This window comes from Bordetella sp. 2513F2, assembly GCF_054642735.1.
Window position 1 is genome coordinate 4,125,795 of sequence record NZ_CM137755.1, and the last position, 56,370, is coordinate 4,182,164.

Below are 56,370 nucleotides of genomic sequence, written 5' to 3' on the forward strand. Positions count from 1 at the left end.
GAATCGGGCCAGGGCGGCGTGGGCGTGCAGGTGCTGGTGCTGGCCCCCACGCGCGAACTGGCGCTGCAGGTCGCCGAGGCCACGCAATCGTATGGCCGCAATCTGCCGGGCCTGCGCACCGCCACCGTGGTGGGCGGCATGCCCTACGGCGCGCAGCTGAAGGCGCTGTCGCGCCGCGTCGACGTGCTGGTGGCCACGCCCGGCCGCCTGATCGACCACCTGCAGGCCGGCCGCGTCAAGCTGGGCCAGGTGCACACGCTGGTGCTCGACGAAGCCGATCGCATGCTCGACATGGGCTTCATCGAAGACATCGAGACCATCGTGGGCCGCCTGCCCGCCGAACGCCAGACGCTGCTGTTCTCGGCCACGCTCGACGGCACGGTGGCGCGCCTGGCCGCGCGCATGATGCGCGACCCGCAGCGCATCGAAGTGTCCGGCCATCGCCAGAAGCACACCAACATCACGCAGAGCCTGCTGTACGCGGACGACGCCGCGCACAAGATGGCGCTGCTGGACCACGTGCTGCGGGATGCCCGCCTGGACCAGGCCATCATCTTCACCGCCACCAAGCGCGGGGCCGACAGCCTGGCCGACACGCTGGCCGACCGCGGCTTCGCGGCAGCCGCGCTGCACGGCGACATGAACCAGCGCCAGCGCACGCGCACCCTGACCCAGCTCCAGCGCGGCCAGGTCCGCGTGCTGGTGGCCACCGACGTGGCGGCGCGCGGCATTGACGTGCAAGGCATCAGCCATGCGGTCAATTTCGACCTGCCCATGCAGGCCGAAGACTACGTGCACCGCATCGGCCGCACTGGCCGCGCCGGGCGCGACGGCCTGGCCTACACGCTGGCCACGCATGCCGAGCGCCACAAGGTGCGCCGCATCGAGCACTACATCGGCCAGTCGCTGACGGCCGAGGTCATCCCCGGCCTGGAACCGCGCCAGGCGCCGCGTGCCGGTGCGCCGGCGCGCCACGGCAAGCCGGGCGGCAAGCCTTATGGCAAGCCCCAGGGCAAGCCGTTCGCCCGGCCCGCGGGCAGGCCCTACGAGAAGCGCGAGGGCGGCTATGCCGGTCCGCGCCATGAGACCGCCGCTCCCACGACCGATTCGCGGCCGGCGCGCGGTTTCGTGGACCGCAGCGCCGAGGCGGGCCCTGCCCGTCCGGTCGGCGGCGAATGGGCCCGCCGCGCGCCGCGCGGCGACTGGCGCGCCGAGCGCGACCAGGCCCTGCGCGGCGAGCGCAGCCCTGCGGAGCGCCCCGCCCGCCCGGGCCATGAGCGTCCGGCCCACGCCGAACGCGCACCCCGCGAAGGCGGCTGGCATGCTGCCGAACGCGCCCCGCGCCCTGCCGGCGAGTACGCGCCCCGCCATGGCGAGGCCCGCAAGCCGCAGGACCGCCCCTACGGCCAGCCCGCCGGCAAGTCGCATGCCCGTCCGGCCGGCAGCAAGCCCTTCGGCGCCTCCTACGCCAAGCCGTATGCCAAGCGCGACGGCGCTGCGCGCCAGGGCAAGCCGGCCGCTCGCCGCGGCTGATCGCCCTGCTCCCCGCCCCGGCGGGGAGCCTTCCCCGCTCGTGGGAAAATAGCGGCCATGCAACGCACCGCCGCTTCCTCTCTGCCCCCCCTCGACGAACACGCCAGCGCCCACAGCGCGTGCATGGCCGCGCATCTGCGCGAGGCCGTGCGTGCCGCCGGGGGCTGGCTGCCGTTCGAATCGTGGATGGAGCAGGCGCTGTACGCGCCGGGCCTGGGCTATTACACCGCGGGCGCCGCCAAGCTGGGCGCCAGCCCCGGCGCGCCCGGGCACGCTCTGCCCGCGGGCGATTTCGTCACCGCGCCGGAACTCTCGCCGCTGTTCGCACGCACCGTGGCGCAACAGGTGCACCAGGTGCTGAACGATACCGGCACCGATGCCGTGCTGGAATTCGGCGCCGGCACCGGCGCGCTTGCGGAGGGCGTGCTGGCCGGCCTGCAGGATCTCGGCCTGGCTGCCCGCTATTTCATCGTCGAAGTCTCGGCCGACCTGCGGCAGCGCCAGCAGGCGCGGCTCGCGCCCTACGGCAGCCGCGTGCAGTGGCTGGACGCGCTGCCCGAGTCCTTCGAGGGCTGCGTGCTTGCCAACGAGGTGCTGGACGCCATGCCCGCCGCGCTCTTCGCATGGAGCGACACGGCACAGGTGATGGAGCGCGGCGTGACGCTGGCAGACAGCGGGGACTTCGCCTGGTCAGACCGGCCGGCGCGGCCGGCGCTGGCGCAGGCGGTGGCGGCGCGCATGCCGCCCCTGCCCGGGTACGCCTCGGAGCTGAACCTGCGTGCCGAGGCCTGGATGCGCGAGCTGGGCCGCTGGCTGAGCCGCGGCGCGGCGCTGTTGCTCGACTACGGCTTTCCCCGCCACGAGTACTACCATCCGCAGCGGGCGGGCGGCACGCTGATGTGCCACCTGCGCCACCACGCGCACGCCGATCCTTTCGCGGCGCCGGGCCTGCAGGACATCACGGCGCACGTGGACTTCACCGCCATGGCCGACGCCGCCCTCGCCGGCGGGCTGGACGTCCTGGGGTATACCTCGCAGGCGCGCTTCCTGGTGAATGCCGGCCTGCTGGAACTGCTGGCCCGGCTCGACCCTGCCGACGCGGCCGGCTATGCCCGCCTGGCCGGGCCCGTGCAGACGCTGCTGTCGGAGGCGGAAATGGGCGAACTATTCAAGGTGCTGGCCGTGGGCCGCGGCATCGACGGGCCGCTGGCCGGCTTTGCGCGCGGCGACCGGCGCGGGGCGCTGTAGCCCGCGCCGAAACGGCTGCGCTCCGGACCTGCGCCCCCTGCTCCCTTTTGGACCGCGGCGCGTACGGCGATTCAGCGTTGACAGGACTCTAGGTATCCGCTGCGGCCAGCGCCTGCAGGCGCGCCGCGCGCAGCGCCGGCTTGATGCGCGCCGGATCGCCGCCGCAGGCCCGCGCCACGGCGCCGGCATCCACACCCCGCACCGCCTGCACGCGCGCCTGCCAGCGTGCGGTGTCCACCGGAACCAGCACCGCCGCGGCGGCCAGCAGCGCCATGTAGCGCTCGGGCTTGCGCAGCGCGTCGCAGCGCTCCAGCACGTCCAGCCAGCCTTCGGCGTCGGCGGCGTGCGGCAGGGCCTCCAGCAGGACGGGCAGCAGGCGCGCATGATCGGCGCACTCGGAAGGCACGCGCAGGCGCCGTGCCAGCTCGTCGCGCGCAGGCGCGCGGCGGCACAGCAGCGCATAGCGGCCCGGCAGCGCCAGCCCGGCCCCGGCGGCCCGGTCGAGCTCGGCGCCGGTGGCACGCGGATCGCGCAGTTCGGGCAGGATGCGCGCCAGCGCCCCGGCCTCGTCCAGAACTTCGAGCATGCGCGAAGGCGTATCGGCCATCAGCCCGCGCGACACCTCCTTCCAGACCCGTTCGGCCACCAGCGCGTCCACCTCGCCTTCCTCGGCCATGTGGCGGCACAGCGCCAGCGTCTCGGGCGCCACCGTGAAATCGCCGAAGCGCGCCGCAAAGCGCGCCAGCCGCAGCACCCGCACCGGGTCCTCGACGAAGGCCTCGCCCACGTGGCGCAGCACGCGCGCGCGCAGGTCGGCCTCGCCGCCCAGCGGGTCCACCAGCTGGCCTTCGGGCGTGCGCGCCATGGCGTTGACGGTGAGGTCGCGCCGGCACAGGTCCTGCTCGAGGGTGACGTCGCGCCCGGTGTAGAAGGTGAAGCCCTGGTAGCCGCGCCCCGACTTGCGCTCGGTGCGGGCCAGCGCGTATTCCTCCTTGGTGCGCGGGTGCAGGAACACGGGGAAATCGCCGCCCACGGGCACGAAGCCGCGCCGGGTCATGTCTTCGGGCGTGGCGCCCACCACCACCCAGTCGCGGTCGCCGGCGGGCAGGCCCAGCATGGCGTCGCGCACCGCGCCGCCCACGACGTACACCTGCAGTCCGTCGATGGCCGGGTCGGCGTGTCGCGTCACGGCCGGCCCGGGCCCGTATTGGCCGCCATGGCCTGCGGCGGCACGATCCGGCCCAGGCGGGCCTTGAGGGATTGCGGCTGGCCGCTGAACAGCGCCGCGTAGTACGTGGCGTTGGCCAGCACGTGCTTGACGTACAGCCGCGTCTCGGTGAACGGAATGGTTTCCGCGAAGATCGCGCCCTCGACCGGATGGCTGAGCGAGGCGCGCCAGTTGCGCGGACGCCCCGGGCCGGCGTTGTAGCCGGCGCTGGCCAGCACCTGCGAGCCGTCCAGGCCCTGCAGCACCATGTTCAGGTACTGGGTGCCGAGCTCGGTGTTGACGTCGAAATCGTGCACGCTCGAAGGCTTGAAGTCGGCCATGCCGATCTTGCGCGCCACGTACTTGGCCGTGGCCGGCATCAGCTGCATGAGCCCGGAGGCGCCGACGTGCGAACGGGCCTCCGTGACGAAGCGCGACTCCTGGCGGATCAGGCCGTATACCCAGGCAGGATCCAGCCCGATGGCGCGGGCCTTGGCGCTGACCCGCCCCTCGAAGGGCGCGATGTAGCGCTGGGTGAAGTCGAATTCGTTCCGGGTGAGCTCGGACGTGTTGACGACGCGGTCGTAGATGCCCTCGGCCCGCGCCAGTTCGGCGGCGGCCAGCAGCTGCCGGTCGGACATGCCGCGCAGCGCGAAATTCCACTCGGGCACCGCCTCGGGCCGCCAGCCCAGGCGGAACAGCTCCACCGCGCGCTGCAGGCCGGGGTTGGCGCGGGCCTCGGCCATCTCGGCGTCGGTGACGGGCGCAGCCATGGGCGGCACGCCGACAGGCCGGCCCAGCTCCTCGGCGGCGAGCTGGCCATAGAACTCGAACTTGCCCGCGATGCGCTCGTAGCCCTGCCGGGCCGTGTCGGTGCGGCCCAGGGCCGCATGGCCGCGGGCCTTCCAGTACACCCACACCGCCTCGGCCTGCTGCGACGTGGGCATCTCCTCGATGGAGGCGATCACCCAGGGCCAGTCGATGGGCGACTCGCGCAGCGCGGCGCGCACGCGCCACGCATGGTTGTATTCGGTGAGGCGTACCGAGCCCGCCTCGCGGTACCACTCGTGCGCCCGGCCGTCATGGTTCAGCGCGGCGATCAGCGCGAACTGGCTGCGGATCCAGGCCACGTGGGCCTTGGGCAGGTGCGGGGCCCATTCGCGCCGCAGATAGGCGTCGCCCACGTCCATGTCGGCGCGCGCCAGCCGGGCCAGCGCAATGGTGACCAGCTCTTTTTCGTTGCGGCCCACGGGCGATTTGCTCTGCCGCACCAGCCACTTCATCGGATCCTTCAGCAGGGCGGCGAACGCCTTCTGGTCGGCCGGCTCGAAGATGTAGGCTGCGAGCTTGCGCGCATCCGCGGTGCGGTCGACTTCGATCGCGTCGCGCAGCTGCGGCAGGATCTCGTCCCAGCCGAGCACGCCGTCGGCCACCAGCTGGTCGTAGAGCTGCCAGCACGAGGTGCCGGGCTGGAAGACGTCCAGGGCCTCCTGGGCGCGGGCCCGCTGGCCGGTCATGTGCCGCGCCTCGAGGCGGGCGCAGCCCAGCTGGGCGCTGCCGGTCTGGGGCTCGCCGAGGTCGCGGGCGCCTTCGAAGTCGCCGCTGCGCACGGCCACCATGATGGCGTCGCCGCGCAGGCGGTCTGCCAGGTAGGTGCCGGCATGGGCGTCGAGGAAGCGCTGCACCGCCGCGGTGGGGCGCTGCCCGCCCGGCGGGTTCCAGAGCTGGTAGCGCAGCAGCCAGTATTCGGCGTAGGGCTGCAGCGGATCGCCTGCGGCCTGCGGCAGGGCGGCGCCCAGCACCGACCACTGCTTGGCCCGCATGGCTTCGCGCGCGGCCACCACGGCCTGGCGCGCAGGGCCGTCGGGCGAGGGCGGCAGCCCGGCCAGCACGGCGCGCGGCACGGCAATCACAGGGCTGGCCTGGTCCGGCCTGGCGACGGCGGGCGCGCCGTTCGCCGCGGCGCGCTGCTGGGCGTCGACGGGAGCGCAGGCGGTGGCCACGAGGGCCAGCGCCGGCAGCCAACGCCGCAGGGCGCCGGCCGTGGCGGCGGATTTCTGATAACGTCGTGGTTCTAGATCCCGCTGCATGACCATCCCGCTGCCCTTCACCCCTGACTGCATGGCAATCCAAAATACCGCACAGGATAACGCAGTCGCGCTACGCGCGCGATTGCGGCAGGCCCGCGCCGGCATCCCCGAGCGCGACCGCGCGCGCGGCGCGCTGCTGATGCGCGGACGCCTGTTCAGCTGGCTCAATGCCGCCCGCGCGCAGCTGGGCGGCAACCCCCTCAGCGTGGCGGCGTTCTGGCCCATGGATCACGAGCCCGACCTGCGCCCCCTGCTGGAGCAATGGGCCGGCAACGGCATACGCGTCTGCCTGCCGCGCATGCAGGCGCCCGGCGAACCGCTCGCCTTCCACGCCTGGGAACCGGGCATGGCGCTGGAAGCCGGCCGCCACGGCATCCAGGAACCGCGCTCGGGCGAGCCCTGCGTGCCCGACGTCGTGCTGGTGCCCACGCTGGGCTACACCGGGGAAGCCGACCGCCTGGGCTACGGCGGCGGCTACTACGACCGCACGCTCGCCGCCCTGGCGGCGGCCGGCCACCGCCCCGTCGCGATCGGCATCGCCTGGGCCGAAGGCCTGCTGCCCCCGGACTACCGCCCGGCGCCGCACGACGTGCGGCTCGACGCGGTGCTCACGCCCGAAGGCTGGGTGCCGGCAGCGCCGCTGGACGCAGCGCCCTCGGGCCCGGCCGCCCCCTCGCGGCGGTTCATCCTGCGCTGAGCATCGCGCACCGTCCTGACGCCAGGCGTGCCATGGCGGTGCAGATGCAGGCATGCGCCACGGCCGGCGATGCACCACTGCTGTGCGCCGCAATGCGATTCATGCCTGGCATGCGCGTTGCTTGCATAATAGGCACCACACCAGCCAGGCCGCCAAGGCCCCGGGGTGCCGGCGGCAGGCCGCGCAACCCGAAGCAGGAGGATCCATGCACGACGCTGCACCCCGCTCCGTTGCGGCCCATGACGAAATGCTGGACGGCCAGGGCAATGTGCGCCCCCACTACCAGGCCTATGCCGAATGGCTGGCGCGCCAGTCCGCCGACATCATGGCGGCGCGCCAGATCGAGGCCGACCTCAGCTTCCGGCGGGTGGGCATCACTTTCTCGGTGGCCGGCGACGCCGCCGGCACCGAACGCCTGATTCCCTTCGACCTCATCCCGCGCATCATCCCCGCCGACGAGTGGCGGCGCATCGACGCCGGCCTGAAACAGCGCGTGCGCGCGCTGAACATGTTCATCCACGACATCTACCACGGCCACGAGATCGTGCGGGCCGGCATCGTGCCGGCCGCCCAGGTGTTCCTGAACGCGCAGTACCGCCCCGAGATGCAGGACATCGACGTGGCCGAGGACATCTACTGCCACATCGCCGGCGTGGACATCGTGCGCGCCGGCCAGGGCGAGTTCTACGTGCTCGAGGACAACCTGCGCGTGCCCTCGGGCGTGTCGTACATGCTGGAGAACCGCAAGATGTCCATGCGGCTCATGCCCGACATCTTCGGCCGGCTCAAGGTGGAGCCCGTGGCGCACTACCCCGACCTGCTGCTGGACAACCTGCGCGAGGTGGCCCCGCGCAGCATCGACGACCCCACCGTGGTGGTGCTCACGCCGGGCATGTACAACTCGGCCTATTTCGAGCACGCGTTCCTCGCGCAGCAGATGGGCGTGGAACTGGTCGAGGGCCAGGATCTCTTCGTGGAGCAGAACACCGTCTACATGCGCACCACGCGCGGCCCCCGGCGGGTGGACGTGATCTACCGCCGCATCGACGACGACTTCCTCGACCCGCTGTCGTTCCGGGCCGACTCGGTGCTGGGCGTGCCGGGCCTGCTCTCGGTGTACCGCGCCGGCCGCATCACGCTGGCCAATGCCATCGGCACCGGCATCGCCGACGACAAATCCACCTACCTGTACGTGCCCGACATGATCCGCTTCTATCTCAAGGAGGAGCCCATCCTGTCGAACGTCCCCACCTGGCAGTGCGCCAAGCCCGATGAATTGTCACATGTGCTGGCGAACATGCACGAGCTGGTGGTCAAGGAGGTGCACGGCGCCGGCGGCTACGGCATGCTGGTGGGGCCCTCGTCCACGCGCGCCCAGATCGAGGACTTCAAGCTGCGGGTGCGGGCCAACCCGGCCAACTACATCGCCCAGCCCACGCTGGCCCTGTCCACGGTGCCCACCTACGTGCAGTCGGGCGTGGCGCCGCGCCATGTGGACCTGCGGCCCTACGTGCTGTGCGGCAAGGGCATCCGCACCGTGCCGGGCGGACTGTGCCGCGTGGCGCTGGCCGAGGGCTCGCTGGTGGTCAACAGCAGCCAGGGCGGCGGCACCAAGGACACCTGGGTACTGGAGGAATAGGATGACGAACGCCACGCCCGCGGCGCCCGCCGCCCCGAGGAGGCCGACATGCTGAGCCGCACCGCCGACAACCTGTTCTGGATGTGCCGCCACATCGAGCGCGCCGAGAACACCGCGCGCATGCTGGACGTCAACCTGCAGATGTCGCTGCTGCCCCAGGACGCCTACACGCTGGAGAGCTCCTGGCGCGCCGTGCTGCGCATCTCCGAGCTGCAGGGCGGCTACGACGCCCGCTACCCGGTGGTCACGCCGCACGACGTGATGCGCTACATGGTGCGCGAGGCCGACAATCCGTCTTCCATCTATTCGTGCCTGCGCGGGGCGCGCGAAAACGCCAGGGCGGTGCGCGGCAGCCTCACCACCGAGGTCTGGGAAACCTACAACACCACCTGGCTGGACCTGCTGCGCCACCTCGACGCGGGCCTGCCGGAACGCAATCCGGGCGAGTTCTTCGAATGGGTGAAGTTCCGTTCGCACCTGGCGCGCGGCGTCACCATCGGCACCATGCTCGAAGACGAGGCGCTGTACTTCCTGCGCATCGGCATGCACCTCGAGCGCGCCGACAACACCGCCCGCATGCTGGACGTGAAGTTCCACGAACAGGAGGCCGGACGGCCCAGCACCGCCGCGCCGGCCAGCGGGCTTTACAGCGAGTACTACCGCTGGTCGGCGCTGCTGAGTTCGGTGTCGGGCCTGGAAATCTACCGCAAGGTATACCGCGATGTCATCGCGCCCGACCGCGTCGCCGAGCTGATGATCCTGCATGGCGACATGCCGCGCTCGCTGCTGGCCTCCGTGCGCGCGGTGGCCGAGGACCTGGCGCGCGTGGCCAACGGCCGCTCCGCCGAAACCGAGCGGCGCGCCGGCATGCTGCGCGCCGAGCTGGAGTACGGCCGCGTCGAGGACATCCTGCGTGGCGGGCTGCACCGCTTCCTCGAGCGCTTCCTGGCGCGCATCAACGACCTGGGCAACCGCATCAGCCAGGACTTCCTGGTGCCGCTGTCCGCCTAGCGCTGTCGACAACACAAGGGCCCGCCACGGAGCGACGCATGAAGCACCTGATCAAGCACATCACCCGCTACCGCTACACCGCGCCGGTTTCCTATTCCATCCAGACGCTGCGCCTCACGCCGCGTGCCGACGACCACCAGCGCGCGCTGCGCTGGCACATCGACGCCCCGGGGCCGCTGGCCGAACAGGTCGACGCCTACGGCAACGTCACCCACACCCTCACCCTGAACCGCCCGCACAGCGAGATCGAGATCCGCGTCACCGGCCAGATCGAGATCGACCCGCTGGCGTACGGCCGGGTGCTCGGCGAGGAAAGCCGCCTGCCGGTGCATGCCTACTGCGTGCCCACTCCCCTCACGCGCAGCGACGACGCCATCGCCGAGCTGTGCCGCGAGACCGTGCCCGACGGGCTGCGCGCGCCCCAGGACCTCCTCTCGCTGGCCAACGCCATCTGCGCGCGCGTGGCCTATGAGCCGGGCGTGACCGACGTCACCACGGCGGCCGGCCAGGTGCTGGCGCTGGGCCACGGCGTATGCCAGGACCACGTCCACCTGTTCCTGGCCTGCGCGCGCGGGCTGGGCGTGCCGGCCCGCTACGTCAGCGGCTACTACTACACCGGCGGAGATGCGGCCGCCAGCCATGCCTGGGCCGACGCCTGGCTCGAGGGCCACGGCTGGACGAGCATCGACATCACCAACCGGGAGTTCGCCTCCGACGGACACTGCCGCCTGGCGGTGGCGCGCGACTACGACTCCGCCTCCCCCGTGCGCGGCGTGCGCAATGGCGGAGGCGAGGAATCCATGAGCGTCTCGGTGCAGGTGCAGGTGGCCCGCCAGCAGTAGCGGCGCATCCGCGTCCCGGCACCCAGACATGTGAAACAGCCCGCCCGGTCCCAGGCACGCCAGCGCCTGGCGCCTTCCTCCTGCCCCGATCGAGAGTGGAGACTTCCGTGTCCATACACGTAGCCCTCAAGCATGTGACGCAGTACCGCTACGACCGCCTGGTCGGACTGTCGCCGCAGGTGCTGCGGCTGCGGCCCGCGCCGCATTGCCGCACGCCCATCCTGGCGTACTCGCTCACGGTCGAACCGGCCGGGCATTTCCTGAATTGGCAGCAGGACCCCTTTGCCAACTACCTCGCGCGCCTGACCTTCCCGGAAAAAACCCGCGAGCTGCGCATCACGATCGACCTGGTCGCGGAAATGGCGGTGTACAACCCGTTCGATTTCTTCCTCGAACCTTCGGCCGAACATTACCCGTTCCGGTACGAACCCGGGCTGGCGCACGACCTCGCCCCCTACCTTGCCAGGGAGCCCGCCACGCCGCTGTTCGCGGAGTTCATGGCGCGCATCGACACCGGCAGCCAGCGCACCGTGGATTTCCTGGTGGGGCTCAACCGCCAGGTGCACCGCGAGATCTCCTACCTGATCCGCATGGAGCCGGGCGTGCAGACGCCGGAAGAGACCCTGCGCCGCGCCGCCGGCTCCTGCCGCGACTCGGGCTGGCTGCTGGTGCAGGCGCTGCGCCACCTGGGCCTGGCGGCGCGCTTCGTCTCGGGCTACCTGATCCAGCTCAAGCCCGACGTGAAATCGCTCGACGGCCCCAGCGGCGCGGAGGCCGACTTCACCGACCTGCATGCCTGGTGCGAGGTGTTCCTGCCCGGGGCTGGCTGGATCGGGCTGGATCCCACCTCGGGGCTGCTGGCCGGCGAAGGCCACATCCCCCTGGCGGCCACGCCGGAACCGGGCAGCGCCGCGCCCATCACCGGGGCCGTGGAAAAGTCGGAAGTGGCATTCAGCCACGATATGGCGATCACGCGCATCTTCGAGTCGCCGCGCGTCACCAAGCCCTACACCGCCGCGCAGTGGGAGGCCATCCGCGACCTCGGCCATCGCATCGACGACGACCTGGACCGCCACGACGTGCGCCTGACCATAGGCGGCGAGCCGACCTTCGTGGCCACGACCGACCGCGACGCCCCCGAATGGAACACCGCCGCGCTGGGGCCCACCAAGCGCGGCTACGCCACCGAGCTGGTGCACCGGCTGCGCGAGCGCTACGGCGCCAATGGCTTCCTGCATTTCGGCCAGGGCAAGTGGTATCCCGGCGAGCAGTTGCCGCGCTGGGCGCTGTCGATCTACTGGCGCGCCGATGGCCAGCCGTGCTGGAACGACCCGTCTCTGTTCGCCGACGAACGCCGCCCCGGGGGCTGCACCGAGGCCGATGCGCAGCGATTCATGCTGGCGCTGTGCGCCGAACTGGGCGTGCCGGCGGACTATGCGCAGCCCGCCTATGAAGACGTGTTCTATTACCTTTGGCGCGAACGGCGCCTGCCGGTCAACGTGGACCCCTTCGACGCGCGGCTGGACGACGAACTCGAGCGCGCCCGGCTGCGCCAGGTCTTCAGCCGGGGGCTGGACCGCGTGGTGGGCTATGCCCTGCCCCTGAGCTGCGAGGGGGGGGCCTGGCGCAGCGGCCCCTGGTTCCTGCGCGACGAGCGCATGTACCTGTTCCCGGGCGATTCCCCCATGGGCTACCGGCTGCCGCTGGATTCGCTGCCCTGGGCCGCCGAAGCCGACCGCCCGCTGGCGGTGGAGGCCGATCCCTACGGACTGCCACGCAGCCTGCCGGCACCGGCCCTGCTGCGCATGCAGCCTCCTCATGCCGCCGCGGGGCCCGAGTCCGGCGGGCGCGGACCGGGCGCCGGCGGACCGGGCGCCGGCGGGCCGGGCGCTGCCGGCGCCGGCGGGGCCGCCGGTGCGGCCGCAATGCCTGCAGACCAGCGGCCCGCGCGCTTCGAATCGGCCGGCTGGATCACGCGCACCGCCCTGTGCGTGCAGGCGCGCGAGGGCGTGCTCTATGTGTTCATGCCGCCGCTGGCGCAGGCCGAAGACTACCTGCGGCTGCTCACGGCGGTGGAGGCCACCGCCGCCCGGCTGGGCCGGCCCGTCGTGCTGGAAGGCTATCCGCCGCCGCGCGACCCGCGCCTGAAGCTGCTGCAGGTCACGCCGGACCCCGGCGTGATCGAGGTCAACATCCATCCGGCGTCCAACTGGGACGAACTGGTGGACCATACCGAGTTCCTCTATGCGGCGGCCTTCGAGACACGGCTGTCCACCGAGAAATTCATGGCCGATGGCCGGCATACCGGCACCGGCGGGGGCAACCATCTCGTGCTGGGCGGCGCCACGCCGGCCGACAGCCCCTTCCTGCGCCGCCCCGACGTGCTCGCCAGCCTGCTGGCCTACTGGGTCAACCATCCGTCGCTGTCGTACCTGTTCTCGGGCCTGTTCATCGGCCCCACCAGCCAGGCCCCGCGCATCGACGAGGCGCGCAACGACCAGGTCTACGAGCTCGAGATCGCGCTGCAGGAGATACACCGCCAATGCGCCGCGCACGGTGCCGGCGTGCCGCCCTGGATGGTCGACCGCGCGCTGCGCAACATCCTGGTCGACGTCACCGGCAACACGCATCGCGCCGAGTTCTGCATCGACAAGCTGTATTCGCCCGACGGCCCCACCGGCCGGCTGGGCCTGCTGGAGCTGCGCGCCTTCGAGATGCCGCCCCATGCCCACATGAGCCTGGCGCAGCAGCTGCTGCTGCGCGGACTGCTGGCCCGCTTCTGGCGCACCCCGTACACCGCCAGGCTCACGCGCTGGGGCACGGCCCTGCACGACCGCTTCCTGCTGCCGACCTTCGTGTGGATGGACTTCGAGGACGTGATCGCCGACCTCAACGAAGCCGGCTATGGCTTCGAGCCAGAATGGTTCGCCCCCCATTTCGAATTCCGCTTCCCCCAGTACGGCGACATCGCCGCGCGCGGCATCCGGCTGGAAGTGCGCGGCGCGCTGGAACCGTGGCACGTCATGGGCGAGGAGGCCGCCGCCGGGGGCACGGTGCGCTACGTCGACGCCTCCCTGGAGCGCATCGAGGTGCGGGTCGAGGGCCTGAACGACAGCCGCTACGTGGTCACGGCCAACGGCCGGGCGCTGGCACTGCAGCCCACCGGCCGCGCCGGGGAGTTCGTGGCCGGCGTGCGCTACAAGGCCTGGGCGCCGCCGTCCGCCCTGCACCCGACGGTGCCGGTGCACGCGCCGCTCACGCTGGACATCGTCGATACCTGGACGCAGCGGTCGCTGGGCGGTTGCCGGTATCATGTGGACCATCCGGGCGGCCTGAACCCGGACACCCTGCCCATCAACGCCTACGAAGCCGAAAGCCGGCGGCTGGCGCGGTTCTGGAAAATGGGGCACACGCCGGGGCGCATGCAGGTTGCCCCGCCCATGCCCAGCCGCGAGTTCCCGTTCACGCTGGACCTGCGGCACGACTAGAACCTGTTCCAGCCGAAGGGCCCGAACCCGCCGCGGCACGCCGCCAAGCCCGCCACCCATGCCGCAGTTCCTTTTCCAGACCGACACGCGCGACATCGCCGCCCTCGCGGCGCATGCGGCCCTGCCGCCGCGCCCCGGCCACTACGACGAGCTGCGCGCCGCGCCGGCGGCGGGCGGCGGCACCGTGCTGCGTCCGCCGTGGCCGCGCTTCTTCGAACTGCTGGGCACCGAGGGCTTCGCCGACCTCGACCGCCGCGCGGCCATCGTGGCGCGCCAGATCCGCGAAAACGGCGTCACCTACAACATCTATGCCGACGCCAACGGGCCGGCGCGCCCGTGGTCGCTGGACCTGCTGCCCTATATCGTGGGCGAGTCCGACTGGGCCGTCATCGAGCGCGGCCTGGCGCAGCGCGCGCGCCTGCTCGACCGGGTGCTGGCCGACGTGTACGGCCCCCAGGCGCTGCTGCAGTCGGGCCTGCTGCCTGCGGCGCTGGTGCAGGGCCATCCCGGCTACCTGCGCCCCCTGCGCGGCCACGTGCCGCCGGGAGGCGTGTTCCTGCACATCGCGGCCTTCGACCTGGCGCGCGCCAGCGACGGCAGCTGGCAGGTGGTCTCGCAGCGCACCCAGGCGCCTTCCGGCCTGGGCTACCTGCTGGAGAACCGCCTGATCATCTCCGGCCTGTTCCCCGAGGCCTACAAGGAACTGCGCGTGCAGCACCTGGCGGCCAGCTACCGCAGGCTGGTGGACATGCTCTACCGGCTCAGCCCCGGCGGGCTGCCGGCGCACACGCCCCCGCGCATCGCCCTGCTCACGCCGGGCCCCTACAACGAAACCTATTTCGAGCAGATCTACCTGGCGCGCTACCTGGGCCTCACCCTGGTCGAAGGCAGCGATCTCGTCGTGCGCGACGAGCAATTGTTCGTCAAGACCCTGCACGGGCTTGAACGCGTGCACGCGCTGCTGCGCCGGCTCGACGACGACTTCTGCGACCCGCTGGAACTGCGCGCCGACTCGGCCCTGGGCGTGCCCGGCCTGCTGCAGGCCATGCGCGCCGGCAACGTGCTGGTGGCCAATGCCCTGGGCGCCGGCCTGCTCGAATCGCCCGCCATCAACGGCTTCCTGCCGGCCATCTGCCGGCACCTGCTGGACGAACCGCTGCAGTTGCCGTCGCTGCCGTCGTGGTGGTGCGGCGAAGCCGCCGCCCTGCAGCAGGCGCTGCCCATGCTGGAATCCGCGGTGGTCAAGGCCACCTATCCGGGCAGCCGCCGGCGTCCCGGCTTCGAACCGGTGATAGGCGCCAGCGCCTCGCCCGCGGCCCTGGCCGAACTGCGCGCGCACATCGCCGACGATCCCGACGCCTACACGGTGCAGGCCTACCTGCCGCTGTCGCAGGCGCCCACCTGGGCCGAGGGCCGCATCGTGCCGCGGGCGGCCATGGTGCGGGTCTTCGCCATCGCCGACGGCGAAGGCGGGTGGCACGTGCTGCCGGGCGGCCTCACCCGCATCGCCCACCGGCAGCAGCAGGTGGTGTCCATGCAGCGCGGCGGCAGCAGCCTGGACACGTGGGTCACCACCAGCGGGGCGGTCGACACGTTCTCGATGCTGCCCACGCGCCTGCGCCCCGAGGAAGTGGCGCAGGCGCGCTGGCCGGTCTCGAGCCGCGCGGCCGAGAACCTGTTCTGGGCCGGGCGCTATGCCGAGCGCATCGGCAACGACGTGCGGCTGGCCACGCTGGTCCTGGGCTGGCTCAACGGCGATGCCGACGATCCCGATCCGGTGCTGCGCGCCCTGGCCCGGCTGTGCGCGCACAGCGGCCTGGTGCCCGCCGGCATGCCCGTCGCGCTGCGCGTGTTCGAGCACACGCTGGCCGCGGGCCTGGCCGCCCCGGACGGCGGCCTGGCCCGCAACATCTCGGCGCTGGCCTACGCCGCAGGCCAGGTGCGGGACCGCCTGTCACCCGACCATTGGCGCCTGATCGCCAGCGTGGCCGCAGACGGCGGCATGGCCCGCGCCGGCGCCGACGCCGATGCCGGCGAGGCAGCGCCGCCCACCGCGGCCGACCTGCTGCCGGCGCTGCGCCAGCTGAGCCAGCAACTGTCCGCCATCAGCGGCGCCCAGGCCGACCACATGACGCGCGACGACGGCTGGCGGCTCCTCACCATAGGCCGGCACACCGAGCGGCTGGCCACCATGGCGCGGCTGCTGGCCGCGCTGTTCGAGGACAACGCCGTGCTGTGCGACAACGGCTTCGGCCTGCTGCTCGAACTGTTCGACAGCATCATCACCTATCGCGCCTATTACCAGGGCCGCCAGGAAATCCCCGCGCTGCTGCACCTGCTGGTGCTGGATCCCGCCAATCCGCGTTCGCTGGCCTGTGTGCTGGGCGGCCTGCACGCCGAACTCGGCCGCCTGCCCGGCCACGCGGCCGGCCCCGCCGCCGACCTGGTCGCCCTGCTGCCGCCTGCCGATACCGGCGTGTCCCTGGCTGCGCTGTGCGAACGCGATGCCCGCGGACGCTACGCGGCCGTGCTGGCCCTGGCGGCCCGGGCGCAGGCCGCGGCCGGCGCACTTTCCGACGAGATCAGCCGGCGCTACTTCAGCCACGCCGCCGGCGACCAGAGCCTGGCAGCCTAGGTGTCGATGCTGGAAGCAGACCTGCATGAATGAGCCCATCTCCGGCGACCCCGCCACCGGCCCCCAACAGGGCGGCGCCTGCCTGGCCGTCGTCCACGAGACGGCCTATCGCTACGACGCGCGGGTCGAGGTGTCCCATCACCTCACGCACCTGCGTCCGCGCCACGATGCGCGGCAGTCGCTCGACGCGCACGTGCTGCACATCGAGCCCGCCCCGGCGCGGGTCCACGGCATGCCCGACACGTTCGGCAACTGGCGCAGCACCTTCGCGCTGTATGTGCCGCACGATGCGCTGCTGGTGCGCGCCAGCAGCCGCGTCACGGTGCATGCGGACGCGCCGGCGCTGCAGTCGCTGCCGGCCATGCCCTGGGAGCAGGCCGCCGAGCGGCTGCGCTACGCCGCCGGCCGGCGCTACGCCCCCGAGTGCGAATTCGCCCTGCCCTCGCCCTACGTGCCGCTGCATGCCGAATTGCGCGCCTATGCGCTGCGCGCTTTCACCCCGGGCCGACCGGTGCCTGAGGCGGCCCTGGCCCTGATGCAGCGCATCCATGCGGATTTCGACTACGCCGCCGACAGCACCCACGTGGCCACCCCGCTGGTCGAGGCGTTCCGCCAGCGCCAGGGCGTATGCCAGGACTTCGCCCACGTCATGATCGGCTGCCTGCGCGCCCTCGGCCTGGCAGCGCGCTACGTCAGCGGCTACCTGCTGTCGCACCCGCCACCCGGCCAGCCGCGCCTGGTGGGCGCCGACGCCTCGCACGCCTGGGTATCGGTCCATTGCCCGGACGCCATGAGCGGCGCCTGGCTGGACCTGGATCCCACCAACGCCATGCTGCCGGGCCGGGAACACGCCGTGCTGGCGTACGGCCGCGACTACGGCGACGTCACCCCGCTGCGCGGCGTCATCCGCGGCGGCGGCGGCCATGCACTCGAAGTCCGCGTCACCGTAGCGCCGTGGCAGGAGGCACCCGCCGGCCTGTCTCTGCCCCCCCAGCAGGAGACACCATGACCCGATTCTTCGACGCGCTCAGCCAGCAGCTCGACGGCCTGGCGCGGCGCCGCGGCCGCACCACCCGCTCGCGGCTGTACCGCTGCGTCTGCGGCCAGCCGGTATTTTTCGACAACACCGAGTGCCTGAACTGCCATGCGCAGCTCGGCTACGAGCCGCACCTCGGCCGCGTCGTGGCCCTGGCCGAAGGCCCGCAGCCCGGTTCCTGGCGGCTGGCCGGACGCCAGCGCAGCAGGATGTACCGGCGCTGCGCCAATTTCGACACGCCGGCCGTCTGCAACTGGCTGGTGCCGGCAGGCGCGCGCGAAACGCTGTGCCCGGCCTGCGCCCTGAACCGCACCATTCCCAATCTTTCGGATCCGGAGAACGGCAGGCTGTGGGCCAAGGTGGAATCCGCCAAGCGCCGGCTGGTGGCGCAACTGCTGGCCCTGGGCCTGCCCTTGCGGCGCGCCGCAGAGCCGGGCGACGGCGGCCTGATGTTCGACCTGCTGGCCCCCGATCCGGACGGCCAGCCGCCCATGACGGGCCATGACCGCGGGCTCATCACGCTCAACGTGCAGGAGGCCGACGACGCCTACCGCGTCAAGGTGCGCGAACAGATGCACGAGCCCTACCGCACGCTGCTGGGCCACTTCCGCCACGAGATCGGCCACTTCTACTGGGACCGCCTGGTGGCCGGCACGCCATGGCTGGACAGCTTCCGCCAGGTGTTCGGCGACGAGCGCGCCGACTACGGCGCCGCGCTGCAGCGCCACTACGACCAGGGGCCGCCGGCCGACTGGGATCAGTCCTACATCAGCAGCTACGCCTCTTGCCATCCCTGGGAAGACTGGGCCGAGACCTGGGCCCACTACCTGCACATGATGGACACCCTGGAGACGGCCATGAGCTTCGGCGTGGCCCGCGACGCCGTGGAACGGCCCTACGCGCCGTTCACCGAAACGGCGCTGTACGACCCCACCGACCCGGATGGCCCCCAGTTCCTGGCCCTGGTAAATGCCTGGGTGGACCTCACCGGGGTGCTCAACGAGCTGTCGCGCAGCATGGGCCAGCGGGATTTCTATCCCTTCGTGCTGCCCATGGCCGTGGTAGGCAAGCTGCAGTTCGTGCACCGGCTGGTGCGCACCGCCCCCGCCTGAAGCGGCTTGTGCCTACAATTGGCGCAGTTTTTTATCGGTCACCGCCATGACTTACTGCGTCGCTGCCCATCTCGAAGCGGGCCTGGTCTTTCTCTCCGACTCCCGCACCAATGCCGGGGTGGACCAGATCAGCATCTTCCGCAAGCTCAAGGTATTCGAGCAGCCCGGCGAGCGCGTGATGGTGCTCATGAGCGCCGGCAACCTGGCCATCAGCCAGGCGGTGGTCAATGTGCTGGCCCAGCACGACAGCAGCGACGCCGGCTCGCTGTGGCAGGCGCCGGACATGTTCGAAGCGGCCCGCCGCGTCGGGCTGGCGGTGCGCGAAGTGCACCGGCGCGACGCCGAGGCCCTGGCCGGCCAGGGCGTGGAATTCAACGTCAGCCTGATCTTCGGCGGCCAGATCCGCGGCGGGGCCTGCAGGCTGTTCCAGGTGTACGCGGCGGGCAACTTCATCGAGGCCACGCACGAATGCCCCTACATCCAGATCGGCGAGGCCAAGTACGGCAAGCCCATCCTGGATCGCGTGCTGCGCCCCGACACGCCGCTGGATGAAGCGGCCAAGTGCGCGCTGATCTCCATGGATTCCACGCTGCGCTCCAACATCTCGGTGGGCTTGCCGCTGGACCTGCTGGTGTACGAGCAGGATTCCCTGCGCGTCACCCACTTCGCCAACATCGACGAGCACAACGAATACTTCCGCATGATCCGCGGCACCTGGGGCGCACGCCTGCGCCAGGTGTTCACGGAAATCCCCGATCCGCCCTGGACGGCGCCCGGCAACCCTGCCTCGCTCACCGGCGGCCATACCCACCGCCCCGTGCGCATCCTGCCGCCGCGGACCCTGGAAGCCGACTATGCGCCGCCCCAGGTGCTGGCCCAGGACACCGCCGGCCATCCCCAGGCCTCCTGAGCCCCGGACGGCGCCGGCGGCGGCCCGCGCCGCGGCATCCGGCGCCCCGGCATCCCGGCTGCTTCGACGCCGCCGAACCCCGGCTTAGCGAAGCGCGAATTCCTCCCCGTCCCGCATTGCCCGAAACTGGCTTTCCTCCCGGGCGGCCGCTGGCCGTCCGGGCCATGACCCTAGAAAAGGAGCGAGACATGGGAATCTTCCCGCAACAACACCTGCGCCGCCTGGGCGCCCTCCTGCTGGCCGCCGGCTGCCTGGCGGCAGGCCACGCAATGGCACAGGGCGCGTACCCGGGCCGCCCCATCACCCTGGTCGTGCCCTTCGCCGCCGGCGGCCCCACCGACGTGGTGGCCCGCACCCTGGGCGCGGCCATGTCGCGCACGCTGGGCCAGCCCATCGTGGTGGAGAACCGCACCGGCGCCGGCGGCACCATCGCGCCCGCCTTCGTGGCCAAGGCCGAGCCCGACGGCTACACCTTCCTGATCCACCACAACGGCATGGCCACCGCACCGGCGCTGTACCGCAAGCTGCCCTACGACCCCCTCAAGGACTTCGAATACGTGGGCCAGGTGGCCGACGTGCCCATGACCCTGCTGGGCCGCAAGGACCTGCCCGCCGACGACATGGCAGGCTTCATGGCCTACGCCAGGCAGAACGGCAACAAGGTGAACCTGGCCAACGCCGGCCCCGGCGCGGTGTCCCAGCTGTGCGGCATGCTGCTGCAGGAGGCCCTGGGCACGCAGTTCACCACCGTGCCCTACGCCGGCACCGCCCCGGCCCTCACCGCGCTGCTCGGCGGCCAGGTCGACGTGCTGTGCGACCAGACCACGCAGACCATCCCGCACATCAAGGCGGGCAAGGTGAAGTTCTACGGCGTGACCACGCTGGAGCGCATCAAGGCCCTGCCCGATGCGCCCACCCTGCAGGAGGCCGGGCTGAAGGGCTTCGAGATGAAGGTCTGGCACGGCATCTACGCCCCCAAGGGCACGCCCCGGGAGGTCATCAAGACTTTCAACGCCGCGCTGAAGACCGGCCTGGCCGACCCGGCGTTCAGCCAGCGCATGGCCGAGCTGGGCGCGGAGATCGTGCCCGCCGCCAAGCAGACCCCCGAAGGGCTGCAGACCTGGCTCAAGTCCGAAAGCGACAAGTGGCAGCCGCTCATCCGCAAGGCCGGCGTCTACGCCGACTGAGCGCGCGGCGCGGTGCCGGGCGCCGCGCCTCAGCGGCCCAGCGCCTTCCAGATGCCCAGCGGCGCCTCGGCCGAATTCAGCGTGTAGAAGTGCAGCCCCGGCGCGCCCCCGTCCAGCAGCTGCTGGCACAGGCGCGTCACCACGTCGATCCCGAAAGCGCGGATCGAGGCCTTGTCGTCGCCGAACTCGGCCAGGCGCAGGCGGATCCAGCGCGGCACCTCGGCGCCGCACATGTCGGAGAAGCGCAGCAGCTGGCTCTGGTTGGTGATGGGCATGATGCCGGGCACGATGGGCACCGTCACGCCCCTGGCCCTGGCCCGGGCCACGAAATCGAAATACGCGTCGGCGTTGAAGAAATACTGGGTGATCGCAGCGTCGGCGCCCGCCTGGACCTTGCGCACGAAATGCCCGAGGTCGGCCGACGGGCTGGAGGCCTGCGGATGCATCTCGGGATAGGCCGCCACCTCGATGTGGAACCAGTCGCCGGTTTCCTCGCGGATGAAGGCCACCAGGTCGCTGGCGTAGCGCAGCTCGCCGGCATCGCCGCCCATGCCCGAAGGCAGGTCGCCGCGCAGGGCCACCACGCGCCGCACCCCCTCCTCGCGATAGGCCTGGAGGATCTCGCGCAGCTGCGCGCGCGAGGCGCCCACGCACGACAGATGGGGCGCCGCATCACAGCCCAGGTTGCGCAACATGCGCACGGTATCGGCCGTGCCGGCGCGGGTCGAACCCCCGGCGCCGAAGGTCACGCTGACATAGCGCGGCTGCATGGGCAGCAGCTGCTTGGCCACGCGCACCAGCCGCTCCTGGGCGGCGATGTCGCGCGGCGGGAAGAACTCCAGGCTCAGCGCGGGCGTATTCGCTTGGTTCATCAGGGAATCAGTCGGGACAGCAGGCCGGAGATCAGGCTGTAGAGAATCGCACCCGCCACGGCCCACCAGAAGCCGTTGACCTGGAAGCCGCGCAGCACGGAGCCCGCGAACCAGAACAACAAGGCATTCAGGATGATGAGGAAGAGACCGAGCGTGACGATCGTGATGGGCAGCGTCAGCAGGACCAGCACCGGCTTGACCAGCATGTTGAGCAGGCCCAGCACCAGCGCGGCGATCAGCGCCGAGCCGAAGCTGGCCACGGCGATGCCGGGCAGCAGGTACGCCACCGCCAGCAGGGCGACGGCGTTCAGGATCCAGACGAGTATCAGGGTCATGGTCGATCTCCTATCGGGAGGAAACGCCCGCGCCGGCGCGGCGCGGGTACGTGTCCCCTATTGTGCTACAGGAATCAGTAGCGGTAATGATCGGCCTTGAACGGGCCGTCGACCGGCACGCCGATGTAGTCGGCCTGCTGCGGCGTGAGCTTGGTGAGCTTCGCACCCAGCTTCTTCAGGTGCAGGAAGGCGACCTTCTCGTCGAGGTGCTTGGGCAGCACGTACACCTGCCCCTTTTCATAGGCCTCGTTGCGCGTGTAGAGCTCGATCTGCGCGATGGTCTGGTTGGCGAACGACGACGACATCACGAACGAGGGATGGCCCGTGGCGCAGCCCAGGTTCACCAGGCGGCCCTTGGCCAGCAGGATGATGCGCTTGCCGTCGGGGAAGATCACGTGGTCGACCTGCGGCTTGATCTCTTCCCACTGCAGGTCTTCGATGCCGGCCACGTCGATCTCGTTGTCGAAGTGCCCGATGTTGCACACGATGGCCTGGTCCTTCATGGCTTCCATGTGCTTGCGCGTGATCACGTTGTAGTTGCCGGTGGCCGTGACAAAGATGTCGCCGTGCGCGGCGGCTTCGTCCATGGTGACCACCTTGTAGCCCTCCATGGCGGCCTGCAGCGCGCAGATCGGGTCGATCTCGGTGACCCACACCTGGGCGCGCAGCGAGGCCAGCGCCTGGGCGCAGCCCTTGCCCACGTCGCCGTAGCCGGCCACCACGGCGATCTTGCCGGCCACCATCACGTCGGTGGCGCGCTTGATCCCGTCGACCAGCGACTCGCGGCAGCCGTACAGGTTGTCGAACTTCGACTTGGTGACCGAGTCGTTCACGTTGATGGCCGCGAAGGCCAGCTCGCCCTTCTGCGACATCTGGTAGAGGCGGTGCACGCCGGTGGTGGTTTCCTCGGTCACGCCCTTGATCTGGGCCAGCCGGGTGGAGTACCACTTGGGATCGCGCTCCAGCGTTTTCTTGATGGCGGCATACAGCACGCGCTCTTCCTCGCTGCCGGGCTTGGCCAGCACGGAGATGTCTTTCTCGGCCTTGGCGCCCAGGTGCAGCAGCAGCGTGGCGTCGCCGCCGTCGTCCAGGATCATGTTGGCCTGCTCGCCGGGCCACTCGAAGATCTTGTGGGTGTATTCCCAGTACTGCTCGAGCGTCTCGCCCTTGACGGCGAACACCGGCGTGCCGGTGGCGGCGATGGCCGCGGCGGCGTGGTCCTGGGTGGAGAAGATGTTGCACGAGGCCCAGCGCACTTCGGCGCCCAGGGCAACCAGCGTCTCGATCAGCACGCCGGTCTGGATGGTCATGTGCAGGCTGCCCGCGATGCGCGCGCCCTTCAGGGGCTGGCTGGCGGCGTATTCCTCGCGGATGGCCATCAGGCCCGGCATCTCGGTTTCGGCGATGGCCAGCTCGCGGCGGCCCCAGTCGGCCAGCGACAGGTCGGCGACGATGTAGTCTTTGACGGAGGATTCGGTGACGGCGTTCATGGTGGAGGGCTCCATGTGGATGACGAACGGCGCAACGACGGCCGGACGGCGGGAGCCCTGCACGGCAACGGCATGGCCCCGCCTTTTCCGCCGTGGCGGCTAAGGTGAGCGCCGTTGCTGCAGCGCCGTGCGGACACGGCGCGTGGAACAAGTTTCCTGAGCCTGGCGGACGCGGCCCTGGGCGGCTGGCGATCCGTCGCAACGCTCCTCAGGAATGCGGCGTATTGTAGCGTTTCGCCCTGCCCGCGCAAAAGCCGCGCTCACAGCTGCGGATGGTAGGCCGGATCCACCCAGGCGGTCTGTTCCGTGAGCGGCACCAGGGCGCCCAGCAGGTCGCTGGCCACGGCATCCCAGGTGCGGGTGAGCGCATGCGCCCGCACCGCCTGGCGGTCGAGGTCGAGGGCGGCGCGGCAGGCCTGCGCGAGGTCGTCGTTCAGGTAGCCCGTGACGCCCTGCTCCACCACCGCCATGGGCGCCTCGGCCCGCAATGCCGCCACCGGCGTGCCGCAGGCCATGGCTTCCAGCATCACCAGGCCGAAGGTATCGGTGAGGCTGGGAAACACGAACACGTCGGCGGCGCGGTAGTACTGGGGCAGCTTGCCGTCGGGCTGCGGGCCGGCGTAGACGACATCCGGATAGCGCGACCGCAGCCGTTCGGCATCGGGCCCGCCGCCCACCACCACCTTGGTGCCGGGCAGGTCCAGCGAGAGGAAGGCGTCGAGGTTCTTCTCGCGCGCCACCCGGCCCACGCTGAGGTAGATGGGGCGCGGGAGATCGCCCAGCGCATCGCGCGAGCCGGGCGAGAACAGCCGGGCATCCACCCCCCGCGACCACACCTGCAGGCGCTCCAGCCCGCGCCGGGCGACGATGTCGCGCACCGTGGGCGTGGGCACCAGCACGCGCTGCGAGGGCCGGTGGAACCAGCGCATGTAGCGCCAGGGCAGCGAGGCCGGGATGCCCATGCGGGCTTCCAGGTATTCGGGGAACAGGGTGTGGAACGAGGTGGTGAAGCGCCAGCCGCGGCGCAGCGCCATGCGGCGCGCCGCCAGGCCCAGCGGCCCTTCGGTGGCGATGTGCAGGGCGTCGGGCACGGTGTCGCCCAGGATGCGGCGCAGCTGCTTGCCGGGCTGCACGCACAGCCGCAATTCCGGCTCCGACGGCGCCGGCACCGTGCGGCTGCCTTCCGGGCTGACCACGATCACCTCGTGGCCCCACTCCCGGAGCAGGCGCAGCATGGTGGTCCAGGTGCGGACCACGCCGTTGATTTGCGGATGCCAGGCATCCGTGACGAGGACGATGCGCATGGTACGAACCGGGTCGGGTTGCGACCGCTGCATTAGGCCCGCCTATTGTGACATGACAAAGTCAGCTGTCCAGAGGCATCCCTGGTCGCGGCCGCCCGCCGCAGATAGACTGGCGGCTTCGGGCCGCCCGGCCCGCCTCCGAGCGCGGGAACCCCATGAAGACTGCCCTGGACCACATTGCCGTGTCGGCGCCCGACCTCCGGGCCGGCGCGGACTTCGTCGAACGCGCCCTGGGCGTACGCCCCCGGCCGGGCGGCGCCCATGCGCGCATGGGCACGCACAACCTGCTGCTGCGCCTGGGCCCGGACGTCTATCTGGAGGTGATCGCGCCGGACCCTGCCGCGCCCCGGCCGCAGCGGCCGCGCTGGTTCGAGCTCGACCGCCTCGGGCCGGCCTGCGCGCCGCGGCTGGCGACGTGGGTGGCGCGCACGGACGACATCGCCGCGGCACGCGCCGCCGCCGGGCCGTCGCTGGGCGAGGTGGAACCCATGCAGCGCGGCGCGCTGTCGTGGCGCATCACCATACCCGCGGACGGCAGCCTGCCCGGCAACGCCGGCGGGGCCATGCCCACCCTGATCCAATGGGACGCCGAACCGCACCCGGCGGCCGTGCTGGACGACCTGGGCTGCACGCTGGAGGGGCTGGACGTGTTCCACCCCGAGCCGGCGCGCCTGCACGCCATGCTGGACGCGATCGGCTACGAGGGCGCCGTCGTCAGCCTGCATTTCGGCGAGACGCCGCGGCTGCAGGCCCGCGTGCGCACCCCGCATGGGCTGCGCATGCTGCCGGCCGCCGCCGCGCCGGACGGCGCAGCTCAATAGTTGATCGAGGCCGACAGCATGTAGGTCCGCCCGGCGGCGTTCGTCACGAACGAGCCCGACGCCAGCCAGTAGCGCTTGTCGGTCACGTTCTCGATGTTGGCGCGCAGCACCACGTCCTTGCCGGCGACCCGCATGTGGTAGCGGGCGCCCACGTCGTAGCGGGTGTAGCCGGGCAGGCGCAGCGTGTTGGCGCTGTCGAGATACACCGACGACGTGCGGATGGCGCGGCCGTTCAGGCTCAGGCCCTGCACCCACGGCGTGTCCCAGTCCAGGCCCAGGTTGTAGGTGCTGGCGGGCACGCCGGCCGGACGGTTGCCCTGGTTCACGCCGTTCTGCGTCTTGTTGAGCTCGCTGTCGATGAAGGAAGCGCTGGCCATCAGGCGCAGGCCGGGGGTGAGTTCGCCGAAGGCGCTGAGCTCCAGGCCGCGATTGCGCTGTTCGCCGAAATAGCCGTAGACGTTGTCGTCGTTGGCCTCGCCGGCGGGGCGGGCGAGCTGGAACAGGGCGGCAGTGGTGGTGATGCTGCCCCAGTCCACCTTGACGCCCGCCTCGTACTGCTTGGACTTGTAGGGGGCCAGCACCTCGCCCCGGTTGGCATAGGTGGAACCGACGATGGTGCCGCGCGTCAGGCCTTCGGTGAAGTTGGCATAGACGGAGACGTTCTCCAGCGGCTTGACGACCAGGCCGGCAACGGGCGAGGTGGCGTTCGCCCGGTACTTGCTGGTCTCGGCGCCCGTGATGGTGTCGTAGCTGTCCACGTCCACGGTCTGGCGGCGCGCGCCCACGGTGAGCAGGACGCGGTCGTCGGCAAAGGACAGGGTGTCGGCAATGGCGAAGCTGGTGAGCGCGGTGTCGGACGCCTTCTGCGGCGTAAGCCGGACGGCCGGGCCCGCGGGGATGTGCACGGGGTGATAGATGTTGGAGGCCACCACCGCCGAGCCGGTGGAATAGGCGTTGCCGGCCTCCTGGTCCATGTAGGTGAAGCCCAGCGCCACCCGGTGCTTGATGGCGCCGGTCTCGAAGCGCGCGCTCAGGCCGGCATCGCCGCTCAGGGTCTTGGAGTAGGAGTCGTAGTACGTGGTCATCACGTGGAAGTTGCCGTCGGCATCCACCGACAGCCGGCGCGCGCCGGTCTCGTCCACCGTCACCGGGAAGATCTGGCGGACTTCGCCGTCGCGGTATCCCAGGGCGATGTGGCCCGTGACGTTGTCGGTGAAGTCGTACTCCAGGCGCGACATCACGGTGTCGTCGCGCTGGGTGAGCCGGGTGCCGGGATAGAAATTGGTGCGGCCGTCCGGCGGGGACGGCAGTTCGTCGATGCCCGGCTGCCAGCCGATCTGCGAGCGGACGTTCTCGATCTCGTCTTCCTGGTGGATGGCGTCGATGGACCAGCGCAGGCGGCTGCCGCGGTAGTCCAGGCCGAGCGCGGCCATGTCCAGGCCCTGATTGCCGTCGCGCAGCGTGGCCTCGCCGCCGCGCTTGACCCCGTTGAAGCGCACCCCCCAGGCGTTGTCCTCGCCGAAGCGCCTGCCCAGGTCGAGCTGGGCGGTGGCGTTGGACTCGCTGGAGTAGCCCAGCGTGGCGCGGGCCAGCGGCTCGTCGTCGGCACGCTTGGTGACGACGTTGATGGCGCCGCCGATGCTGCCTCCGGGCGGGATGCCGCGCATGAGGGCGCCCGGGCCCTTGAGCACCTCCACGCGCTCGAGGATCTGCACAGGCACGCGGCTGGACGACACCAGGCCGTACAGGCCATTGACGCTGACGTCGCCGCTGCCCACCGGAAAGCCGCGGATCTGGAAATCCTCGCCGAAACCGCCGGTGGAGGTGAGGTTGCGCACCGAGGCATCGTTGACGACGACGTCGGCCAGGGTGCGCGCCTGCTGGTCGTACAACAGCTCGGAGGTGTAGTTGGTGGTGCTGAACGGGGTGTTCATCACGTCTTCGGCGCCGAGCAGCCCCAGGCTGCCGCCGGTGGCCACCTGCCCGCCGGCGTAGGGCACGGCAAGATCGCCGAGGATGCCGGCGCTCACCGTAACGGGAGCCAGCTCGGCCACCGGGCCCGCGCCGGGGCGCGACAGGGTCACGCTGTTGCCGTTGCGGTCGTAGTGGATGCCGGTGCCCTGCAGCAGCTGGCGCAGCGCCGCTTCCGGCGCGAGCTCGCCCGACACGGCGCCTGCATTCAGGCCGGCGACGACGTCCGGGGAGAAGAAGATCTGCAGGGGCGTCTGCTGCCCCAGCTGCAGCAGCGCGTCGCCCAGCGGCTGGGCCGGGATATGGAGGATGCGGGCGGCGCTTTCCTGGGCCCGGACAGCAGCGGGGGCCACGCCCAGGCCCAGTGACAGCGAAATGGCCAGTGCGGAAAGCGCCAGCCGGGGCGGGAAACGCCTGGCGCGTCGGGACGGAGGGTTATTCAAGATGCGGATTCCAGTGATGGGCGCCACGGACGGTGGCGGGGGCATGCTCGGGTCTGAACGTGGCGGGAGCCGGCTCGCGCTGCCCCCTCATTTATCCAGACGCACGACCCCCGCCTTCACCGGAATGGGAATCGATATTATTTTTCAGGACCTGGCCGCCAGGCGTGTGCCGGCATCAGCGGGCGACCACGGCCAGGTCGCCATTGACGGCACGCTCCACGGCCACGGGCGCGATGACGGGCAGCGCGGCCATCATCGCCTGGGGATCGTCGATGTCGAACACCCCGGACACGCGATACCGGTCCAGCCCGGGCGCCGCGAGGCGGGCGGGCCGGGGCAGGTAGCGGTTCATTTCCTGGATGACCGCGGCCAGCGGCATGTCGTCGAACACCACTTTGCCGCCCCGCCAGGCCGCGACCCGGCCCACGTCGACCTCCATGATCCCGCCCAGCGTGCCGTCTGCGTAGGCAGCGGCCTGCTGGCCCGCCGCCAGCCGCCGTTCGGCCGGCCACCCGCCGCGACCCGCCGCCAGCCGGACCGAGCCCGACTCCACGCTGACGCGCAGCATGTCGGCATCCCGGCGCACGTCGAAACGCGTACCGGTGACGGTCACCCGGCCGATGCCGCCGTCCACGACGAAAGGGCGAGCGGCGTCGTGCTGCACGTCGAAATAGGCTTCACCGCGTTCCAGGACCACCCGCCGGCTGTCTTTGTCGAAACGCACGACGAGGCGGGTGCCGGAATTCAGATGCAGCGTGGAGCCGTCGGGCAGGCTGGCCTGCCGCCGCTCGCCCTGGCGCGTGGCCAGCCCGATGACGTCGGCGGCCGGGCCGGAATGGCGCATCGGGCCTGCCAGCCCTGCCACCACGGCCAGCGCACAGGCGGCTGCCAGCCCGACGCAGGCGCGGCGGCGCGGCAGCCCGTGCGGCGCCGGCCGGGCGGGCACGTCGCGCATCAGCGCGCGCAACCGCGTCTCCGGGACGGCCAGCGCGGCGTCCCAGAGCCGCATCAGCCTGCGGTATTCGCGCTGGTGCGCCGGGTCGGCCTGCAGCCAGGCGGCGAATGCCCGCCGCTCGGCGTCGGTGGCCTCGCCCGAATGCATGCGCGCGAACCACTGGGCGGCGTCGCGCGGCAGGTCCAGCCCGTCCGGCGGCACGGGCCCGGGGCCGGAATCAGTTGGGCGCATGGTGCTGCAGCCGCTCGTTGATGTGGCGCACGGAACGCGTCATGTATTTTTCCACCATGCTGCGCGAGAGGCCCATCTGATGGGCGATCTCGGTGTGCGTCCATCCCTCGAGGCGGCACATGATGTACACCTGCCGGCATTTGAGCGGCAATTCCGCCAGCGCCACCGCCAGCGCGTCGGCCAGTTGCTGGAACCGGATGCCGTCATCGGCCGGCGCCGTGGCGGGGTGCTCGACCTCGTCCATGCTGTCCAGCGACGTGATCTCCAGCGCGTTCACGTGGCGATGCCGGCTCACCAGGCGATTCGACGTGCCCCGGGCCATGTAGGCCCGGGGATCATGGATGGCGCCCACGCCGCCCTCCAGCATGCCGAGCACGGTGTCGTGCATGGCGTCTTCGCCGTTCTCGCTGCCGTGCCCGCCCCGCCGCCACCGGGTGATCAGTTCCGCGTAGTGGGCGAGCCAGTCTTTCCTGGGCTGGGCGGTGCGCGGCATGGGCGGGGCGGCAAAGTCACAGGGAGAAATAATGTTTTATTTTAATACGCATTCTCATTTGCGCGCGCGAACCCGCCCGGTGCATGCCGGCCCTCCGGCCGGCGCCGGCTCAGCGCCGGGGATAGCCCTGGGACTTGATGCGCGCCCACACGGCGCGCTTTTCCGCCTCGTCCATGAAGACCCAGTTCGCCACCTCCATGGCCGTGCGGCCGCAGCCGCGGCAGATGTCGTCATACAGGGTGGAGCACACGGCCACGCAGGGAGAATCGGTGGCCGAGAAGACGTCGCGGCTGCCGCGTTCGGCGGCAACCGGGATATCGGGCAGGTCGGAAGAAGAACGGCTCATCGGGCTAGGTTAACACCCGGGGAGCCGCCCCTTTTCCATGGCCCTGCCGCGGGCGCAGGCTTGGGCGGCTGCCGGCCTCAATCCACCTTGGCGTTGGAGCGCCTGACCACGTCTTCCCACACGGGCACTTCCTTCTGGATGAAGGACGCAAAGGTCTGGGCGCTTTCGCCCCCCACCTGGGCGGAGCCCATGTCGGCCAGCTTGGCCGCCACGTCGGGCGAGACCAGCGCACGATTGACCGCCTCGTTCAGGCGCCGGGTGAGGTCGGCGGGCAGGCCGGCGGGCGCGAAGACGCCGTACCAGTTCGTCACCACGAAGCCGTCGTAGCCGGCCTCGTCCAGGGTGGGCAGATCCGGGAAGGCCTCGGCGCGCCTGGCGCCGGTGGTGGCCAGCGGGCGCACCCGTTCGGCGCGGGCCTGCGGCAGCAGCGCGCCGGTGGTCTCGAAGGCGATCTGCACCTGGCCCGCGATGACGTCGGTCATGGCCGGCCCCTGGCCCTTGTAGGGGATGTGCAGCATGTCCACGCCGGCGCGCAGCTTCAGCAGTTCGCCGGCCAGGTGCTGCGGGCTGCCGCTGCCGCCCGAGGCGAAGTTGTATTTGCCGGGCTCGCGCTTGAGCAAGGCCACCAGTTCCTCCACCGTCCTGGCCGGCACGCCCGGATTCACGTACAGCACCAGCGGCATGGCCGCCACCTGGGCGATGGGCTGCAGGTCCTTCACCGGATCGATCCGCAATGTATAGAGATTGCGATTGATGACCACCCCGGTATTGTTGCCGAGCAACAGCGTGCAGCCATCCGGGGCCGAGCGGGCCACGAACTCCGTGCCGATATTGCTGCTGGCGCCGGCCCGGTTGTCCACCACGATGGGCACGCCCAGCGACTCCTGCAACGACGGCGCCAGCAGGCGCGCCAGGATGTCGGTGGTGCCGCCCGGCGGGTAGGGCGAAACGAAACGGACATTGGCGCAGTTCCAGCCGGCGGCCAGGGCCGGCGCCCCTCCCGCCAGCATGGCCAGCGCCACGCCCGCGCGCAGGACGCGGCGACGCACGCCGCCCTGCAAACCCGTCTTCCTCTTCGATGCACACGTCATTGCAGTCTCCTCTGCGTGATGCATTATGAAAAAAGGGAACGTGCCGGACGACGGCTGCCCGGGGCGGCCGGTCCGTGCCCTGCCGCGCGCCGGGCGGGCGCGGCAGGGCGGATCAGGCTTCCTCGCCGCGCTGCAGCGTGTGGTAGCCGTGCTTGCGCCGCGCATCGGCGAGGCGGGCCCCGGCCAGCGCCTCTGCCAGGATCGCCTCCTCGGCGCGGCGCGTGGCCAGCGCCTTGGCGAACACCTCGTGCGCGCGCGCCTGCGGCACCACCACCACGCCGTCCTGGTCGGCCACCACGATGTCGCCCGGGCAGACGCGGACCTCGCCCAGGCTCACGGGCACTTCCACGCCCTCGACCTGCACGCGGTCCTTGCCGGTGCGCATGAAGCGGCCCCGGCTGTACAGCGGATAGCCGCAGTCATCCGCCTCCGCGGTATCGCGGCAGACGCCGTTGATCACGGTGCCGGCCACCCCACGGTGGCTCGCCAGGCGGCTCAGGATGCCGCCCCACACGGTGCAGTCGGTTCGCCCGCCGTTGTCCAGCACCACCACCGCGCCGGCGGGCACGTCGTCGATGAAATCGCCCACCGTGCCCTTGGCCTGGGTATCGACCGGCGCGAAACGCACGGTGTAGGCGGGCCCGAACACGCGCGGCTCGCCGGCCACCCTGCCCAGGCCCGGCGCGCTGCCCGGGAGCTGGAAGAAATCGAGCGCGTCGGAAATCTCGGCGGTGCTGAGCGCGCGCGCCGCGTCGTCGAAAGAACTGGCCTGGGTCACGGGATCCTCCGGAATGACGAATGAAACGAACAGGCATGCCTCAGCGGCAAGAATGACAATCTAACCTTGATTGTCAGACAAAACAAGCCTGTTTGTCTTTCTGGCCGGCCTGCATGGCAGACGGTATAGTTGGCGGTCTCCGACTTCCGCACCCGTGCAATGCCCAGTCTCTCCGCAGCTCCCGATGCCGCCCGCCCCGCTGCCTCCAAGCGCATGCAGGTGGCCGACCAGCTGCGCGAAGCCATCCTGTCGGGCCGGCTGCTGCCGGGCACGCGCCTGATCGAGCGGGAGATCTGCGCCCTCACCCAGGCCAGCCGCCCACTGGTGCGCGAAGCCATCCTGCAGCTCGAAATGGAAGGCTTCGTCTACAGCGCGCCGAACCGCGGCTCCGTGGTGGCCACGCTCACTGCCGAGGAAGCCGCCAACATCTACCAGGTGCGGGGCGTCCTGGAAGGCCTGGCGGCCAAGAACTTCATCGCGCTGGCCAGCCCGCAGGAACGCCAGGCCCTGCGCGCCGCGCTGGACCGGCTGCAGGCCGAGATCGACGTGGGAGACGTGCCCGGCCAGCTGGCCAGCATCAATGCCTTCTACGAAGTCCTGCTGGCCGGCTGCGGCAATCCCACCCTGGCCGAGACCCTGCGCCTCATGCACGGCCGCATCGCGCGGCTGCGCGCCACCTCCATCACCAGCCCGGGCCGGGTGAAGCAGTCGCATGCCGAGATGTCCGCCATCGTGGACGGCATCGAAGCCCACGATGAGCAGGCCGCCTGGAACGCCTGCATCCGCCACATGGAGCTCACCGCCGCCGTGGCCCTGAAGGTGATCAGCCGGATGCAGCCCCGGCGCGGGCGCGGCTAGGGTTACGCGTTCAGGACGGATGGCCGGCGTCCATGGTTGGCCGGCAACGTCCACGTACCTGACGTGAGCCCAGGTGCGCGACGTTCAGATCTCGTCGATAGGCGTGCTGCGCGGGTCCGGACCGGCCTCCTGGCCCAGGGCGTAGCGGTCGCGCGTGGTGACGTAGAAGCTTGCGCCGAATCGCCCCACGGGGAAGTAGTCCTGCAGGCGCACGCGCCAGGCCTGCGTGTCGATCAGGCCGTCGCGCGCATGCAGCCAGCGCACCTGGCCGATGAAGATCTGCCGGCTGGCGGTTTCCAGGGTTTCGTACAGCGTGCACTCGAAGGCCACGGGGGCCTGCGCAATGCGCGGCGGCGTCACGCAGCGCGACGGCACGGCGTCGAGCCCCGCATGGGCCAGTTCGCTGGCGTCCGGCGGCAGCGGGTCGCCGCAGCGATGCATCTGTTCGGCCATGGCCTCGTCGGTGAGGTGCACCACGAACTCGCCGCTGCGTGCGATGTTGCGCGCCGTGTCCTTGAGCGCGCCGCCATCCAGCCGGTTGATGCTCACCATCACGATGGGCGGTTCCTCGCCCAGCATGTTGAACATGCTGAACGGCGCAGCGTTGACCACGCCGGTTTCCGACAAGGTGGTGATCAGCGCGATGGGCCGCGGCACGATGAGGCTGGCCATGAGCTTGTAGCGCTGGTGCTCGGTGATGCGGGCGAAGTCGATTTCCATGGTTCTCAGGCCAGTCCCAGCATCTGCGCCAGGGTGTGTGCGGGTTGCGGGCGCTCCAGGCTGATGCGCTGCTCGAGGTCTGCCAGGTGCGCGTCCATGACCTTGACGGCCTCGGCCGTCTGGCCGCGCTCCATCAGGTCGACGATGAGCACGTGCTCGTCATGCTCGCAGGCTGCGTTGCCGGGCGGTTCGTACAGGGCCACGATCAACGAACAGCGCGACACGAGCTCGGACAGGTAGCCCTGCAGGATGGCGTTGCCGCACAGCTCGCCCAGCCGGGTGTGGAAGGCGCTGGCCTGGCGCGCCCAGGCGGGCTGGCCGGCGCGGTGCAGCAGCGCGTGCTCGTCGCGCAGCTGCTTGCGCAGCGAGGCGAAGTCGGCCCTGGTGGCGTGGCGCACGGCCAGCGGCAGGATGGCGGCCTCGAGGGCGCGCCGGGCCTGGAAGATCTGCCGGGTTTCCTCGGGCGTGGGCTCCGCCACGACGGCGCCGCGATTGTGGTGCAGGTCCACGACATGATCATGGGCCAGGCGCTGCAGCGCCTTGCGCGCCACCGAGCGCGTGACGCCGAAGAGCTCGCACAGCGCGGCTTCCGGCAGCTTGGTGCCCGGCGTGAGGCGCTGGCTCATGACGCTTTCGAAGACGGCGCGGTAGATGCGCTGCTCGACGGGCTCGTCGGGCTGGGCGGAGGCGGCCGGTCGCACGGCGCCGCGCGCGCCGCGGCGCGCGGGTTGCGCCGCGGCATCGGCAGCAGGACGGCGGGACGGAACGGACTTGGGCATGGAGGCGGGGCGATGGCGTTTGTTCAGGCAGGCAGTCCGTCGACGTGGCGGAAGATCTCGCCGGGGGTGGTGAACCAGATCTCGCCGCGGTCGCGCGCGGCGGCCAGCGGCGCCAGCGCCCGCCGCAGATGGCGCAGGCGGTACGGCTGGCCGACGATGTAGGGATGCAGCGCGATGCCCATCACCAGGGGCTGGGCGCGCGACTGCGCCTGCATCTCCGCGTACTGGTCGAGGATCATGTCGGCGAAATCGCGTCCGTCCATCTTGCGGGCGATGATCATGGGAATGTCGTTGAGTTCCTGCGGGTAAGGCACGGACCACAATTGTGCGCCGGCCTTTGCGGCCCGGGTGGCCATGCGCACCGGCTGGTCGTCGTGGCACCAGTTCAGCGTGTAGCGGTAGCCGCTCTCGGCCAGCAGGTCGGGGGTGACGCGGCTCTCGGATATCCAGGGCGAGAGCCAGCCAGCGGGCGGGCGGCCGGCAAAGGCGGCAATGCGGTCGCGGCAGTACTCCACGAGCCGGCGTTCCTCGGCCTCGGTGTGGTCGCCCTGGCGGTAGGCGTTGGAGTGGCCATGCCCGATGAGCTCGTCGCCGCGGTCCAGGCAGGCCTGCACGAGCTCCGGGCAATGATCCAGCAGCGCGGTATTGATCAGCGCGCCGGCGGGCAGGCCCAGGCTGTCGAAGAGGTCGAGGCAGCGCCACGCCCCCACGCGATTGCCGTATTCGCGCCAGGCGTAGTTGAGCACGTCGGGCTGCGGCGAAGGCGGCCCCAGCTCGGCTCCCAGCCCCGAACCGAAGGCGAAGTGCTCGATGTTGAAGCCGAGATACACGGCCAGCCGGGCTCCGTTGGGCCAGCAGTAGTCGGCGCGGCGGTGGATGGCGCTGTAGGGAAAGCGGCCGTGGTCGGCCAGGGGACCGTATGGCGGGGCGCCGTCCTGCCTCGTTCTAGTGCCTTGCAGCTCGCCTTGACTCATTCTGGTGCAAATCCTGATGCATGATTGTGCTCAATAGAACCCATGTTTTGTAGACAAACCTTGGCGACATACATGCCAAGAATTGTGCGCAAACCATGGGCGTTCCTGGATGCAATGGGGTCCGCAGCCCGATGCCGCAGACCTGGGCGCAGGCCGTTTGGCACGGATATTGCATGGCATTGCGGGCCACACCCCACCCTACATGCAAGAACCATTCCACATCCAGGAGTGCCTCATGACCCTCTCCCGCCGCACTTTCCTCGCCACCGGCATCGGTGCCGCGCTGCTGTGCGCCGGCCTGCTGCCGCCCGTCGCGCTGGCCGCCGAGCCCATCAAGATCGGGCTGATCACTGCCCTGTCCGGCGAATCGGCCCGCGCCGGCGAAGCCATCACGCGCGGCCTCACCATCGCGATCGACGAGATCAACGCCCAGGGCGGGCTGCTGGGCGGCCGGCAGCTCGAACTGGTGCGGCGCGACGACGAGGCCAATCCCGCCAAGGGCATGGCCGCGGCCCGCGAGCTGATCTACAAGGAAAAGGTGGCGGTGCTGTTCGGCGGCCTCGATACGCCCGTGTCCATGGCCATCGTGCCCATCGTGAACCAGGAGAAGATGCCCTTCGTCGGCCCCTGGGCGGCCGGCACGGGCATCACGCAGAACAAGGGCAATCCCAATTTCGTGTTCCGCGTCTCCGCCATGGACGAGATCGTCGACAAGGCCATGGTGCAGTACGCCGGCAAGACGTTCCAGAGCAAGAAGCCCGGCATGATCCTGGTCAACAACCCCTGGGGCGAATCCAACGAAAAAGGCCTGAAGGCGGCGCTGGCCGCAGCCGGCATCGAAGCCGCCGGCGTCGAGAAATTCCAGCCCAGCGATCTCGACGTCGTGCCGCAGCTCAGCCGCCTGAAGGCCGCTGGCGCCGACGCGCTGTTCCTGGTGGGCAACGTGGGGCCTTCGGCGCAGGTGGTCAAGTCGCTCGAGCGCATGGGCTGGAAGGTGCCGGTGGTGTCGCACTGGGGCCCGGCGGGCGGGCGCTTCACCGAACTGGCCGGCCCCGGCGCCCAGGACGTCCATTTCATCCAGACCTACAGCTTCTTCGGCCAGCAGGGCCCCATGGGCGAGAAGGTCATGAACGCGCTCAAGGCCCGGTACAGCGACATCAAGGGCCCGCAGGACGTCACGCCGGCAGTGGGCGTGGCCAACGCCTACGACGGCATGCGCCTGGCCGCGCTGGCCATCGAACAGGCCGGCTCCACCGACGGCGACGCGATCCGCCAGGGGTTCTACAAGATCGGCAAGTACGAGGGCCTGATCAAGACCTATGAACAGCCGTTCGCGCCCGGCCGCCACGATGCGCTCAGCGAGAACGACTACGTCTGGACCCATTTCGTCGACAACCAGATCCTGCCCGTGGGCAGCGCCAGGTAGGCGATACGCCGGGAGAACCGCATGTTGTGGACGTCCGCACTGATCAGCGGCCTGGGCCTGGGGAGCATGTACGGCCTCATGGCCCTGGGCTTCTACCTCACCTATGCCGTTTCCGGCACGGTGAATTTCGCGCAGGGCAGCTCCATGATGCTGGGCGCGGTGCTGACGTACACCTTCGCGCAGACCCTGGGCTGGCCCATGGCGGCAGCCATCGTGCTGGCCCTGGCGCTGTGCGCCGCCTACGGCCTGGTGGTCGAGTTCCTGGCGGTGCGGCCGTTCGCGCGGCGCGGGTCCAATGCATGGCTCATGTCCACGGTGGCGCTGGGCATCGTGCTCGACAACCTGGTGATGTTCACCTTCGGCAAGGAGCCGCGCAGCCTGCCCTCGCCGCTGGCCCGCACGCCGCTGCAGATCGGCGAACTGGGATTGGGCGTGTATCCGCTGCAGCTGCTTATCCCGGCGGTGGGCCTGGCGCTGGCCGCGCTGCTGCATGCCGCCTCGCGCCGCACCCGCTGGGGCGTGGCGCTGCTGGCCGTGGTGCAGAACCCCAACGCCGCGCGCCTCATGGGCATACCCGTGCGGTGCGCCATCATGGCGGCCTTCGCGCTTTCCACGCTGTTCGCCGGCGTGGCCGGCGCCCTGGTCGCACCGCTCTTCAACGTGCAGGCCGACATGGGCACGCTGTTCGGCCTGAAGGCCTACGTGGTGGCCATCCTGGGCGGCATCACCAGCGCCTGGGGCGTGATGATCGCAGGGCTGCTGTTCGGCGCGGCCGAAGCGCTCATCACCGTGGCGCTGGGCTCGGGCTATACGCACATCATCAGCTTCACGCTGGTCATCGCCATGCTGGCCCTGCGGCCCAATGGCATCTTCGGACGTGCCGAGGTCAGGAAGGTATGAAATTCCGCATGCACGGCACGGCCCAGGCGGCCGTCTATCTCCTGCTGGCCGTGGCGGCGCTGGTGCTGGCGTCCCGGGTCAACGGCTACTACGTCTTCGTGCTGGGCAACGTCGCGCTGCTGGCCCTGGCCAGCATCGGCCTGAACGTGCTGCTGGGCCTCACCGGGCAGATGTCGTTCGGCCATGCGGGTTTCTATGCCATCGGCGCCTATGCGGTGGCCATCCTCACCGGACAGGCCGGCTGGAGCTTCTGGCTGGCCTGGCCCGTGGCCGCGCTGGTCGCGGGCGCCTTCGGCTGCCTGCTGGCCGTGCCCGCGCTGCGGGTCAAGGGCCCCTACCTCGCCATGATCACCATCGCCTTCGGCTTCATCGTGGAACATGCGCTGATCGAGGGCGGCGAGCTCACCGGCGGGCAGAACGGCCTGATGGGCATCGTACAGCCCGACGTCGGCGGGCTGGCATCCGGCGACCGCGGCGTGGCCATGCTGGCCATCGTGGCTGCCTTCGCGGCCCTGGCCGGCTACGCGCTGCTGTCGCGCGGCACCTGGGGCGCCGCCATGCGCGCCGTCAAAGACAGCGAGACTGCCAGCGAGGCCATTGGCATCAATCCGCTGGCCGTCAAGACGGTGGCCTTCGCGGTGTCCGCCGCCCTGGTCGGCCTGGCAGGCGGCCTGTACGCGCCGCTCACGGGCATGATCACCCCGCACAACTTCAATTTCATGCAGTCCATCCTCTTCGTGCTGGCCGTCACCATAGGCGGCGCAGGCTCGATTGCCGGCCCGCTGATCGGCGCCGTGGTGGTGGGCCTGCTGCCCGAAGTGCTCGCCGGCATGGAGGAGTACCGCCTGCTGTTCTTCGGCGCCTTCCTGCTGGTGGTGCTGTGGGCCGCGCCGCAGGGCGTGGCAGGGTGGGTGTCGGGCTGGCGGCGCAGGCGCTCAGGTCCGGCGCGCCTGGCCCCGGCCCACGATACGCCGCCCGCCACCGCGGCGCGCACGCGCCCGGCGCTGCATGCCGACGATCTCGGGATGCGCTTCGGCGGCGTGCAGGCGGTGCAGTCGCTGTCGTTCCAGCTGCTTCCCGGCGAGGTCCTGGCCCTGATCGGTCCCAACGGCGCCGGCAAATCCACCGTGATCAACATGCTCAGCGGCTACTACCGCCCCACCGGCGGCGAAGTGCGGCTGGGCGGCGAAACACTGCGCGGCATGCCCGCTCACCGCGTGGCGCGGCGCGGCATAGCCCGCACTTACCAGACGTCCCTGCTGTTCGACACGCTCAGCGTGGAAGACAACGTGGCGCTGGGCCTGCAGCGCGGCCGCCTCGGCGGCCTGCTCTCGGCCCGCCGCTTCCGTTCCCGCGATGCGCGCGAGCGGGCCCGCGCGCTGCTGGCTTTCTGCGGCTACGCAGGCGAACTCGATGCGCCCGCGGCCGACCTGCCCCACGTCGACCGCAGGCTGGTGGAGATCGCGCGCGCCCTGGCCACGCAAGCCGACATCCTGCTCATGGACGAACCCGCGGCCGGCCTGTCGCGCGAAGACAAGACCCGGCTGCGCGAGCTGCTGCGCCGCATCGCCGGCACCGGCGCCGGCGTGCTGCTGGTCGAACACGACATGCCGCTGGTGATGTCGGCCTCCGACCGCATCGTGGCCATCGACGCCGGCCAGATGCTGGCCACCGGCACGCCCGAGGCCATCCAGCAATCGGCCGCCGTGCGCCAGGCCTACCTGGGCGAGGCCGCCGGCGCCCGCCAGCCCGCCGAGCGACCGCGCGCGGCTGCCGGCAGTACCCCCGCGGCCGAAGTGCTGGGCGTAGGATCGCTCACGACCGGCTACGGCGCCAACCCGGTGCTGCATGGCATCGACCTGCAGGTGCGGCGCGGCGAGATGGTGGCCTTGCTGGGCGCGAACGGCGCCGGCAAGTCCACCCTGATGCGCACGCTGGCGGGCCTGCACCGGCCGGCCCAGGGCGGCGCCCATTTCATGGGCCACGACCTCCTCGCGCTGCCCGCCGACCGCATCGTGGCGCACGGCCTGGTGCTGGTGCCCGAGGGACGCCAGGTCTTCCCCGACCTCAGCGTGCTCGACAACATCCGCCTGGGCGCATTCCTGCACCCGGCCGGGCGCGAAGCCCGCGTGGAAGAAATGCTCGACCGCTTCCCGAGGCTGCGCGAGCGCCTGCACCAGCGCGCCGGCCTGCTCTCCGGCGGCGAACAGCAGATGCTGGCGATCGCGCGCGGCCTGATGGCGCGGCCGGCCATCCTGCTGCTGGACGAGCCCTCGCTGGGCCTGGCGCCCCGCATCATCGACGAGCTCTACGGCGTGCTCGACCGCCTGCGCGGCGAATCCATGACCATACTGCTGGTGGACCAGATGGCTGCGCTGGCGCTGTCGCTGGCAGACCGCGCCTATGTGCTGGAATCGGGCCGCGTGGCCGCCCACGGCACGGCGCAGGAGATCGCGGCCGACGGCGGCCTGGCGAAGGCCTATCTGGGCGGATGAGCCGGCCCGCACAGGGTTTCCGCCGCCTTGATATATCAGGATGCGCTTCCCATAATGGGCCGACATCCCGCATCGCCGCCCGACGCCCCATGCCCGCATCGCACAGCGCCACCGCCTCGGACCGCATCCTGGCCCGCTTGAAAGAAGACATCGTCAGCGCGCGCCTGCATCCCGGCATGCCGCTCGACGAAAAAGCCCTCAGTGCCCAATACCAGGTGTCGCGCACGCCCGTGCGCGACGCGCTGCTGCAGCTGTCTGCGCTGGGCTTCGTGCGCATCGTGCCGCGCACGGGCATCTTCGTGGCCGAACTGGGCGCCGAAGCGCTTGCCGACATGTTCGAGGCGCTGGCCCATCTCGAGGCCCTGTGCGCCGAACTGGCCACGCGCCGCATCACAGCCGCACGGCGCGACGCCCTGGCCCGCGCCCACCGTTCCGGCCGGCCGGGGCAGGCGGCGCAGCGGGCCGGCGGCTACGACAGCGCCAACAACGCTTTCCACGAAGCGCTGTACACCGCCGCGGGCAATGCCCACCTGGCCGGGCAGATCCGCGACCTGCGCAACCGCACCCACCCTTACCGCATGCGGCACTTCGACGACGCAGACCGCATGGCGTGCTCATGGCGCGAACACGCCGCGATCCTGGAAGCCGTGCTGGATGGCGACGCGCCGGCGGCCCGGCGGGCTGCCACCCACCATGTGGTGCAGGGCCATGCCGATTTCTCCGGATTCCTGGCCCGGTTCCCCGCAGGGCTGTATGCAGACGGTCCGCGAAATACACGTGCGTCCCGCCCGCCGGAACGGGCCTGCGTCATCCCGCTGCACTGGATGCACGCGCCGCTCGACATGCCGGACGGAACCCGCGGCGCCGCCCCGCGCGCCGCGCGCTGATCCATCCCACACACGTCATCGATGAGGCCTGCCATGTCGAGGTTGATGCCTAAGCTCGCGGCTGCGCTGGCTTGCGCGCTGCTCATCGCGCCGGGCGCCCGCGCCCAGCCGCAACCCCTCACCCTGGTCGTGGGCTTCGCGCCGGGCGGCGGCGTCGACACCCTGGCGCGCTCGCTTGCCGAAGCGCTGTCCCGACCGCTGGGCCGCCCGGTGATCGTCGAGAACCGGGCCGGGGCGGGCGGCACCATCGCCGCCAGCGCCGTCATGCGCGCGGCGCCGGACGGCAGCACGCTGCTGTTCGCCGACTCGTCGCTGCTGCTGGCGCCGCACATCAACGACAAGATCACGTACGACCTGCGCAGCAGCTTCACGCCGGTGGCGGGGGTGGGCGAAGCCGGCCTGGCGCTGGCCGTGCCCGCGGCCAGCCCTGCGCGCGACCTGCAAGGCTTGATCGACATGGCCCGCGCCGAGCCCGGGCGCCATACCTACGCTTCGGTGGGCATAGGCTCCATGCACCACCTCGGCGGCGAACTCTTCAAGATGATGAGCGGCGCCGACCTGGTGCACGTGCCGTACAGCGGCGGCAGCCCCGCGGTGCAGGCGCTGATCGGCGGCCACGTGGACGTATCCATATCGGGCCTGCAGGCCGTGATCCCCCAGGCCGAAGGCGGCAGGGCGCGCATCCTGGGCGTGCTGGCCCCCGAGCGCTTCCCCGGCCTGCCCGACGTGCCCGCCATCCGCGAGGTGCTGCCGGGCTTCGAGGCGCTGCCGGCGCTGTTCCTGCTGGCGCCTGCCGGCACGCCGGCGGAGGTGATCGGGCCGCTTGCCCAGGCGCTCTCGCAGGCACTGCAGTCGCCGGCGCTGCAAGCCACTTACCTCAAGCAGAGCGCCGTGGCCCGCTACCGGCCTCCCGCCGAACTGGCCGGATGGATGGCCGCCGAGGAACGCCGCTGGGTCGAGGTGATCGAAAAGTCGAAACTGGAATTCAATTGACCATGGCCTCACACCAGACCTCCGCCGCGCAGGCAGCCGACGACCGCCCGCTGATCGGCCTGATCGTCCCTCCGGCCCAAGGCAGGGTCCCCCCCGACGGCCCCGTGCTCTATCCCCATGTGCGCTTCGTCGCCCGCGGCCTCGCCCTGGAATCCGTGACCCCGCAGGGTTACGACGGCGTGATCGATTCGGTAGTGCAGCATGCCGTGGCCCTGCGGCAGGCGGGCGCGCAGGCGGTGTCGCTCATGGGGACGTCGCTGAGCTTCTATCGCGGCGCCCCGGCCAACGACGTGCTGCTCGCGCAGCTGCGCGAGGCCACGGGCCTGCCGTGCACCACCATGAGCGCCGCCATCGTGCGCGGCCTACGCGCGCTGGGCGCCCAGCGCGTGGCCGTCGCCACCGGCTACGTCGACGCGGTCAATCGCACCCTGCAGTCCTACATGGCCGACACCGGCTTCGACGTCACCGTCTGCCGCGGGCTGGGCGTCACGGGCGTGGACGCCATGCAGCAGGTCGGCCCGCAGACCCTGGTCGACCTGTGCTGCGAGGTCCACGCGGCCGCACCGTCCAGCGATGCGATCCTGCTGTCGTGCGGCGGGCTGCACACCATCGACGTGGTGCCCGAAGTCGAGCGCCGGCTCGGCGTGCCGGTGGTCGCCAGCTCGCCGGCCGGCTTCTGGGATGCCGTGCGCGTGGCCGGGCACGGCGTCCCCATTGCCGGCCGCGGCCGCCTGCTCGCCATCGGGTAGCGTCCGCAGTCCTATTCCGGCTGCGGCCACACCGGCTTGCGCTTCTCCACGAATGCGGCAATGCCTTCCCTGGCGCTGTCCAGCGTTGCCGCCTGGCAGAAGCTGTCTGCGGCGGCGGCCACCGCAGCGCGATAGCCGTTGTCGTTGGCGTGCATGAAGGCCGCACGACCATGGCGGATCACTTCGGCAGACTTGCCGCACAAGGTCCGGGCCAGCTCCCTGGCCTGCGCCAGCGCCTCACCCGCAGGCGCCACGCGGGAGACCAGGCCCAGCCTGCAGGCCTCCTGGGTATCGAAGCTGCGTCCGGTGAACAGCAGCTCGAAGGCGCGATGACGACCGACGATCCGCGGCAGATGCGTGAAATGAATCGAAGGCGGCACGCCTGCGTCGATCTCGGGATAGCCGAAAGTGGCGCCCTCCCCGGCCACGATGAGGTCGCAGGAGATGGCCAGGGTCATGCCGCCGCCGCGGGCCGTGCCATCGATGGCCGCAATGGTGGGCTTGCCCATGCCGAACTGCGCATCGGTGTTGCGCACATAGAGCCGTTCCAGCAACGCCCGCACCCGGGCATGGTCTCCCGAGTGTATGGCTGCCAGGTTGAGTCCCGCGCAGAACCTGCCGGGCACGGCGCTGCCCACGATGACGGCGCGAACGGCAGGGTCGCGCGCGGCCCGATGCAGCGCGTCGAGGTAATCGTCCAGCATCTGCTCGGACAAGGCGTTGACCGGCGGATTATCGAACAGGATTTCCGCCACCTGCTCCCGCACATCGTAATGAATCATTGCTCGCCTCCTGTCTTGTGTTCCGGTTGCCGGACCGTCTGGATCACGGACTGCGCCAGCAAGCTGTCGATTGCGGCGTCGTCGTAGCCGAGTTCCCTCAAGACCTCTGCCGAATGCTGGCCGTGAAGCGGAGGCGGGCGTTTCGCGCGCCTGGGCTCGTTCTGGAACTTGACGGGCAGGCCGACCTGCTTGAGCGCTCCCAGCAGCGGATGGTCGCTGTGGGCGATCAGCTCACGCGCCTGCACCTGCGGGTGCGCGAGCGCCTGGCCGAGCGTATGGATGGGAGAACAGGGCACCTTGGCCCGGCTGAGTATCTCGACCCACTCGGCCACGGTACGCTGGATCATCTTCTCCTGCACGAGCGCCACGGTGCGCTCGATATTGCCGAGGCGCCGTGCATTGGTGGCGAAGTCGGGATGGGCCACGTAGTCTTGCAGACCCGCCACTTCGCAGAAGCGGCGCCACTGCGCGTCGTTGCCGGCGCCCAGCATGATCGGGCCGTCCTTGGCCTGGAACGCCTGGTACGGGCACATGCTGGGATGCGCCGTGCCCATGGGGCGGGGCTCGGTCCCGGTATGCCAGTACGTCTGGGCCATGTAGCTCATGAAGCCCAGCGCGGTATCCAGCAGGGCCAGCTCGACATAAACCCCCTTGCCGGTGCGCTGGCGTTCGATCACGGCCGCCAGGATGCCGCTCAGACCGAACATGGCCGTACCGATGTCCACCGGCGAGAAGCTCGCCCGGGCATAGTCGCCCCCGGGGTGCCCCAGCGTGCTGATCATGCCGCTGAAGGCCTGCAGCATCACGTCATACCCGGGCTCGTCGCCCATCGGGCCGGTACGCCCGTAGCCACTGATCTCGCAGTAGATCAGCCTGGGATTGAGCGCCGACAGCGTTTCGGCGTCCACGCCCAGCTTGCTTGCCGTTCCGCTGCCGAACCCTTGCAGGATGATATCGGCCCCGGCGACCAGCTCGTGGACGATGCGGCGCCCTTCGGCGGACTTGAGGTCCAGCGCGATGCTGCGCTTGTTGTGGTTGACGGCCAGGAAGATCGTCGACTCCCCGCCCGCCGTGGGCGTCCAGCCGCGCGTATCGTCGCCCAGGCCCACCGGTTCGACCTTGATCACATCGGCGCCCAGCTCGCCCAGGTACTGCCCGCAAAGCGGGCCGGCCAGCACCTTGGAGAGGTCGACGACTTTCAATCCGGCCAATGGCTGCATGCTGCTCCCCGTTCGTTCATGCCTTGTTGATCCCACGCGATCGGCCCGCCGCTATTCCGGCCTGATGCCCATTTCGCGGGCGGCTTCGCGCCATACCCGCGTATCCTCGCGCACGAAATCCGCGACCTTGTCTGCAGGTACGACGAGGTTGTCCACGCCGCGCTCGGCCACGCCCTTCTGGTAGCCGGGATCCCGCGCCGCACGCTCCACGAGCTCCCTCAGGCGCTGCACGACGTCCGGCGGGGTCTGGGCTGGCGCCTGGAGCACGAACCAGAAATTCAGGTTGGTTCCGCCATACCCCTTTTCCTCCAGGGTCGGGACGTCGGGCAGCAGCGCAGAACGCTGGGCGGACGTTATGGCAAGACCGCGCAACTGCCCGCCCGTCACGGTACCCACGGCCGTCGTCATGCTGTCGAACATGAAATCGATCCGGCCGGCCAGCATGTCGGCCTTGGCATTGCCGCTGCCCTTGTAGGCGATCGGCATGGCCTTGATACCCGTGAGCTTGCGCAGCAGGGAGCCATAGATGTGAGGCGAAGTCCCCGGCCCGAACGTGGCAAAGGTGAGTTCGCTCTTCTTGCCTTTCGCGACCAGGTCCTCGATGGTTTTCATGCCGCTGTCGGGATGCACTACCAGGACGTTGGCCAGCGAACCGGTGATGCCGATGGGTATGAGGTCCGTTTCCGGATCGAACCGCGCCTCGGGATACATGATGGGATTGATCGCCTGCATGGCGGCGGTCATGTGCACCAGGGTGGCGCCGTCCGGCGCGCTGTCCACCACATACTGCGTGCCGATGTTCCCGGACGCCCCCGCCTTGTTCTCGACCACCACGGGCACGCCCAGCTCGCGCGCAAGCACCTGGCCAAACTGGCGGGCGATGAAATCGGTGGGGCCCGCGGCCGAGAACGGCACGACGATGCGGGCAGGTTGCGGGTTGCTCCCCAACTGGGCCAGCGCCCGGCCTGGAGCCGTCATGCCTGCAGTCAGTGCCGCCACAGCGGCGCCAACGAACTGGCGGCGATTCATGCAGTTCATCGATCTCCTCCTGGATTGTCAGTCGCGCCTTTGCACAGGCGCTCGTCAGAGCCAGCACTATCGAGGAGGGCTTAATATTATTCAAATATTATGTTCGTATGCCTTCCATACGAATATCCGTATAGGAATGGAGCAAGCGCCCATGACACTGGACCTGCGGGACCTGCGCAACTTCCTGGCCGTGGCCACGGCAGGGTCGATTTCGCGCGCGGCTGCCATGCAGCACATGGCCCAGCCCGCCTTGAGCGTGCATATCAAGCACATCGAAGACATGCTCGGCACCCCGCTGTTCGAGCGCCTGCCCAAGGGGGTGCGGCTGACGGATGCCGGCGAGCGCCTGCTGGTGCACGCCAAGGACATCCTTCGCCGGGCCGAGCTGGCCTACGAGGAAGTCAGCCAGCATATCCGGGTACCCAGCGGCCACGTTGCCATCGGCTTGCCGCAGTCCATGGCGCGCTTCCTTACCGTGCCCCTGGTGGCGGCGGTGCTGGCCCGGTGGCCCGGGATCCGCTTCCAGATCATCGAGTTGAGTTCGGGCTACATACCTGGCTATCTTGCCAAGGGAGACATCGACATCGGCATGACGTTCGGAGCCGATGACCACAATGGGCTGCACTACACCCATCTGCTCGACGAGGAACTGGTGTTCATCAGTTCTCCCGCGCAGTTGCGGCATGCGCTGGACAGCAAGGCCGCACGGCGGCAAAGCATCGCGCTCGAAGAACTGGCGGCATTCCGCATGATCCTGCCCACGCGCACACACAGCCTGCGCAGCAGGCTCGACGATTACCTCGCCAGGGCCGGCGTGCAGCTCGATATCGTGGCCGAAGTCAATACCACCCCCCAGCTGATCGGGCTGGCCGCCTCCGACATCGGCTCCACCATTCTTTCCTACGCCGCAGTGGTGGACGACCCCTCTGCCTCCGGCGTGCGGGTGTTGCGGTTCCCGGGATCCAGGCTGACACGGCCTGTTTTTCTCTGCACCAAGCCCTCCTCCCCCAAGACCATGGCAGTCACTGCGGTGACACAGCTGATCGCGGATACCGTCAGCCAACTCACCGAGGAGGGAACCTGGCCCGTGCGCATGCTGCGTGGCCCCGCCCGCAACGCATGAAGGAGTACCGGCGCAACGCGGAACTTCCGGCATGCGCACCGGCCCGCCACGCAACGACCAGGGCGCGTGGCAGCCGCACCAAGAAAAACCCCGCACGGTGGCGGGGTTCGTCAGCGGAGCGCCGTGGCCTCAGGCGCTTTGCTTCAGGGCCTGGACCTTGTCCGTGGCTTCCCAGGAGAACTCCGGCTCGGAACGGCCGAAGTGGCCATAGGCCGCGGTCTTGGCGTAGATGGGGCGCAGCAGGTCGAGCATGTTGACGATGCCCTTGGGGCGCAGGTCGAAGTGCTCGCGCACCAGCCTGGCGATCTGGTCGTCGGGGATGACGCCGGTGCCTTCGGTGTAGACCGTGATGTTGATGGGCTCGGCCACGCCGATGGCGTAGCTGACCTGCACCTGGCACTGGCGCGCCAGGCCGGCGGCCACCACGTTCTTGGCCACGTAGCGCGCGGCGTACGCAGCCGAGCGGTCGACCTTGGACGGGTCCTTGCCCGAGAACGCGCCGCCGCCGTGCGGGCAGGCGCCGCCGTAGGTGTCGACGATGATCTTGCGGCCCGTGAGGCCGCAGTCGCCCTGCGGGCCGCCGATGACGAAGCGGCCGGTGGGGTTCACCAGGAACTTGGTCTTGGGGGTGATCAGGCCGTCGGGGAAGCTGGGCTTGATGATGTCCTCGATGACCGCCTCGCGGATGGTCTCCTGCGAGATCTCGGGCGCATGCTGCGTGGACAGCACCACGGTGTCGACCTCGACCGGGCGGCCGTCGACATAGCGGAACGTGACCTGCGACTTGGCGTCCGGACGCAGCCACGGCAGGCGGCCGTCCTTGCGCAGTTCGCTCTGGCGCTGCACCAGGCGGTGCGCATACCAGATGGGCGCGGGCATGAGGTCGGGCGTTTCGTCGCAGGCATAGCCGAACATCAGGCCCTGGTCGCCGGCGCCCTGGTTGAGGTAGTCGTCGGAGCTGCGGTCGACGCCCTGGGCGATGTCCGGCGACTGCTTGTCGTAGGCCACCAGCACCGCGCAGCCCTTGTAGTCGATGCCGTAGTCGGTGTTGTCGTAGCCGATGCGGCGGATGGTGTCGCGCGCGACCTGGATGTAGTCGACGTTGGCGGTCGTGGTGATCTCGCCGGCCAGCACCACGAGACCGGTGTTGCACAGCGTTTCGGCGGCCACGCGGGCGTTGGGATCCTGCGTGAAGATGGCATCCAGCACCGCGTCGGAGATCTGGTCGGCGACCTTGTCGGGGTGCCCTTCGGAGACGGATTCGGAAGTGAAGAGGAAATCGTTGTTGGCCACAGATGCGTCCTTATGGAGCCGGTACCGTACCGGCGCACAGGGTTGAACGAGGCGCGCTGCACCCCGCACCGATACCTGCTGGCGAACGGATCTGGGCGCGACGCTTTAGCGGATTTGGCCGCCGGGCACGCAGGCGCCCCCGGCAGTCGTCGCCCCGCAAGTTGTCGGTTAACTCGGCGACCGCGCCATTTTAGGCGAAAATACCGCCTCCGTGCCGGCCGCCGCAGCGCCGGCCGGCCGCCCACGCCGTATACCGTCCCACGCATGCTGCTCGCCCTAGTCCGCCTGTTCGCCACCCTGCCGCTTCCGCTCGCACAGACCCTGGGCCGGTTGGTCGGACGCCTGCTCTATGCGTGCCCCACCAAGTACCGCCGGCGCCTGCGCGCCAACGCTGCGCAGGCGGGCTATCCCGACGCCGCCTTCGCGCGGCGCGCGGCCGGCGAGATCGGCGCCATGATCCTGGAACTGCCGAAAGTCTGGTTCCGCAACGACGAGTGCATGGAGCGGGTGGTCTGCGACGACGACCACGTGGTGGCGCAGGCGCTGTCCGAAGGCCGCGGCATCCTGTTCCTCACGCCGCACCTGGGCAACTTCGACGTGGTGGCGCGCTACCTGGCCCGCCAGACGCCGCTCACCGTGATGTTCCGCCCGCCGCGCAAGGCCGTCCTGGCGCCGGTGCTCGAAACCGCCCGCAACACCTCCAGCATCCGCGCCGTGCCGGCCACGATGCACGGCGTGCGCGAGTTCGTGCGCACGCTGCGCCGCGGCGAGGCCGTGGGCATGCTGCCCGACCAGGCGCCGGGCGTGGGCGATGGCGTATGGGTGCCGTTCTTCGGCCGGCCGGCCTACACCATGACGCTGCCCGGCAAGCTGGCCGCGCAGACCGGCGTGGCGGTTATCCTGTCGGCCGGGGAACGCCTGCCGGGCGGCCGCGGCTGGCGCGTGCACCACATGCGCGTACCCGACCCCCTGCCCGACGACGCGGCCGCCCAGGCGGGCCTCTTCAACGCCGCGATGGAAGCGCTGATACGGCGCTTTCCCGAGCAGTACCTGTGGGGCTACAACCGCTACAAGCGCCCTCGCGGCGCGCCGCCGCCACCCGACACGGCGGGCGCCGCATGATGCACGGCTTGAAGTTCCGCGCGCTCACCGCCCTGCTGCGCTGGTTCGCGCGCATGCGGCCGGCCACCCGGCAGCACGCCGGCGCCGCGCTCGGCTGGCTGGCCCTGCGGCTCGCCCATTCGCGCGTGCGCATCGTGCGCCGCAATCTCGAGCTCTGCTTCCCCGAGCAGCCGGCCGAAACGCGCGAAGCCTGGATGCGCGCGCATTTCCGCGCGCTGGGCCAGTCCATCGTCGACCGGGGCGTGCTCTGGTACGGCACCCCGGAGGCCATCCGCGACATGGTCTCGCTGTCGGGCTATGCGCACATCCGGGACGTGGTCGCGCAGGGCCGGCGCGTCATCATCCTCGCGCCCCACTTCATCGGCCTGGACGCCGCCGCCACGCGCCTGACCATGGAAGCGCCCACCGGCGCCACCATGTACACGCCGCAGAGCGATCCCGCCGTGGACGCCGTGGTACGCGCCGGCCGCGCCCGCTTCAACGACGTGCATCTCGTCAGCCGCCGCGACGGCGCCCGCGAGATGGTGCGGCACCTGCGCGACGGCCGGCCGCTCTACTACCTGCCCGACATGGATTTCGGCCGCGAAGGCTCGGTCTTCGTGCCGTTCTTCGGCGTGCCCGCCGCCACCCTGCTGGCCACCGCGCAGCTCGCGCGCAAATGGCAGGCCGCCGTCATCCCGGTGATCGATTTCTGGGATCCCGACACCGGCCGCTACCGGGTCGAAGTCCTGCCCGAACTGGCCGACTTCCCCGGCGACGACTCCCTGGAGGACGCCACGGCCCGCCTGAACCGCGCGATCGAATCCTGGGTCCGGCGCTGTCCCAGCCAGTATTACTGGGTGCACCGCCGGTTCAAGACCCGCCCGCCCGGGGAGCCCAAGCTCTATTGAAAGCAACGGCAAAGGGCGTCCCGCGCCCGGGGTGCGGCCCTGCGGCCGGCTTTCTGCGCGATAATCCGACGATGATCTGGAACTTCACCAAAATGCACGGCGCCGGCAACGACTTCGTCGTGCTCGACGGCGTGCGCCAAGACATCGCCATGACGCCCGAGCGCGCGCGCGCCCTGGCCGACCGGCATTTCGGCGTGGGCGCCGACCAGATCCTGCTGGTCGAGCCGGCCACCGTTCCGGATGCCGACTTCCGCTACCGCATCTTCAACGCCGATGGCGGCGAGGTGGAGCATTGCGGCAACGGCGCACGCTGCTTCGTGCGCTTCGTGCACGAGCAGGGGCTGTCCGACCGCAACCCGCTGCGCGCCGAGATCGCCACCGGCGTCATCGTGCTGGACCAGGGCGCCGACGAACAGGTCACGGTCGAGATGGGCGTCACCCGTTTCGATCCCGAGGCCCTGCCCTTCGATACCGCCGGGCTGGCCTCGCATGCCGTACACGACGACACCGTCTGGACGCTGCCGCTGGAGGCTCCGGCCGGCGCGCCCGATGCCGCGCACCTCTCCATCGTGGCCATCTCCAACCCGCACGCGGTGCAGGTGGTCGACGACGTCGACGCCTATCCGGTGGGCGTGGTGGGGCCGCTGGTGGAATCGCACCGCCGTTTCCCCCGGCACGTCAATGCCGGCTTCATGCAGGTGCTGGATCCGCACGCCGTGCGGCTGCGCGTCTACGAACGCGGCGCCGGCGAGACCCTCGCCTGCGGCACCGGCGCCTGCGCCGCGGTGGCGGCCGGCATACGCCGCGGCCTGCTGCAAAGCCCGGTGCGCGTGCACACCCGCGGCGGCGTGCTCACGGTGGCCTGGAACGGCGCGCAGCTGCGCATGACGGGCCCCGCCGTGTCCGTGTTCGACGGCCGCATCGATATCGACAAACTGGTCCTCTCCCTGGCCATGAACCGCTGAAGCGCCCCTGCCATGACTGCCACTACGTCCTATACCGCCCAGGAAATCGCTGCCTTCCTGCAGGAGCATCCCGCGTTCTTCGCCCAGCACGCCGACGTGTTCGCGTCGCTGCGGGTGCCGCATCCCCACACGGCGCACGCCATTTCACTGGGCGAGCGCCAGATCCTCGCCCTGCGCGAGCGCACCCGCCAGCTGGAGTGGCGCATCGACGAGCTGGTGCGCAACGCCAACGCCAATGAATCCATCGGCCGCCATATCGAGCAATGGAGCGCGAGGCTGGCGGCCGAGTCCGATCCGCAGCACATCCCGGGAGCCATCGCGCTGGGCGTGGCCGAGCAGTTCGCGCTCAACCACGTGGCGCTGCGCCTGTGGAACCTGCCTGGGCTGGCCCCGGAAAGCGCCTACGGCGCTGCGGTGAGCGAAGACGTGCGCACGTTCGCCGACAGCCTCAAGACCCCCTATTGCGGCAACGACACCGGATTCGAAGCAGTGTCCTGGCTCGACGCCACGCCGCAATCGCTGGCCCTGGTGGCGCTGCGGCCCGCCGAGGACGCCGCCAGCGTCGGCCTGCTGGTGCTGGGCTCCGACGATCCGGCGCGCTTCGATCCCGAGATGGGCACGGCCTTCCTCGAATCCATCGGCCGGCTCGCCTCGGCGGCGCTGCAGCGGCTCGCCGGCGCGCCCGCGGCCTGAGGATCCCACCGGCCATGCCCGCCCCCGCCGCCGACCCCATACAGGCCTGGCTGGGGCATCTGCGCACCAACCGGCGCTATTCCGGGCACACGCTCGACGGCTATGCGCGCGACCTGCGCCGGCTGGCCGAGCTCGCCGCGCAGGCCGGCCTGCCGCTGGAACGCCTGGCCAACGGCCATGTGCGCCAGTTCGTGGCCCGCCTGCACGCGCAGGGGCTGGGCCCCCGCAGCCTGGCGCGCGTGCTGGCTGCATGGCGCGGCTTCTACCAATGGTGGGCCCCCGCGGCCGGCCTGCCGGGCAACCCGGTGGCGGGGGTGCGCGCGCCCAAGGCGCCCCGCGGCCTGCCCAAGGCCTTGTCGGTGGAACAGGCGCAAGGGCTGCTCGAGCACGCCCCCGCCCGCCTCTCCAACGACCCGGCCACGATACGCGACGTGGCCATGTTCGAGCTGCTCTATTCCAGCGGCCTGCGCCTGTCCGAGCTGGTGGGCCTGGACAGGCAGTACGTGCGCGAGGGCGGCTATGAATCGCGCGGCTGGCTGAGCCTGGACGAAGCCGAGGTCACGGTGCTGGGCAAGGGCAACAAGCGCCGCACCGTGCCCGTGGGCCAGGCGGCGCTGCAGGCCCTGCGGCGCTGGCTGCAGGCACGCCCGCAGCTGTGCGGGCCGGGCAACGATCCGGCCGATTCGGCGGCGCTGTTCCTGGGCGCCCGCGGCAGGCGCATCGCGCCCCGGGTGGTGCAGGCCCGCCTGGCGGCGCTGGCACAGTCGGCCGGGCTGGCCGCGCGCGTGCATCCGCACGTGCTGCGGCACAGCTTCGCCAGCCACGTGCTGCAGTCGGCGCAGGACCTGCGCGCCGTGCAGGAGCTGCTGGGCCACGCCAACATCTCCACCACGCAGATCTACACCCGGCTCGACTTCCAGCACCTGGCCAAGGCCTACGACCAGGCCCATCCCCGCGCCGGCCGCAAATCGTAGAGCGGCCGGCGCGTCCTGCCTCAGTACGTCACGCGCACGCCCAGCAGCACGCTGCGCCCGGGCAGCGGAGCGACGCTGGAAATGAACGAGGCATGGTTGTAGGCCAGCTTGTCGAACAGGTTGTTGCCGCGCAGGTAGATCTCGTAGTCGGCGGCGCCCATGCGGGTGCGGTAGGCCACGGACGCGTTCACCATGTCGTACCCCGGCGTGCTGGACTCGTACTCGGCGATGTCGTCCTGCCGGTAGACGTGGTAGTACTCCACGCCCGCCGACCAGTGCTGCCAGCGCGCATCCGCGCGCACGCCCAGCCGTGCGGCCGGGATGCGCGGCAGGTTGCCGCTGCCGCCCGTCAGCTTGCCGCGCACGTAGTCGCCGAAGAGGGCGGCCGAATACACCGCATTGAAGCGGTGGCGGATCTCGCCTTCCACGCCCACGAATTCGGCATCATGCTGCGCGTATTCGATGAGGCGGAAGTCTTCGTAGCGATCCAGCGTATTGGCGTAGATGTAGTTCTTCACGCGGTTGTGGAACGCGCTCACGCTGAAGGTGGTGTCGCCCGCATGCTTGCGCAGGGTCAGGTCGATGTTGCGCGAGGTTTCCTTGTCGAGGTCGGCATTGCCCAGCTCGTAGGTATTGGTGGCCAGGTGCACGCCGTCGGCATAGAGTTCCTGGGCCGTGGGCAACCGCTGCGAGCGCGACACCGACAGGGCCACCGAATACTGGGGCGCGAAGTCCCAGATCGCCGCGGCCGACAGCGAAGTGGCCGACGCGCGGTTGGATTCGTTGCCGCCATCCGGATCGATGTGCTGCCAGTCCTGGCGCACGCCGCCCTCGAAACGCCAGCTGCCCAGGCGGTACTCCTCGAGCAGGAAGATGCCGGTGGAGCGCGTCTTGCTGCGCGGCAGGAAGGCTTCCTCGCCATCGGCCCGGAAGTCGCTGTAGGCAGACTGCAGCCCCACGACGCCGTGCAGGCCGGCCAGCGGCTTGTGGGTGAGTTCCAGCCGCGCATCGTAGCCGCGGTTCTTGAAGCGCGTGCCCACGACGCCGTCTTCGATCTCGTCGTGCTGGTAGTCGGTGAGGCCGCCGCGCAGGCGCACTTTCTCGAAACCGGCGAAGGGCTCGAGGTACTCCGCGCGCAGGTCCAGGCGCTGGCTGCGCAGCTTCACGTACGGGACATCGCCATGTTCATGTTCGTGCCCGTGCTCATGGCCCTCCTCATGTTCGTGGCCATGCTCGTCCTCTTCTTCGTGGCTGCCGCAATGCAGGTGCGTGCCATGCGGATGGCAGCTCTCGTATTCATGGTTGTGCCCCGGCAGGCCATAGCGGCTGTCCAGGTAGGTATAGGCGATGCCCACGTAGCCGCGCGGCCGGATCCACGACAGGCCCACCGTGCCCTGCGACGATTCGCTGTACGAGCCGGCCAGTTCCGATTCCGACCAATCGGGCACCTTGTAGTCGCTGGTGCGGCGCTTCAGGCCCTCCACGCGCACCGCGAAATCCCCGCTGCCCGCCGTGATGCCCACCGCCCCGGCGCGCTCGCGCGTGCCGGTCGCGCCGCGTATCTCGGCCTGGGCTTCCACGCCTTTCTCCGGCACCTCGGTGGGGATCTTGCGATCGATCACGTTGACCACGCCGCCTATGGCGCCGCCGCCGTACAGCAGCGTGGCCGGGCCCCGCAGCACCTCGATGCGCTCGGCCAGCAGCGGTTCGGCCGTCACCGCGTGATCGGGCGAGATGCTGGAGGCGTCCATCAGTTCGGAGCCGTCGGACAGCACCTTCACCCGCGGCGCGGTCTGGCCGCGGATCACCGGACGCGTGGCGCCAGCGCCGAAGGTGTCGGCATGCACGCCCGGCTGCCCCTGCAGGGTCTCGCCCAGCGTGCCGGCGCGCTGCACCACGAGCTCCTCGCCGTCCAGCACCAGCGCCGGCAGCGCCATGCTGTCGGGGTCCAGGCCCAGCGGGCTGGCCGACACGGCCACGGGCGCCAGCGTCTGCGCTTCCTGCGGCGCCGTAGCCTGCGCCGTGGTCTGGGCCTTGGCCTGCGCCGCGGCCAAGGCCAGCAGCAGTGCGATTCCCACGCGTTCGCGCTTGTGTTTCATCATCCCTTCCCCAAGAAAACGATATAACATTACATAAAGAAAAACGAATGATATAACATTACAAAACCTGTCGCAGCAGCGGACGCTTTTTTGGCGGCTCTTCCGCTCCCTGACGATGCCATCGCAATCAGATGGAGAGGGCGCCCGGTCGGCCGAGCGCCTCCCCTGCACCCGCTTCAGGCCGTCACAAGCTGTCCGCCCAGCAGCAGCACTCCCAGCGCCAGCACGGCGCAGGCGGCCAGGACCTCGATACCGCGGCGCACGCGCGTGGCCCAGGCGGCCGAGAGGGCGCCGCCCAGCCAGGCGGCGCCGCCCCGTGCCAGCACGGCCAGCCCCACCAGCGCGGCCACCGTCAGGCCGGTTCCCAGGCCCATGGCCAGTGCCGCGGCCACGCCGGCAAGGAAGAACCCCTGCGACAGCGCGAACACCAGCACGATCAGCGCCCCGCTGCAGGGGCGCAGCCCCACCGCCAGCACCGCGCTCGCGGCGCGGCGCCAGTCCAGCGGCCCGGACACCTGCGCAGGCTCCGGCACGTGCGCATGGCCGCAGCCGCAGTCCGGGGCGTGGTCGTGGTCGTGGGCGTGGGCGTGGGCGTGGGCGTGGGCGTGGGCGTGATCATGGTCGTGGCCGTGTCCGGCATGGTGGGCATGGCCATCGTGGGCATGTTCCGCGGGATTGCCGCGGCGGCGCCACAAAGGGCGCAGCGCCTTGGTCCAGACCAGCCACAGCCCCAGCGCCACCACCAGCGCATACGAAGCGGTCTCCAGCCAGCGCGTGGTGCGGTCCATGACGGCCGCGGTGGCGCCGAGGGCCCAGGCCAGCACGGCCACCACGGCAATGGCCACCAGCGCCTGCACCAGGGCGGAGGCCAGGGCCAGCAGCGCCCCGTTGCGCGCGGTCTGCCGGTTGGCCAGCACGTAGGCGGAGATCACGGCCTTGCCATGCCCCGGCCCCAGCGCGTGGAACACGCCGTAGGCGAAGGACAGGCCCGCCAGCAGCCAGCCCGCACCGCCCTCGGCCTGCCAGGCGCGCACCGCCCCGGTGAGCTGGCGATAGAAATGCGACTGCCATATCGCAACCTGGCCGAACAGCTCGGCCAGCCAGCCCGGGCCGGCCATGCCCGCCGTGGATTCGGGCACGCCGAACGGGTGCGGGGCCGCGAGCGCCACGCCTGTGGCGACGCCCGCGGCCAGCAGCAAAACCAGGGTCAGGAAGCGCATGACACCTCGATGCCGTGCGCCAGCCCCTTGGTGATGGCATACAGCTCTTCGGGCGGCTCGGCCACGTCGGCCGGAATCAGGGCCAGCTTCTGCATGGTCTGCCAGTCCAGCTCGCGCGGCTCGCGGTAATCGGCGCGGCAGCCCTGCGGCGCGCCCTGCATGGCTATCGCCCCCTGCGCCTTGAACGAATACGCCACGAAATAGGTGGGGTCGAATACTTCGATGGACACGGGCTGCGCACCGGGCGCCGCGGGCTGCGCCAGCGGCAGCACGAACGAGAGCGACAGCCGCCCGCCCTTGGGCTCCCAGTCGACGGCCGCCTCGCGCGGCGTGCCGAAGCCCTGGCGCCGGCCGCCCGCGGTAACGGTGGTGAAGTAGTGCGAGATGGGCTCGCCCAGGGCCTTTATCCAGTCG

48 protein-coding genes and 1 riboswitch (2 of these 49 running past the window's edge) are annotated in these 56,370 nt (G+C 70.6%); of the genes, 26 read left to right on the forward strand and 22 right to left on the reverse strand.

The features are described 5' to 3' along the window. Together ACYBYQ_RS19535 and ACYBYQ_RS19540 are read left to right on the forward strand one after the other, a co-directional pair. A protein-coding gene (locus tag ACYBYQ_RS19535; RefSeq protein ID WP_459616079.1) for a DEAD/DEAH box helicase crosses the window boundary here: on the forward strand, positions 1-1,533 show its 3' portion. 195 nt of this gene lie to the left of the window's left edge; the window shows 1,533 of its 1,728 coding nt (coding positions 196-1,728); the start codon falls outside the window, past its left edge; its stop codon occupies positions 1,531-1,533. A gap of 57 nt (positions 1,534-1,590) precedes the next feature. After that, on the forward strand, positions 1,591-2,781 hold the full coding sequence (locus tag ACYBYQ_RS19540) for a class I SAM-dependent methyltransferase (protein ID WP_459616080.1): 1,191 nt from the start codon (positions 1,591-1,593) through the stop codon (positions 2,779-2,781). Between the two features lie 88 nt (positions 2,782-2,869). Here the strand turns inward: ACYBYQ_RS19540 and ACYBYQ_RS19545 are convergent, their stop codons facing one another. Next, positions 2,870-3,970 carry a tRNA nucleotidyltransferase/poly(A) polymerase-related protein gene (locus ACYBYQ_RS19545; RefSeq protein WP_459616081.1) on the reverse strand — a complete coding sequence of 367 codons (1,101 nt, stop codon included), beginning with the start codon at positions 3,968-3,970 and terminating at the stop codon, positions 2,870-2,872. Next, complete coding sequence (locus tag ACYBYQ_RS19550; RefSeq protein ID WP_459616082.1) at positions 3,967-6,078, reverse strand: lytic transglycosylase domain-containing protein; 2,112 nt, start codon at positions 6,076-6,078, stop codon at positions 3,967-3,969. Before ACYBYQ_RS19550 ends, ACYBYQ_RS19545 begins: the two co-directional genes overlap by 4 nt. A 31-nt stretch (positions 6,079-6,109) precedes the next feature. Here ACYBYQ_RS19550 and ACYBYQ_RS19555 point away from each other — a divergent pair, with 31 nt between their 5' ends. The 10 genes from ACYBYQ_RS19555 (at position 6,110) to ACYBYQ_RS19600 (ending at position 20,635) form a co-directional block, all read left to right on the forward strand. After that, the gene (locus ACYBYQ_RS19555) at positions 6,110-6,775 is read left to right on the forward strand and encodes a 5-formyltetrahydrofolate cyclo-ligase (protein WP_459616083.1); all 666 of its coding nucleotides are present in this window, start codon (positions 6,110-6,112) and stop codon (positions 6,773-6,775) included. Positions 6,776-6,980: 205 nt separating this feature from the next. Continuing rightward, positions 6,981-8,414 carry a circularly permuted type 2 ATP-grasp protein gene (locus ACYBYQ_RS19560; protein ID WP_459616084.1) on the forward strand — a complete coding sequence of 478 codons (1,434 nt, stop codon included), beginning with the start codon at positions 6,981-6,983 and terminating at the stop codon, positions 8,412-8,414. A gap of 48 nt (positions 8,415-8,462) precedes the next feature. After that, a complete protein-coding gene (locus ACYBYQ_RS19565) occupies positions 8,463-9,425 on the forward strand; it encodes an alpha-E domain-containing protein (RefSeq protein WP_459616085.1) in 963 nt (320 codons plus the stop codon). A 38-nt stretch (positions 9,426-9,463) separates the two neighbouring features. Then, entirely contained in the window at positions 9,464-10,267 is an 804-nt protein-coding gene (locus ACYBYQ_RS19570) for a transglutaminase family protein (RefSeq protein WP_459616086.1), read from the forward strand. 107 nt (positions 10,268-10,374) lie between these two features. Then, the gene (locus tag ACYBYQ_RS19575; RefSeq protein WP_459616087.1) at positions 10,375-13,755 is read left to right on the forward strand and encodes a transglutaminase family protein; all 3,381 of its coding nucleotides are present in this window, start codon (positions 10,375-10,377) and stop codon (positions 13,753-13,755) included. Positions 13,756-13,813: 58 nt separating this feature from the next. After that, on the forward strand, positions 13,814-16,390 hold the full coding sequence (locus tag ACYBYQ_RS19580; RefSeq protein WP_459616088.1) for a circularly permuted type 2 ATP-grasp protein: 2,577 nt from the start codon (positions 13,814-13,816) through the stop codon (positions 16,388-16,390). Positions 16,391-16,415: 25 nt separating this feature from the next. Beyond that, the gene (locus ACYBYQ_RS19585; RefSeq protein ID WP_459616089.1) at positions 16,416-17,399 is read left to right on the forward strand and encodes a transglutaminase family protein; all 984 of its coding nucleotides are present in this window, start codon (positions 16,416-16,418) and stop codon (positions 17,397-17,399) included. Beyond that, positions 17,396-18,538, forward strand: coding sequence for a zinc-binding metallopeptidase family protein (locus tag ACYBYQ_RS19590; protein WP_459616090.1), 1,143 nt, complete (start codon positions 17,396-17,398; stop codon positions 18,536-18,538). Before ACYBYQ_RS19585 ends, ACYBYQ_RS19590 begins: the two co-directional genes overlap by 4 nt. 46 nt (positions 18,539-18,584) lie before the next feature. Further along, positions 18,585-19,448 (forward strand): proteasome-type protease, encoded by an 864-nt coding sequence (locus tag ACYBYQ_RS19595; RefSeq protein WP_459616091.1) that lies wholly within the window; start codon positions 18,585-18,587, stop codon positions 19,446-19,448. Between the two features lie 188 nt (positions 19,449-19,636). Next, positions 19,637-20,635: a tripartite tricarboxylate transporter substrate-binding protein gene (locus ACYBYQ_RS19600; RefSeq protein WP_459616092.1), complete on the forward strand. Its 999-nt coding sequence runs from the start codon at positions 19,637-19,639 to the stop codon at positions 20,633-20,635. A gap of 29 nt (positions 20,636-20,664) precedes the next feature. Here ACYBYQ_RS19600 and metF read toward each other — a convergent pair whose 3' ends face one another. The 4 genes from metF to ACYBYQ_RS19620 form a co-directional block, all read right to left on the reverse strand. Beyond that, positions 20,665-21,507, reverse strand: a complete 843-nt coding sequence (gene metF, locus ACYBYQ_RS19605) for a methylenetetrahydrofolate reductase [NAD(P)H] (protein ID WP_459616093.1) — start codon at positions 21,505-21,507, stop codon at positions 20,665-20,667. Continuing rightward, positions 21,507-21,842, reverse strand: a complete 336-nt coding sequence (locus tag ACYBYQ_RS19610; RefSeq protein WP_459616094.1) for a phage holin family protein — start codon at positions 21,840-21,842, stop codon at positions 21,507-21,509. The genes metF and ACYBYQ_RS19610 overlap by 1 nt, the downstream gene beginning before the upstream one ends. Positions 21,843-21,916: 74 nt before the next feature. Further along, on the reverse strand, positions 21,917-23,332 hold the full coding sequence (gene ahcY / locus ACYBYQ_RS19615; protein WP_459616095.1) for an adenosylhomocysteinase: 1,416 nt from the start codon (positions 23,330-23,332) through the stop codon (positions 21,917-21,919). Between the two features lie 99 nt (positions 23,333-23,431). Beyond that, a riboswitch (S-adenosyl-L-homocysteine riboswitch) is annotated at positions 23,432-23,548 on the reverse strand. 44 nt (positions 23,549-23,592) lie between these two features. Beyond that, complete coding sequence (locus ACYBYQ_RS19620; RefSeq protein WP_459616096.1) at positions 23,593-24,636, reverse strand: glycosyltransferase family 4 protein; 1,044 nt, start codon at positions 24,634-24,636, stop codon at positions 23,593-23,595. Between the two features lie 155 nt (positions 24,637-24,791). Here ACYBYQ_RS19620 and ACYBYQ_RS19625 point away from each other — a divergent pair, with 155 nt between their 5' ends. Beyond that, the gene (locus ACYBYQ_RS19625; RefSeq protein ID WP_459616097.1) at positions 24,792-25,457 is read left to right on the forward strand and encodes a VOC family protein; all 666 of its coding nucleotides are present in this window, start codon (positions 24,792-24,794) and stop codon (positions 25,455-25,457) included. Here the strand turns inward: ACYBYQ_RS19625 and ACYBYQ_RS19630 are convergent. The 6 genes from ACYBYQ_RS19630 to ACYBYQ_RS19655 all read right to left on the reverse strand — a co-directional run bounded on the left by ACYBYQ_RS19630 (position 25,451) and on the right by ACYBYQ_RS19655 (position 31,765). Continuing rightward, positions 25,451-27,871, reverse strand: coding sequence for a TonB-dependent siderophore receptor (locus ACYBYQ_RS19630; protein WP_459616098.1), 2,421 nt, complete (start codon positions 27,869-27,871; stop codon positions 25,451-25,453). The genes ACYBYQ_RS19625 and ACYBYQ_RS19630 overlap by 7 nt on opposite strands. A gap of 175 nt (positions 27,872-28,046) precedes the next feature. Continuing rightward, positions 28,047-29,057: a FecR family protein gene (locus tag ACYBYQ_RS19635; protein WP_459616099.1), complete on the reverse strand. Its 1,011-nt coding sequence runs from the start codon at positions 29,055-29,057 to the stop codon at positions 28,047-28,049. Beyond that, positions 29,044-29,550 (reverse strand): sigma-70 family RNA polymerase sigma factor, encoded by a 507-nt coding sequence (locus tag ACYBYQ_RS19640; protein ID WP_459616100.1) that lies wholly within the window; start codon positions 29,548-29,550, stop codon positions 29,044-29,046. The genes ACYBYQ_RS19635 and ACYBYQ_RS19640 overlap by 14 nt, the downstream gene beginning before the upstream one ends. Before the next feature lie 109 nt (positions 29,551-29,659). Then, positions 29,660-29,896 carry a DUF1289 domain-containing protein gene (locus ACYBYQ_RS19645; RefSeq protein ID WP_459616101.1) on the reverse strand — a complete coding sequence of 79 codons (237 nt, stop codon included), beginning with the start codon at positions 29,894-29,896 and terminating at the stop codon, positions 29,660-29,662. Between the two features lie 77 nt (positions 29,897-29,973). Then, positions 29,974-30,987 carry a Bug family tripartite tricarboxylate transporter substrate binding protein gene (locus tag ACYBYQ_RS19650; RefSeq protein ID WP_459616102.1) on the reverse strand — a complete coding sequence of 338 codons (1,014 nt, stop codon included), beginning with the start codon at positions 30,985-30,987 and terminating at the stop codon, positions 29,974-29,976. Positions 30,988-31,099: 112 nt separating this feature from the next. Continuing rightward, positions 31,100-31,765: an RraA family protein gene (locus ACYBYQ_RS19655; RefSeq protein ID WP_459616103.1), complete on the reverse strand. Its 666-nt coding sequence runs from the start codon at positions 31,763-31,765 to the stop codon at positions 31,100-31,102. A gap of 159 nt (positions 31,766-31,924) precedes the next feature. Between ACYBYQ_RS19655 and ACYBYQ_RS19660 the strand changes: the two genes are divergently transcribed. After that, positions 31,925-32,623 (forward strand): GntR family transcriptional regulator, encoded by a 699-nt coding sequence (locus ACYBYQ_RS19660; RefSeq protein ID WP_459616104.1) that lies wholly within the window; start codon positions 31,925-31,927, stop codon positions 32,621-32,623. Between the two features lie 84 nt (positions 32,624-32,707). Here ACYBYQ_RS19660 and ACYBYQ_RS19665 read toward each other — a convergent pair whose 3' ends face one another. From ACYBYQ_RS19665 to ACYBYQ_RS19675, 3 genes are read right to left on the reverse strand one after another with little or no spacing between them, the layout of a single operon-like run. Beyond that, positions 32,708-33,343, reverse strand: coding sequence for a flavin reductase family protein (locus tag ACYBYQ_RS19665; protein WP_459616105.1), 636 nt, complete (start codon positions 33,341-33,343; stop codon positions 32,708-32,710). 5 nt (positions 33,344-33,348) lie between these two features. Then, positions 33,349-34,122 carry a GntR family transcriptional regulator gene (locus ACYBYQ_RS19670; protein ID WP_459616106.1) on the reverse strand — a complete coding sequence of 258 codons (774 nt, stop codon included), beginning with the start codon at positions 34,120-34,122 and terminating at the stop codon, positions 33,349-33,351. Positions 34,123-34,145: 23 nt separating this feature from the next. After that, positions 34,146-35,096, reverse strand: a complete 951-nt coding sequence (locus tag ACYBYQ_RS19675) for a polysaccharide deacetylase family protein (protein ID WP_459616107.1) — start codon at positions 35,094-35,096, stop codon at positions 34,146-34,148. A gap of 235 nt (positions 35,097-35,331) precedes the next feature. Here ACYBYQ_RS19675 and ACYBYQ_RS19680 point away from each other — a divergent pair, with 235 nt between their 5' ends. The 6 genes from ACYBYQ_RS19680 (at position 35,332) to ACYBYQ_RS19705 (ending at position 42,546) form a co-directional block, all read left to right on the forward strand. After that, the gene (locus tag ACYBYQ_RS19680; protein ID WP_459616108.1) at positions 35,332-36,522 is read left to right on the forward strand and encodes an ABC transporter substrate-binding protein; all 1,191 of its coding nucleotides are present in this window, start codon (positions 35,332-35,334) and stop codon (positions 36,520-36,522) included. 21 nt (positions 36,523-36,543) lie between these two features. Next, positions 36,544-37,422 carry a branched-chain amino acid ABC transporter permease gene (locus ACYBYQ_RS19685; RefSeq protein WP_459616109.1) on the forward strand — a complete coding sequence of 293 codons (879 nt, stop codon included), beginning with the start codon at positions 36,544-36,546 and terminating at the stop codon, positions 37,420-37,422. Next, positions 37,419-39,917 (forward strand): branched-chain amino acid ABC transporter ATP-binding protein/permease, encoded by a 2,499-nt coding sequence (locus tag ACYBYQ_RS19690; RefSeq protein ID WP_459616110.1) that lies wholly within the window; start codon positions 37,419-37,421, stop codon positions 39,915-39,917. The genes ACYBYQ_RS19685 and ACYBYQ_RS19690 overlap by 4 nt, the downstream gene beginning before the upstream one ends. A gap of 89 nt (positions 39,918-40,006) precedes the next feature. Next, positions 40,007-40,804: a GntR family transcriptional regulator gene (locus ACYBYQ_RS19695; RefSeq protein WP_459616111.1), complete on the forward strand. Its 798-nt coding sequence runs from the start codon at positions 40,007-40,009 to the stop codon at positions 40,802-40,804. A 45-nt stretch (positions 40,805-40,849) separates the two neighbouring features. Continuing rightward, positions 40,850-41,797, forward strand: coding sequence for a Bug family tripartite tricarboxylate transporter substrate binding protein (locus tag ACYBYQ_RS19700; protein WP_459616112.1), 948 nt, complete (start codon positions 40,850-40,852; stop codon positions 41,795-41,797). Between the two features lie 2 nt (positions 41,798-41,799). Continuing rightward, on the forward strand, positions 41,800-42,546 hold the full coding sequence (locus tag ACYBYQ_RS19705; RefSeq protein WP_459616113.1) for an arylmalonate decarboxylase: 747 nt from the start codon (positions 41,800-41,802) through the stop codon (positions 42,544-42,546). An 11-nt stretch (positions 42,547-42,557) separates the two neighbouring features. On the opposite strand, the gene ACYBYQ_RS19710 is transcribed toward ACYBYQ_RS19705, so the two are convergent. From ACYBYQ_RS19710 to ACYBYQ_RS19720, 3 genes are read right to left on the reverse strand one after another with little or no spacing between them, the layout of a single operon-like run. Further along, positions 42,558-43,328, reverse strand: coding sequence for an enoyl-CoA hydratase/isomerase family protein (locus ACYBYQ_RS19710; protein ID WP_459616114.1), 771 nt, complete (start codon positions 43,326-43,328; stop codon positions 42,558-42,560). Further along, on the reverse strand, positions 43,325-44,548 hold the full coding sequence (locus tag ACYBYQ_RS19715; RefSeq protein WP_459616115.1) for a CaiB/BaiF CoA transferase family protein: 1,224 nt from the start codon (positions 44,546-44,548) through the stop codon (positions 43,325-43,327). The genes ACYBYQ_RS19710 and ACYBYQ_RS19715 overlap by 4 nt, the downstream gene beginning before the upstream one ends. Positions 44,549-44,599: 51 nt before the next feature. After that, positions 44,600-45,586 carry a Bug family tripartite tricarboxylate transporter substrate binding protein gene (locus ACYBYQ_RS19720; RefSeq protein ID WP_459616116.1) on the reverse strand — a complete coding sequence of 329 codons (987 nt, stop codon included), beginning with the start codon at positions 45,584-45,586 and terminating at the stop codon, positions 44,600-44,602. A gap of 142 nt (positions 45,587-45,728) precedes the next feature. Here ACYBYQ_RS19720 and ACYBYQ_RS19725 point away from each other — a divergent pair, with 142 nt between their 5' ends. Then, entirely contained in the window at positions 45,729-46,700 is a 972-nt protein-coding gene (locus tag ACYBYQ_RS19725; RefSeq protein WP_459616117.1) for a LysR family transcriptional regulator, read from the forward strand. Positions 46,701-46,829: 129 nt separating this feature from the next. Here ACYBYQ_RS19725 and metK read toward each other — a convergent pair whose 3' ends face one another. Further along, on the reverse strand, positions 46,830-47,993 hold the full coding sequence (metK, locus tag ACYBYQ_RS19730; protein WP_459616118.1) for a methionine adenosyltransferase: 1,164 nt from the start codon (positions 47,991-47,993) through the stop codon (positions 46,830-46,832). Positions 47,994-48,257: 264 nt separating this feature from the next. Between metK and ACYBYQ_RS19735 the strand changes: the two genes are divergently transcribed. The 5 genes from ACYBYQ_RS19735 to xerC are packed head-to-tail and all read left to right on the forward strand — an operon-like array spanning position 48,258 to position 52,637. Continuing rightward, a complete protein-coding gene (locus ACYBYQ_RS19735; RefSeq protein ID WP_459616119.1) occupies positions 48,258-49,115 on the forward strand; it encodes a lysophospholipid acyltransferase family protein in 858 nt (285 codons plus the stop codon). Next, a complete protein-coding gene (locus ACYBYQ_RS19740) occupies positions 49,115-50,005 on the forward strand; it encodes a lysophospholipid acyltransferase family protein (protein ID WP_459618828.1) in 891 nt (296 codons plus the stop codon). The genes ACYBYQ_RS19735 and ACYBYQ_RS19740 overlap by 1 nt, the downstream gene beginning before the upstream one ends. A gap of 53 nt (positions 50,006-50,058) precedes the next feature. Next, positions 50,059-50,970 (forward strand): diaminopimelate epimerase, encoded by a 912-nt coding sequence (gene dapF / locus ACYBYQ_RS19745; protein ID WP_459618829.1) that lies wholly within the window; start codon positions 50,059-50,061, stop codon positions 50,968-50,970. A 12-nt stretch (positions 50,971-50,982) separates the two neighbouring features. Beyond that, entirely contained in the window at positions 50,983-51,663 is a 681-nt protein-coding gene (locus ACYBYQ_RS19750) for a DUF484 family protein (RefSeq protein WP_459616120.1), read from the forward strand. Between the two features lie 14 nt (positions 51,664-51,677). Then, positions 51,678-52,637, forward strand: a complete 960-nt coding sequence (xerC, locus tag ACYBYQ_RS19755) for a tyrosine recombinase XerC (RefSeq protein WP_459616121.1) — start codon at positions 51,678-51,680, stop codon at positions 52,635-52,637. A 20-nt stretch (positions 52,638-52,657) separates the two neighbouring features. Here xerC and ACYBYQ_RS19760 read toward each other — a convergent pair whose 3' ends face one another. From ACYBYQ_RS19760 to ACYBYQ_RS19770, 3 genes are all read right to left on the reverse strand, one after another. Beyond that, positions 52,658-54,739 carry a TonB-dependent receptor domain-containing protein gene (locus tag ACYBYQ_RS19760; RefSeq protein WP_459616122.1) on the reverse strand — a complete coding sequence of 694 codons (2,082 nt, stop codon included), beginning with the start codon at positions 54,737-54,739 and terminating at the stop codon, positions 52,658-52,660. A gap of 173 nt (positions 54,740-54,912) precedes the next feature. Next, positions 54,913-55,956 (reverse strand): nickel/cobalt transporter, encoded by a 1,044-nt coding sequence (locus ACYBYQ_RS19765; RefSeq protein WP_459616123.1) that lies wholly within the window; start codon positions 55,954-55,956, stop codon positions 54,913-54,915. After that, positions 55,944-56,370: the 3' portion of a DUF1007 family protein gene (locus ACYBYQ_RS19770; protein WP_459618830.1), read on the reverse strand. Its footprint extends 167 nt past the window's final position; the window shows 427 of its 594 coding nt (coding positions 168-594); its start codon lies beyond the right edge, outside the window — the gene reads right to left on this strand; it ends in the stop codon at positions 55,944-55,946. Before ACYBYQ_RS19770 ends, ACYBYQ_RS19765 begins: the two co-directional genes overlap by 13 nt.

What these genes read in the sequence shown, in the direction of transcription:
- ACYBYQ_RS19540 (WP_459616080.1), top strand. Translation starts at nt 1,591, where the DNA reads ATGCAACGCACCGCCGCTTCCTCTCTGCCCCCCCTCGACGAACACGCC.
- ACYBYQ_RS19550 (WP_459616082.1), bottom strand. Translation starts at nt 6,078, where the DNA reads ATGCAGCGGGATCTAGAACCACGACGTTATCAGAAATCCGCCGCCACG.
- ACYBYQ_RS19555 (WP_459616083.1), top strand. Translation starts at nt 6,110, where the DNA reads ATGGCAATCCAAAATACCGCACAGGATAACGCAGTCGCGCTACGCGCG.
- ACYBYQ_RS19560 (WP_459616084.1), top strand. Translation starts at nt 6,981, where the DNA reads ATGCACGACGCTGCACCCCGCTCCGTTGCGGCCCATGACGAAATGCTG.
- ACYBYQ_RS19565 (WP_459616085.1), top strand. Translation starts at nt 8,463, where the DNA reads ATGCTGAGCCGCACCGCCGACAACCTGTTCTGGATGTGCCGCCACATC.
- ACYBYQ_RS19570 (WP_459616086.1), top strand. Translation starts at nt 9,464, where the DNA reads ATGAAGCACCTGATCAAGCACATCACCCGCTACCGCTACACCGCGCCG.
- ACYBYQ_RS19580 (WP_459616088.1), top strand. Translation starts at nt 13,814, where the DNA reads ATGCCGCAGTTCCTTTTCCAGACCGACACGCGCGACATCGCCGCCCTC.
- ACYBYQ_RS19585 (WP_459616089.1), top strand. Translation starts at nt 16,416, where the DNA reads ATGAATGAGCCCATCTCCGGCGACCCCGCCACCGGCCCCCAACAGGGC.
- ACYBYQ_RS19590 (WP_459616090.1), top strand. Translation starts at nt 17,396, where the DNA reads ATGACCCGATTCTTCGACGCGCTCAGCCAGCAGCTCGACGGCCTGGCG.
- ACYBYQ_RS19595 (WP_459616091.1), top strand. Translation starts at nt 18,585, where the DNA reads ATGACTTACTGCGTCGCTGCCCATCTCGAAGCGGGCCTGGTCTTTCTC.
- ACYBYQ_RS19600 (WP_459616092.1), top strand. Translation starts at nt 19,637, where the DNA reads ATGGGAATCTTCCCGCAACAACACCTGCGCCGCCTGGGCGCCCTCCTG.
- metF (WP_459616093.1), bottom strand. Translation starts at nt 21,507, where the DNA reads ATGAACCAAGCGAATACGCCCGCGCTGAGCCTGGAGTTCTTCCCGCCG.
- ACYBYQ_RS19610 (WP_459616094.1), bottom strand. Translation starts at nt 21,842, where the DNA reads ATGACCCTGATACTCGTCTGGATCCTGAACGCCGTCGCCCTGCTGGCG.
- ahcY (WP_459616095.1), bottom strand. Translation starts at nt 23,332, where the DNA reads ATGAACGCCGTCACCGAATCCTCCGTCAAAGACTACATCGTCGCCGAC.
- ACYBYQ_RS19620 (WP_459616096.1), bottom strand. Translation starts at nt 24,636, where the DNA reads ATGCGCATCGTCCTCGTCACGGATGCCTGGCATCCGCAAATCAACGGC.
- ACYBYQ_RS19625 (WP_459616097.1), top strand. Translation starts at nt 24,792, where the DNA reads ATGAAGACTGCCCTGGACCACATTGCCGTGTCGGCGCCCGACCTCCGG.
- ACYBYQ_RS19635 (WP_459616099.1), bottom strand. Translation starts at nt 29,057, where the DNA reads ATGCGCCCAACTGATTCCGGCCCCGGGCCCGTGCCGCCGGACGGGCTG.
- ACYBYQ_RS19640 (WP_459616100.1), bottom strand. Translation starts at nt 29,550, where the DNA reads ATGCCGCGCACCGCCCAGCCCAGGAAAGACTGGCTCGCCCACTACGCG.
- ACYBYQ_RS19645 (WP_459616101.1), bottom strand. Translation starts at nt 29,896, where the DNA reads ATGAGCCGTTCTTCTTCCGACCTGCCCGATATCCCGGTTGCCGCCGAA.
- ACYBYQ_RS19650 (WP_459616102.1), bottom strand. Translation starts at nt 30,987, where the DNA reads ATGACGTGTGCATCGAAGAGGAAGACGGGTTTGCAGGGCGGCGTGCGT.
- ACYBYQ_RS19660 (WP_459616104.1), top strand. Translation starts at nt 31,925, where the DNA reads ATGCCCAGTCTCTCCGCAGCTCCCGATGCCGCCCGCCCCGCTGCCTCC.
- ACYBYQ_RS19665 (WP_459616105.1), bottom strand. Translation starts at nt 33,343, where the DNA reads ATGGAAATCGACTTCGCCCGCATCACCGAGCACCAGCGCTACAAGCTC.
- ACYBYQ_RS19670 (WP_459616106.1), bottom strand. Translation starts at nt 34,122, where the DNA reads ATGCCCAAGTCCGTTCCGTCCCGCCGTCCTGCTGCCGATGCCGCGGCG.
- ACYBYQ_RS19675 (WP_459616107.1), bottom strand. Translation starts at nt 35,096, where the DNA reads ATGAGTCAAGGCGAGCTGCAAGGCACTAGAACGAGGCAGGACGGCGCC.
- ACYBYQ_RS19680 (WP_459616108.1), top strand. Translation starts at nt 35,332, where the DNA reads ATGACCCTCTCCCGCCGCACTTTCCTCGCCACCGGCATCGGTGCCGCG.
- ACYBYQ_RS19685 (WP_459616109.1), top strand. Translation starts at nt 36,544, where the DNA reads ATGTTGTGGACGTCCGCACTGATCAGCGGCCTGGGCCTGGGGAGCATG.
- ACYBYQ_RS19690 (WP_459616110.1), top strand. Translation starts at nt 37,419, where the DNA reads ATGAAATTCCGCATGCACGGCACGGCCCAGGCGGCCGTCTATCTCCTG.
- ACYBYQ_RS19695 (WP_459616111.1), top strand. Translation starts at nt 40,007, where the DNA reads ATGCCCGCATCGCACAGCGCCACCGCCTCGGACCGCATCCTGGCCCGC.
- ACYBYQ_RS19700 (WP_459616112.1), top strand. Translation starts at nt 40,850, where the DNA reads ATGCCTAAGCTCGCGGCTGCGCTGGCTTGCGCGCTGCTCATCGCGCCG.
- ACYBYQ_RS19705 (WP_459616113.1), top strand. Translation starts at nt 41,800, where the DNA reads ATGGCCTCACACCAGACCTCCGCCGCGCAGGCAGCCGACGACCGCCCG.
- ACYBYQ_RS19710 (WP_459616114.1), bottom strand. Translation starts at nt 43,328, where the DNA reads ATGATTCATTACGATGTGCGGGAGCAGGTGGCGGAAATCCTGTTCGAT.
- ACYBYQ_RS19715 (WP_459616115.1), bottom strand. Translation starts at nt 44,548, where the DNA reads ATGCAGCCATTGGCCGGATTGAAAGTCGTCGACCTCTCCAAGGTGCTG.
- ACYBYQ_RS19720 (WP_459616116.1), bottom strand. Translation starts at nt 45,586, where the DNA reads ATGAACTGCATGAATCGCCGCCAGTTCGTTGGCGCCGCTGTGGCGGCA.
- ACYBYQ_RS19725 (WP_459616117.1), top strand. Translation starts at nt 45,729, where the DNA reads ATGACACTGGACCTGCGGGACCTGCGCAACTTCCTGGCCGTGGCCACG.
- ACYBYQ_RS19735 (WP_459616119.1), top strand. Translation starts at nt 48,258, where the DNA reads ATGCTGCTCGCCCTAGTCCGCCTGTTCGCCACCCTGCCGCTTCCGCTC.
- ACYBYQ_RS19740 (WP_459618828.1), top strand. Translation starts at nt 49,115, where the DNA reads ATGCACGGCTTGAAGTTCCGCGCGCTCACCGCCCTGCTGCGCTGGTTC.
- ACYBYQ_RS19750 (WP_459616120.1), top strand. Translation starts at nt 50,983, where the DNA reads ATGACTGCCACTACGTCCTATACCGCCCAGGAAATCGCTGCCTTCCTG.
- xerC (WP_459616121.1), top strand. Translation starts at nt 51,678, where the DNA reads ATGCCCGCCCCCGCCGCCGACCCCATACAGGCCTGGCTGGGGCATCTG.
- ACYBYQ_RS19760 (WP_459616122.1), bottom strand. Translation starts at nt 54,739, where the DNA reads ATGATGAAACACAAGCGCGAACGCGTGGGAATCGCACTGCTGCTGGCC.
- ACYBYQ_RS19765 (WP_459616123.1), bottom strand. Translation starts at nt 55,956, where the DNA reads ATGCGCTTCCTGACCCTGGTTTTGCTGCTGGCCGCGGGCGTCGCCACA.